Below are 55,927 nucleotides of genomic sequence, written 5' to 3'. Positions count from 1 at the left end.
TGATGCCGAAGTAGATCCGAGCCTCCGGGTCAGGCGGCGGGGACCAGTACGCGCTTGGCCGTCATGACGGGGCGGGCCTCACGAGTGGTCAGCCCCGACTCGGGCGACGTCCAGCAGCCGGTACAGCCACTGCTTCCGGTGGTTCATCCCGGCGGCAACCTGACAGCCCCGGTGCGCCGGCCAGCTCCGGGGCGGCCTTGGAGAACTCGGCCAGGGCCGGGCGGACCTGATCGAGGAACTCCCCCTGGGCCTCGGCGAACATCTGGCCCAGACGGGGTTCGGTCAGCCCGGTCTGCCCCTCCGGCGCCTCGGCGCTTTCCCCATCACGGCGGGCCTTTCACTCTTCAGAATCTCCAACGGGTAGTCGGTGCTGCTGACGCCGTCGATCGTGGCGTGGTGGGGGGACGCGGCACCCCCCAAGGGAGGGTCCACCCCGCGTCGAGCTGTATGTGGAACCGCACTGCTTGACTCCGAGACGTACGCGTATTGCTCGAACAAGTACTGGGCTGACCAGCCCTAAGATTCGATCACCGTACGCCACTGCGAGGCCTTCGTCTGCCATTCTTCGGCTTCAGGCCTTGCACGTGACGCAGCTCACACGACCTTCAGGGAAGGTCCAAGGCTATTTTCCTGTTCGGACAAGTAACTGCCCGCGGGATCCCCCGCGCGTCCGTTTGGACCCTCCCTTCCACGCGAAAAGAGACGACGATGTCGAAGGCATTCGAGCCCTACGAGCTGGGTGGCAAGCGCCTGGCCAACCGCCTGGTGATGGCGCCGATGACCCGAAGCCGCGCCTACGGCCCCGGCCAGAGCCCCATGCCGTTGATGGCGGACTACTACGCGCAGCGTGCCTCCGCCGGGCTGATCGTCACCGAGGGCGTCCAGCCCTCCAGGGTCGGCCAGGGCTACCCCGACACCCCCGGCATCCACACCGCCGGGCAGGTCGCTGCCTGGCGTCAGGTGACCGACGCGGTGCATGCCCAGGGTGGCGTGATCTACCTGCAGATCATGCACACCGGACGGGTCGGACACCCGGCGCTGATGGGCCTGCAGCCCGTCGGCCCCTCCGCCGTCGCGGCCGCCGGGCAGGTGTACACCCACCAAGGACCCCAGGACTTCGTCACCCCGCGCGAACTGACCGACGCCGAGATCCGCGCCACCATCGCCGACTACGCCACCGCCGCCCGCAACGCCGTCGAGGCCGGCTTCGACGGCGTCGAGCTGCACGGCGCCAACGGGTACCTCATTCACCAGTTCCTCGCCCCGAACAGCAACCAGCGCACCGACGCATGGGGCGGCAGCCCGGAAAAGCGCATCCGCTTCGCCGTGGAGACCGCCAACGCCGTCGCCGAAGCCATCGGCGCGGACAAGGTCGGCTTCCGTCTCTCCCCGGGCAACCCCTACAACGACATCGACGAGTCCGACACCGCTGACATGGAGGCCACCTACACCGCCCTGGTCGAGGTCCTCGCCCCGCTGAGCCTCGCCTACCTGCACCAGCTGGAAGCCCCCGGCGTACGTGACCTGACGCTCCGGCTGCGCAAGGCATGGCCGACGACCTTCATCCTCAATCCCTTCACCGGCCAGGAGCCCACCGGACCGGCCGAGGTGGAACTCGTCGAGGACGGCACCGCCGACCTGCTCGCCTACGGCGCCCTCTTCCTCGCCAACCCCGACCTGCCCGCCCGCCTGGCCCAGGGCGGCCCGTTCAACACCCCCGACCCCGCCACGTTCTACGGCGGCGACGAGAAGGGCTTCACCGACTACCCCACGCTGGAGGAAGCCCGCGCCTGACGCCTCGGCGACAGACCCGAGCCCGCCGGGCATGCCACACCTGAGCAGCACATAGCCTGTGCCCTCAGGATGCGGACCCGAGGGCCCGCACGCGGCAGTCGGCCCCACCACCGGCTGCCGCGGTGAGCCCGGCAAGGACGGCCGCACGGGAGAAAGCAGAAGGCACCATGGAAACCGAGGCAACGCCCCAGGTCCCCGAGACCGGGGAACTGCCCGAGGCCGCACGCCGCGGGCCGATCAGCCACGCGATCTTCCGGGTGGCCCGCCTGCACCGCATGCTTGCCGGCCAGCTGCTGCGTGAGGTCGGTCTGCACCCGGCCCAGGAGCTGGTCATGATGCAGCTGTGGGACCGCGGCCGAATGCGCCAGACCGACCTGGCCCGGCACGTCGACGCCGACGCCGCCACCATGACCCGCACCATCCAGCGCCTGGAGAAGGCCGGCTTCGTGCGCCGCGTGCGCTCCACCAGCGACAAACGCTCCGTCCTGGTCGAACCCACCGCCGCCAGTCAGGCCCTGCGCCAACAGGTCGAAGACCTCTGGGCCCGCCTCGAGGGCTACGTCGCCGGCGACCTCACCAACCCCGAACGCGGCGAGACCCTCGCCGTCCTCAAACGCCTCGAAAACAATCTCGCTGCCCTCGCCAGGGACGCCGATGCCCCCTCGCGCCCCGACGCACCCGACGTCTGACCGTGCGATCGGTGGGCGAACGGGCGCACCGCCGCCGGGCAGCACATCCAGCGCCCTGATCGAGGTTGTCGAAGGCGGGATCGGGGCAAGCCAAAGGCCGACGGTGGTCCGTTGCCGTTGCGGATTCTCCGTCACCTGGAGCCAGCCCACCAGCGCGGACGCCTTCGCCTCGGTGGCACGGTCCCCAGGAGCATCGAGCACGGCGACCGGTACCAGCGCAGCGTGTCGTACGTACGACTGCGGCCCGTCATCGGCCGGTTGTCATCAAACACAATCCTCCCCCTCGAGAAATTTCATCCTGGCGGCAGCCTTCTCCAAGCACGCCAAAGGTCTGCGGGAGGCAGTGGAACGGCTGGGGCGCCGGCCGTGGGCCGGAGGCGAGGAGCTGGGTAATGTCACTCCTCGCACGATCGTCCGATCATGCGTTTTCCGTACGGGGGGACCCTCGCATGTCCGCACCGAAATTCTCACTGAGCCGCAGAGCGGCCCTCACCGCCCTCGCTGGAGCCACGGCGGGCAGCGCCCTGCCACTCGCCACGGCGCCGACCGCGAACGCCGCCGCCTCGGCCGCCCTGTCGACAGTGACGGCGGCGTCGGCCGAGCCCGTCGCGCAAGCGCCCGGCTTCCGGGTTCCGGTGCTGATCGACCCGACCGACCGCTGGCACTATGCCCCGCACCCGGCCGGCGCGCTGACCACTCGGGCGATCGCCGGCGGCATGGAGGTCTCGGACGACACCGGCGTGATCGCGACGCTGACCACGGGCGCGCGGACGGTGACGCTGCGGGGGGCGCGGCGCTGGTTCACCGAGCAGAAGAAAGCGGTCCGGGACGCGTTTGCCCGGACCCCGCCCACCGGCGGCTGGGGTATGTCGCCCGGCGGCGGGACATGGTCCCACCACAATGGCGTCGACGCGGACTACTTCGTCGAGAGCGGCCGGGCCGCCATCACGCTTGCCGCCGGCAAGAGCCGCTATTCCCTGCTTCCCGATCATGGCATCGGCGACGTTTACGCCGCCGCCCGGTTCTCCTTCGACAAGCTGCCCGTCGGGGCGCCCGTCTCCCTCGGCCTCGTCTTCGCCGCCCAGGACGTCAACAACCACTACCGGGCGCGGCTGATCGTCACCCCCGCGGGAGACGTCCAGCTCGTCCTCGAGAAGGAACTCGCCGACACACCGACCACCTTGAGCGCGGCCGTCACGGTCGGCACCGGCTTCAAGGCGTTCGACCACTGGTGGGTCCGGGTCGAGAAGGCCGGCGACGTCCTGCGCGCCCGTGCCTGGCGGCATGTCACGGCGGGCGTGGAGGACGAGCCCACGGACATGTGGCACCACAGTGTGCGCGACCCGGAGAAAGCCCCGGCCGCCGTCTTCCGCTCGGGCGCGGTCGGGGTCCGGGGCCTCGCCTCAACCGGTGCCACGGTGCTCCCGCAGGCGAGGGTCTACGACTTCAGGATCGACACGGCGGTCTGGACCGATCCGCCGGTCGTCACCCACGACACGTGGGTACGGGTGCTCCCGGAGCCCTTCGACGGCACGTGGACGGCCGCCGTGGAGCAGCGGATCCACGCGTGGGCGGGCGACACCTCGCCCGACGCCCTCACATACGCCTCGATGTACCGGCCGTTCGCTCCAGGCGTCACCGACCCCGCACGCCAGAACGCACAGGTGCTCGGCGAATCCGGGTACAGCGAACCGCTGGTTTCCGGACTGCGCGAGGTGGGCGCCGACTTCCACGAGTACATGGGCCTCACCTGGACCTTCCCCAGCGGCGAGAGCGTCACCGAGACCCCGGACCCGAAGTGGCTGAAAAACCTCGACTGCTCAGGCTTCGTCCGGATGGTCTACGGCTACCACCTGGGCGTTCCCATGGGCCTCGCGGAGGACTCGGTGCAGCGCCGGTACCTGCCGCGCACGTCGAAGTGGCAGGCCGCCTCCAGTCCCGGCATCGTCGTCGCCCAGTCCGCCGACGCGCCGCCCCCACTCGACACCTTGCGGATCGGCGACGTGCTCTTCTGGAACGACCCCGACGACGGTGCCGTCTCCCACACCGGCATTTACATGGGCCTGGACCAGCACGGCAAGCGCCGCTTCGTCTCCAGCCGCAAGACACCCAACGGGCCAACCATGGCCGACGTCGGCGGGAAGTCGATTGTCGACGGTACGGCGAGCGACCTCTACACGGACAAGCTGCGGGTGATCCGCCGCCTCTGATCCGCACGCCTGCGAGCCCTTTCCCGCTCGTCGGGTCCTCCGGCGGGACCGACGGTGTGGCCGTCCTCCGGCCGGGAAGCGGTCGCAGAATGGCCGATCAGGGAGTGAACTCCTCATCCAGACGGTCGATCGCCCCGTCGGCGCCCAGGTGGTACTTGAACACCAGTCCGCTGTTCGGATTGGCTTCCAGCCAGTCGAGGAACTCCTGGACACCAATGTGCTGGTTCTCGGTGCTCTTAACGATGGGGGTGGTGACGGTGACGTACGCCGCCTGGTCCATGGGCATGTACGTCTCCTTGCCCACCGTCTCGAAGGGCGCGCCGTCGGAGTCCGCGGGGGCACAGCCCCAGTTGCCGTGCTTGACGACAAGACTCAGGGAGCCCCCTTCGGGGGTGTAGCGGTAGACCGCCACCTCGTCGGGTGAGATGGGCATCTTGTGGTCGCAGCCGTCGTCGCCGTCCGTGCCGCCGGAGGCGGCCGGCTCGGCTGGCGCCGGTGCCGAGGAGACGGGCTCAGGGACCGCGGAATACGACGATCCGCCGCTGCCCGTGCCCGTCGTGGGCTTGCCCGCGGGCTTGGCATCGGCTGTCGGGGAACCGGTCCCGGGATCGCTGCCGCCCGGCTGCGCCGTCGCGGTCTTCCCGCGGGCGGGGACTGCCGTCGAGGTTCCGTCTCCGTTGCAGGCCGTGAGCACCACCGCGAGGACGGCAGCGGAGGCGCTGATCACGGTCGTACGGAGAACGGTGCCGGGTCTGTGTCGGTCGGACGTCGTGGAGGTTGCCATGGCGATCCTGTCTGGTGAGTGGCAGGTGGCGGTGACTGTCGCAGGCACAAACGATTTCCGGCCAATCAGCGGTTGCCGCGGTCACCGAGTCGTTTCGGGGTCGTGACACAGGCACACACCGTCCGTCCCCTGGACCGCGAGGGCGCCGACGGACACCGCGAGATCTCGGCCTGAAAACGTCACCACCGCCGAGGACGGCGCCGGCTGGCTCGCCTTCCTACGCTCCCGCACCGCCCGCGGCCTGTCCGGGGCCGGCTCGTCGTCTCCGACGCGCACGCCGGTCCGGTGGACGCGATCGACGCGGTCCTGCCCGGCGCCCCCAGGCGCATTCGTGATGTCGAGGCCATCGCCTCAGAGTTCAGGTGCAAGCCGGCCGAGCTCCGCCGTTCAAAGCTCAGAGCCTGTGATGGCCATCCAGAGCTCCATGTCGGCAAGCATCAGCCGGCCTGGCCGCTGTGTGCCGGTGTCCGGGACGACCGCTCGAACCACAGGTTGATCGCCCTTCTCGACGGTCACCTTCGTGCCGTCGAAGGTCGGTGACTTGTCGGCTACGACCGAGCGCAGCCTCGCCGCAGCGCGGTCGGCGGTTGTCTCGTCCTTGGCTACGAGGCACAGGACCTCGGTGTTCTTGGCGGCAGTGGCAGCCTGCTGGCCGAGGGCGGACAGGCGTACCGGTTTGGCCGAGGTGAGGGGGAGGAAGTCGGCGCGATAGACGTCGCCCAGGCACTCAGCAACGCGCTCGTACTCCTTCTTGTCGGCCAGCGAGGCGCCGTCCTTCGGGTTGACGGCCGCCATGGAGGTGTCGCCCCTGACGGTGTAGGAGATCTCCTGCTTCGAGACCCTCAACGACATCCCCTTGCGGCCGGACTTCGTCCAGGTTTCGTCGTCTCCGCTCTGCCGGTATCCGTTCGACTTCAGCGCCGTGGTGATGGCCGCCACGTCGAACGAGCCCTCCCAGCGGCCCGCGCTCTCGGTGTCGACGGAGGCGCTGATCTGGGTCACCTTCAAGGCCTCGCCCCACGGCCCGGGCGTGTACCCCAAGAGGGCACCGCCCGGCTGACCGACGGAGCCCAGCCGCTTCTCATCGCCCTTGCTCAGCTCACGTGCTTTCGCCACGTCGAGGCAGGCGACCTGGTTCGCGCTGCTGTCGTCGGCCAACGCGCTCAGCCCCTCCAACACTGCGGAATCGCCCGCCGACCGGTGGGCGTGGAAGAGCCAGCGGATCCGTACACGTCGGACCGTCCTGCTGCTCCCGGGGCTTGGAGTGCTTCAGGACCTGGGCGGAGTCGACGCCGTCCACCGGGTGCACCTGCTCCCCGACTCTCAGCCACACCCGGGTACTCACGCGGCTCGCCACCCTCGCTCACCTACCGGTGAAGAGGGGTGTTCAGGAATCGGTCGATTCTTCAACGCGGCTTGGTGTGGGCTGCGGCGGCACCGGATGTTCGGCAAGGAGGGGAAACAGTCGGGTGACCGCGGCTACAGCCACGGCATTCGGTGGGCGTGTGGCGGGGTGGTCCTCCCGGTTGCGATAGCGGGTGAGCAAGTCGCGGATGGAGGTGGCGAGTTCGGCCGTCTCTGCCGGGGTGAGGTGGAGCACGGTGCTGAAGGATTCGTCCTGCTGCCACTCTGCCGGCGCCTGGTCCCGGTATGTCAGCCACTGCTGGTAGCTCTCGTCCTCCAGTCCGCGGGCGAGGGCGCTGAACTCTTCCGGCTCTTCCTCACCGGTGGGGTGGGGAGTGTCCCATCGCAGCCGCCACGGCCGGGCCCGGCCTCCTTGATGAGGCGCTTCTTCGATGAGGCCGTACCGAGCGAGTTGGCGCAGGTGGAAGGAGCACAGGCCGGAACTGTGTCCAAGGCGGGCCGCGGCCTCGGTGGAGGTGAGGGTGCCGGTTTCGGCGAGCAGGTCGAGCAGGGCGATACGCACGGGGTGGTCGGGCAGGAGCCGCCGGGCCCGGTCCTGGAAAGTATCCGCGGCTTCGACTCGACGGTTTCCATCACTCATTTTGCAAAGTCTGCTACTTTGCAAAGGACTTGGCAAGCGCCGTCGGTCTCAGACAGCGCGGGTCGGGTGGCTGGCCGCTACGCAAAAGGGGGTTGATGGTTCGTGGCTGTCGGGTTCGGTGACACGGTGCGGGATCGCCGGGTACGTGTGCAGGGCAAGCCCGTCGAGTCCTATCCACGGCTCGCGCCGGAGGTGGAGCGTGGTGCGGTGCGCAGCATCACCGTGGTCGGGGAGGAGATTCTGCGCCGCCGGTGCCGGGAGGTGACCGAGTTCGGCACGGTGGAGCTGGCAAGGCTGATCGACGACATGTTCGCCACCAACCAGGTGGCGGAGGGTGCTGGGCTCGCCGCCAACCAAGTGGACGTGGATCTGCAGTTGTTCGTGTGGGACATCACGGACGAGTGGGGTGTGCGTCACGTCGGACACATCGCCAACCCGGTTCTCGAGGAAGTACCTGCTGCCGACCGCCGCCTGGTGGAGGAACCCGAAGGCTGCCTGTCCGTCCCCGGCCCCTATCGCGTGGTCCCGCGCCTCGACCGTGCTGTCGTCCGGGGCCGCGACAAGGACGGCAATCCCCTGGTGATCGAGGGCAGGGGGTACTTCGCCCGGTGTCTGCAGCACGAAACCGATCACCTGCACGGCCGCCTGTATCTGGACCGGCTCGCACAGCGGGAACGGAAAGCTGCACTCCAGGAGATGCGGGACTCCGAGGACAAGGTGTTGCTCCGGCGCGCCGCCGCGGCGAAACGGCTCGGAAAGTGACCGCGCTGTTCTTCCCGACGTGCTGACGGCTCCACCGGCGGATCTATCTGCCGTAGCCGTCAGTTCCGGCCACCCGCCAGTTCGGTGGGTATGAGTAGGCCACCGTCATGCTCGGGCGTGAGGTTCCCCCGCTGTGGGGGGTGGCTGACTAGCTGGTCAGGGCGGTTTGACGTGGTTTCAGGTTCACTTGTTCGGTCGTTGTCTGGTTGGCGTAGTGCTTCTCCTCGTACTCGATCGGGCTGAGGTAGCCGAGTCGTTTCTGGATGCGGCGGGGGTTGTAGAAGCCGTCGATGTACTCGAAGAGTGCGAGGTTCGCTTCGGCTCTGGTGGCGAAGACGCGGCCGCGGATGCACTCGGTCTTGATGACCATCCACAGGTTCTCTGCGATGGCGTTGTCGAACGAGTCGCCGACCGAGCCCATGGACGCCTGGATACCTGCCCTGAGCAGGCGAGTTGTGAGCTTCACGGACGTGTATTGACAGCCGTGGTCGGCGTGGTGGATGAGCTCGCCGGGGGCGACTTCACGGCTGGCCAGGGCGTACTCCAGCGTGGTCAGGACCAGGTCGGCGTCCGCGCGGGCGGAGGTTTCCCAGGCCACCACCCGGCGGGAGAACGCGTCGCGGATCGCGGACAGCCACAGCGGGCCCTCCTCGGTCGCGATCATGGTCAGGTCGGTGACCCACAGCCGGTTCGGCACGTTCGCGGTGAAGTTGCGTTGCACCAGGTCGGGGGCCAGATCCGCATCCGGGTCACGTCGGGTGAAACCCTTGCCCCGCCGGGGACTGATCCCGGCAAGGCCGGCCTGGCGCATGAGCCGTTCAACGCGTTTGCGACCGACGTGGACGCCTTCACGCTGGAGGACGGCGTGCACGCGGGGTGAGCCGTAGGTCCCGCCGGAGTCGGCGTGGACCTGCCGGATCTTCCCTGTGAGCTCGGCGTCCTGGCGGCGTCGCTCGCATGGCTCCTTCTCGGCCTGACGCCATCGGTAGTAGGTGGAGGAGGGGATGGAAAGTTCCCGGAGTACGGGCTCGACCCCCAGGTGCGGGTGCGCATCGACGAGCGCGGTCACCTGGGCCGGGTCGGGTCGAGCTGGGCCGCGAAAAAAGCCGAGGCCGTCCGCAGGACCTCGTTCGCCCGCTTGAGCTGGGCATTCTCCTTCCGCAGAGCGGCCAGCTCCTCACGCTCGGCGGTGGTGAGGATGTCGTCCCGCTCGCCGGTATCGGCCTCGGCCTGACGGATCCAGTTACGCAGAGCCTCGTGATGCACGCCGAGTTCCTCGGCCATGCGGCGGATCACGGGCTTCGGCTCGGCCGTCCGGTACATCCGAACCGCGCGCTCACGCAACTCCAACGGGTACTTCCTCGGGGCAGGCATCGTCTGGGCTCCTCTCGCGAGACTCATCTGACCCTCTGTCACCCATCCCCGCATCTCGGGGGAACCTCAGGCGGCGAGGTAGCGGGTCCCGCTGTCGTCGGCGTACTTCGCTCATGCCTCGGCGGTGGAGGGGGAGGCCGAACAGGTCGGCAATGACGATGGGCGGAAGCGTGGTGACGGCTCGATCATGGCGGTGTTTCCGACGCTGCGGACTGGCAGGCCGTGCTGTCTGAGCAGATTGCCACTCCGTGGGGATTGCGGGGTGGTGGGGGATCTTCCCAGCCGGCAGACAGGGGCACGCTTCGTCCAGAGCCCGGCGCATCCGGTGGTGGTGCGGGGCTGGGCGATCCACTCGTTGATGAGCTCGGCCAGTTCTGGCGGGAGCAGCACGGGGTGGCTGTCGATGGTGAAGTAGGAGCCGGTGTCCGCTTGGTCGCGTGCGGCCGTACCGCCGGTTCGAGCAGCGACAATGTCTGCTGCCGCGCATCGAGGCCGACGCGGATGCCGATCGGCATCGGCAGGTTCGGGCCGGCATGTCCGAACTCGACGTTGCCCAGGACCGGGATGTCACGGTCGCCGAGGACGTCGAGGACTGTCTCGGCGAGGGTCGGGGACGCGTCAGGCCCTCCGAGCCCGTCGATCGCGTGCGGAACGCCCACGACCATGCCGGAGATGCGATCGAGGATGCCGCAGTGCCGCAGGGTCTGCAGATAGCTCCACACGTGCGATACCAGGCCGCCCGTCTCCTCCCAGAACAGCACCGCGCCGTCGAACCACTCGAGCGGCAGCGCGTAAGGCGTCGCCTGCGCCAGCACGATGCGATTGAGCAGGCCGCCGATCAGGCGGCCTTCGGCACGACCAGGACGCCAGCATTCCCACGACGGGCCGGCGGGCAGCGCGCCGATCACCTTCGGGCCGGTCAGCAGCGTCGAGTAGAGCTTCTCAAGTTCCGCTCGGCGCGCTGCGGGCGCAGTCTGCCACGCCCCGCCGAGACCGGGAGTGGCCAGGTCGGCATGGAAGCCGACCAGACCCGTGCGCGCGTAGAGCACCAGGTGCAGCAGCGAGATGTCGCTGTAGCCGAGGATCGGCTTGGGGTCGGCGGCGATCGCCTCGACGTCGATCAGGTCGAGGTAACCGAGCGCCGTCTGGCCACCGTCATGCGCGATGATCGCGCGCACCTCGGGATCACGCAGAAGAGTGTTGAGTTCCTCGGCGATCTCCACCGGCCGAGCCGCGCTCCACCAATGGTGCCGCCCTGCTTCGAGGAGCGGCGCCCGGCGCACGCGGAATCCCATCCGCTCGAGCACGGCCACCGCCTGCTCGAGGTCGGGCTCGTAAGCGGCATGGAGCGGCCCGGACAGCGACGCGATGACGACGAGATCTCCGGGCGCCAGCGCACGAGGTCGAAGCAATTGAGGCAGTGCCGTATGGGTCACGAGGCAGTGTCCCGACATCCGTAACAACACGCTACTCATTTACCGATCGGCCACCCTGTGGCCCCTGCTGTGTGGCGCCCCGCGGCGGTCCGTGCTGTCCCGTGAAGCCGTGACGAGCTGTTGCTGATGATCTTCGTGTGGCGTCGCGTCGCGGTTGCCCTTCGTTGCAGGTCGGGGCGCGCGCTCCCAGCGACATCACGCGGCGAGACTCAGTAGTGCTGATGCTCTCGCGCTCGGCAGTCAGGATGGCTGGACTTCGTCGAAGAGGGCGAGGGCTTCGGTGGGGTCCGGGCTCACGAGGCGTTCCAGACCGGCTGTCGTGATTTTCGCCCACTTGCCGGCCCGCGCCCACATCTGCTTCTCGAAGGCACGGACGGCCTCGTCCAGATCTCCGGAGCCGGTGGCGATGGACTCGGCGAGTTCGGCGCCTTCCAGCATCGCGAGGTTCGCGCCCGCCCCCAAGGGGGGCATCAGATGAGCGGCGTCGCCCAGCAGCGTCACCCCGGGGACGTGGGTCCAGGTGTGGGACACGGGCAGGGCGTACAGGGGGCGGTGGACGAAAGCGGTGCCGTGGCGGAGGAGGTCGAGAACGGGAGCGGCCCAGCCGTCGAACAGAGTCAGCAGGCTGGAGCGCACGGCCTCGACGTCGGTCAGGTCCAGGTTCGCGTGCCAGTCCAGCGGCACGCGGAACTGGGCGTACACCTTGACGTGGCCGCCGCTGTTGCGCTGGGCGACGAGAGCTCGGTTCACGCCGTACACAGCCACGGAACCGTCGCCGATCAACCGGGCGAGGTCAGGGTGGCGGGTGTCGACGTCGTCCAGCGAGGTCTCGACCGAGGTGACGCCGGTGTAGTGCGGCGTCACCGACGAGACTGCCGGGCGGACCCGGGACCAGGCGCCGTCCGCGCCGACTACGAGGTCGAACGTCTCCTGTCGCCCGTCCGTGAATTGGACCAGGACACCGTCCCGGGTCCCTGGCACCACCTGCGTCACGCTGCGGCCCCACTGGACGTCGAGAGGGACGAGCAACAGGTCACGGAGTTGCCCGCGGTCGATCTCGGGATTGGCCCGGTCATCCGGACGGGGGCGCCAGTCGCGCAGGACGGTCCCGTCCGTGTCCAGGATGCGCATGGCCTGCCCCTCGGGACGGGACAGCGCCCGGAACTCCGCCAGCAGCCCCGCCTTGTCGAGCGCGAGCTGGCCCAGCCCTTCGTGCAGGTCCAGCGTGCCGCCCGGGGGACGGACGTCGGGGGCGGGATCGCGTTCGAGGACGGTGACGGGGTAGTCGTGGCGGTGCAGGACGCGGGCGAGGGTGAGGCCGGCGGGGCCGCTTCCGACCACAGCGATACGGTGTCTCATGTCGATACACTGTATTTTGCTGAGACGCTGTATCGCAACAGTACGATGTGGCCATGACTGTGTGGGACCGGCCGGAGCCGCCGACTCGCCCCGTGCCGCTCGACCGGGAGCGGATCGTCGCCGCCGCCATCGCGCTGGCCGACGAGGGCGGGCTGGAGGCAGTGTCGTTGCGCAAGGTGGCCGCCCGGCTGGACGCCGGCCCGATGCGGCTGTACGGATACATCTCCACCAAGGAGGAGCTGTTCGACCTCATGGTGGACGAGGTCCAGGCCGAGATTCTCCCCGAGGAGCAGCCCGGTGACTGGCGGGAGGCGCTGCGCATCCTCGCCCACCGCACCAGGCAGGCCGCTCTGCGTCACGAATGGCTGGCCGACCTGCTCGGCGGCCGCCCGACCCTGGGCCCGAACGGCCTCGCCGTGACCGAGGCGACGCTGGCCGCCCTGGACGGCCTCGCCGACCTCGACACCGTCATGCGCGCCGTGGAGACTGTCAGCGCCTACTTCACCGGCGCGATCAGGCGCGAGATCGCGAACCTGCGAGCCGAGCGCGCCACGGGCCTGTCCAAGCGCGACTGGCAGCGCGCCTCCGGCCCGCATGTGACGAGAATGTTGGCCACGGGCCGCTTCCCGGCGCTGGCCAAGGCCGTGTACGACGGCACGGACGTGGACGCCGAGACATCCTTCGCGACCGGCCTCGACTGGGTCCTCGACGCCGTGGCCGCCAAACTCACCCGGCCGTCGGCGTGACGCTCAGTTCTTGCCGAATGGCGGCGAGGTCGGGGCCGGTGTGCACGGGCCGTGCGGGCTTGCGCCGCCACCACTTCATCACGTGGGTGCTGCCAGCGTGGCTTTCCATGTGCCGTCGAGGTAGGCGTCGACCCTGACTGGGACCAGCCGGGCCGCCATGCCGGATTCCGCCTGCAACCGCACACGGGCCCGTTCGGAGTCGTGATCACTTGGCTGGGAAAAGGGTTGGACGGGGTGATGCTCGGGCTTGTAGCTTGCAGTGGACCGCGACACCGCCCGAGGAGGTGAGACCCATGAACGCTGTATCGATGTGGGTGCTCCCCCTTCCCGTCACGGCCGGGCGATTGACGTAGGTGTCGCCGGGAGCGCCTCGACAACAAGGCACTCCCGAAAGGCAACACCTATGGGCTCTTGGCAGTTCACCGCCGAACCGTCGTCGAACGATACGGTCGAGCACGACTTCACCGCGGGCGACGTCCCCGGACTCCGGTCGCCGACCTCCGGCGCTGATCGCGAGCCCCTCATGTCCGACGTGATCATTGCCGGGTGCGGGCCGACCGGCGCGATGCTGGCCGCCGAACTGCGGCTGCACGATGTGCGGGTACTCGTTCTGGAGAAGGAAACCGAGCCCGTGTCGTTCGTCCGCATCGTCGGTCTGCATGTTCGCAGTCTTGAACTGATGGCAATGCGCGGACTGCTGGATCGCATGCGCGAACACGGCAGACAGCGTCCGGCCGGCGGATTCTTCGCCGCCATCGACAAACCCGCGCCCCAGGGCCTGGATTCCGCGCACGCCTATCTGCTGGGCATTCCACAGCCGGTCATCGTTGACCTGCTCGAAGAACATGCGATGCAACTGGGTGCGCAGGTCCGGCGCGGTTGTGCGGTGGCCGATTTCGAGCAGGACGACGAGGGTGTGACCGTCGAGCTGGCCGACGGCGAACAGCTGCGTTCGCGCTATCTCGTCGGCTGTGACGGCGGGCGCAGTACGGTGCGCAAACTGCTCGGCGTCGGCTTCCCCGGCGAGCCGTCGCGGACCGAAACGCTGATGGGCGAGATGGAAGTGGGCGTGCCGCAGGAGGAGATCGCCGCCAAGGTGACCGAAATCCACGAGACCAACAAGATTTTCAGTCTCAGGCCCTTCGGCGAAGGGGTCTATCGCGTCGTTGTCCCCGTCGCGGGAGTCAGCGATCGCGCGGAACCACCCACCCTCGATGATTTCAAGCAACAGCTGCGCGCCGTCACGGGAACCGATTTCGGCGTGCACTCCCCGCGCTGGCTGTCCCGCTTCGGGGATGCCACGCGGCTGGCCGAACGTTATCGGGTCGGGCGGGTGCTGCTGGCCGGCGATGCGGCACACATCCATCCGCCCACCGGCGGACAGGGCCTCAACCTGGGCGTCCAGGACGCATTCAACCTCGGCTGGAAACTGGCCGCACACATCCGCGGCTGGGCGCCGAAAACACTGCTGGACACCTACCAGGCCGAACGTCATCCGGTCGCCGAGGACGTGCTGGACAACACCCGCGCCCAGATGGAACTGCTGTCCACCGAACCGGGCCCGCAGGCCGTGCGCAGGCTGCTCACCGAACTGATGGACTTCGACGAGGTGAACCGCTACTTGATCGAGAAGATCACCGCGATCGACATCCGCTACGACTTCGGGGAAGGCCCCGACCTGCTCGGCCGCCGCCTGCGCGACATCGACGTGAAACAGGGCCACCTCTACGATCTGCTGCATCGCGGCCGCGGACTGCTCCTTGACCGCACCGAACGACTGGCCGTCGGCGGCTGGTCGGACCGGGTCGATTACCTCGCGGATCCCACCGCGGTACTGGATGTTCCGTGCGTCCTGCTACGCCCCGACGGCCACGTCGCCTGGATCGGCGACGATCAGCAGGACCTGGACGACCACCTCTTCCGCTGGTTCGGCGAGCCCGCCAACTGATTTCCCCTGGGCAACCGACAGCGCCGCAGCGGACCACGCCTGCGCTGGGACAGCCTGTACGCACTGCTCCGACTGAGCCCTGCGCCACTGCCAACGCCCTGTCCCCGACAGCTGCAAGACACCGTTGGCGGATCCCGCCGGAGATGTTCGGGGAGGCATCCGGCGGCGGTTGCCCCCTCGGGAAATCGCTTGATGAATCCTGCACGCGCTGGCAACGTCGCCCCTTGTGCCTGAAACAGACGCGCCTGGAAATCAGGATCCCGAACTCCCCCAAACTGATGCGACACGGTCGTCCAGCACCAGCCTCGCGTCCGGGCAGCCGTTCCGTTCCCTCACCTTCCGGTGGTTCTTCGCCGGCTGGTCAATCAGCATGACCGGCAGCGCCATGTCGCCCGTCGCGCTGGCCTTCGGCGTCCTGGAGGTCACCGACAGCGCCGCCTGGCTGTCCGCGGTCCTCACCGCCTCCATGGTCCCAATGATCGCGACCATGATCCTTGGAGGCGGCATCGCCGACCGCTACCGCCGCGACACCGTGCTCAGCCTCACCAGCTTGGGCGCAAGCATCAGCCAGGCCGGCGTGGCGGCCCTCCTGCTCACCCACCAGCACCCCGCACTCCTCCTGCCGCTTTCCGCCCTCAACGGCATCTTCCAGGCACTGACCAAACCGACGATGCGCGGCATCGTCCCGCAGATGGCGAGCGGACGCGGCATCCAGCAGGCCAACTCCCTGCTCGCCTCCGCCAGGAACACCACCCTGCTGCTCGGCCCGAGCGCCGCCGGCCTGCTGACCGTCTCCGTCGGAGGCGGCTGGGCGATCGCCGCAGACGCCGTGTCCTTCCTGCTGGCGGCCGTCTGCTTCGCCCAGATGTCACTGCCCGACCTCCCGCCCCGCGCCAAGGGCGGTCCGACGATGCTCGGCGAGCTGCGGCAAGGCTGGGACTACTTCAGCTCCCGACCATGGATCTGGTCGGTGACGCTGGCCTTCGCCGTACTGAACGCCGTCAACATGGGGGTGTGGCAGATCCTCGGCCCGGTGATCGCCGCCGGCACGATCGGCGCCGACGGATGGGGCCTGGTGCTGAGCGCCCGCGGCGCCGGAGCACTGCTCGCCACCATGGTGATGGTGAAGCTGACGGTCCGGCGGCCCATGGCGCCGGCCCTCTCCTTGATGACCCTGGCCGCCGTCCCGCTGATCCTCCTCGGCACCGGAGCAAACACCTTCTGGCTGGCTGCGGCGGCATTCGCTGCCGGGGTGGCCGCGGAGTTCTTCACCGTCGCGTGGTCGACCGTGTGGCACATCCATGTTCCGGAACGGCTGAGCTCCCGGGTCGGCGCCTACGACGAGTTCGGGTCGTTTGCGTCGATCCCCGTCGGCCAGCTGTCCGTCCCGGTCCTGGCCGCGGCATTCGGCACCGCGCCGGTCGCAGTCACCGGGGGCGCCCTGGTGGCAGCCGCCATGCTGCTGCCCCTGCTCCTGCCGTCCCTACGCCGAATCGAACTGAACACCACAAAAGGAGAGGAATAGGTCATTGTCTATCCGGAGGCTCGGTCCCCCAGGCGTCGAGGCGGTGGAAGTTCACCGCGGTGGCCTTGAGTCGGTGTTGAAGCCGGGCCTTGGCCGGCCAAGGTCATGACTGTGCACCACCCGTGTCGGCGTGTCCGCCTGCCTGTCCACCGGCGAGCGCCGAGTCGCCCCAGCCCCGACCACCGAGACGTTACGAGCGTGACGGCCATGACCCACTCCGCATCGCCCGGCTTGGGGTGCGAAGGACGAGGAGAGCCACGTCGTCGTCGTTGGCGGCAGGGCGGACCCGGCGCAGGAGTTGGTCGGTGAAGGAGGCGAGGGGGCGGTGGGCGAGGGCGGCGGCGTGTTGGCGTAGTCGGTCCAGGCCCTCGTCGAGGGTGTGGCCGGGGGCTTCGATGAGGCCGTCGGTGTACAGGACCAGGGTGGATTCGGGCGGCAGCAGGGCGGTGGCGTCAGCGCGAGGCCTGAGTGCTCCGGTGCCCAGGAGGATGCCGTGGCCGTCGGTGAGGTAGTGGGCCAGGCCGTCCCGGCTGATCAGCAGGGGTGGTGGGTGGCCGGCGTTGGTCCAGGACAGCTGCCAGTGACCGTCCTCCGCCGGTTGGATCCGGCCGAGGACCAGGGTCGCCATGGTGACGTCGGTGATGTGCTGGATCGCCTCGTCGAGCCGTTCGACGATGCGGCTGGGGGGTTCTTGCTGGGACCAGGCGTAGGCGCGGAGCATGTTGCGGATCTGGGCCATGCCGGCCGCTGCCTCCAGGTCATGGCCGACGACGTCGCCGACGGCCAGCGCGGTGGATCCGTCGGACAAGGGGAAGGCGTCGTACCAGTCGCCGCCGACCTGCGAGGCATCAGGGGCGGGAAGGTAGCGGACGGTCATCTGCAGGCCGGGCACGAGTGGCATCTGCGGCAGCAGGTGGTTCTGCATGGTCTCGGCGACCTTGCGCTGGCGCTGGTAGAGGCGGGCGTTGTCGAGGGCGAGGCCGGCGCGGCGGGCGATGTCCTCCAGCAGGGGAAGATCGGCGGTGGTGAAGTTCCCCGGTCTCTCGGCACGGCCCAGGGTCAGGGCCCCGAGGACTTCGCGGGTGCTGCGGATGGGCGCGATCGCGGCGGAGTGGATGCCGGTGGCGTCGAACAGCCGGCGCTGCTCGACCGCGATGCCGGAGTCCGGTGGCTGCTGGTAGGTCTCCGGCCCGGCCAGGGTGGAGGCGACGCCGCGCAGGGCCCGTGACAGGGGCATCGGGGATTCCTCCGGAACCGGCGGCATCGGCCCCTGGAGATCGTCGTGGCGCGTCAGGGTGTCTCCGTCGGCCTGGACGACGATGGTGCGCCATACCTCGTCGCGTTCGGCGATCAGATCGATGACGGCCCAGTCCGCCAGCCGGGGCACCACCAGGGCCACCAGCCGGCGCAGCGCCTCCTCGACGTCGAGGGTGGAGGTCAGCTGAGTGGTGGTCTCGGCCAGCAGCGCAAGCCGTTCGAGTTCCGACAGCGGCTCCGCCGCCGGCTCCGGCTGCGGGCCGGCGTCCTGCCCATGCGTGGGGCTGTGGAAGACAACGAGCGTGGCGGCCTCGGCGCCAACGGTGTCGTACGGGGTGATCAGCCATGAGATGGGCAGCACGGAGCCGTCTGCGCGTGCGAAGTGGTCCTCGGCGGCCTGCGCGGTGCGCCGGGCGTGGAAAGCCTGCCGCATGCTGCACTGCGTCCTCGGCAGTGGCTGGCCGTGGGCGTCTCGGTGCAGCAGGTCATGCGCGTCATGGCCGAGGAGATCGTCGGCGGGTCGGCCGAGCAGTTCTTCCGCGCGGGTGTTCACAGCAAGGATGCAGCCCTGATCGTCGACGACGTAGGCTCCGGCCCCGATGGCTTCCAGTGCCCCGAGGAGCGCGGCTGGGGGTGCTGCCGTGCACCGCTCACCGAGGTCGTCCGGACGCTCCGGCCTCGCCATGTCGCCGCCTCCTTGCTGATCAGCCGCCGCCGGTCGGCTGCCTGTACGTATGCTGCCCTGCGTGCTTGCCGTATGCCCCCTCGCGTGGAAACCAGCCGCCTGACCCGGCTGGGACCTCACCGCCGTTTCACCCGCCGGCCGTCGAACCGCGCGTCCGCCGACCGGCTTGGGTATCAGGACAGAAGGCATCAGATCCCGGTGAGTCCGTGTCGAAAGGACGAAGCAGCGCGACCTCGTCCGCGGCTGCTCACCGTGGAGGGACATGGAACCGCTACTGATCACCTTCGGGCACGGCACCGCCGACCGTGAACAGATCGTGCAGCTGCTTCGAGGCGCCGGCGTCACCGCCGTCGTCGACGTGCGCATCGCCCCGGGCAGCCGTCGCGATCCCGACCTGGCCCGGCAGCGGCTCGCCGTATGGATGCCCGCACAAGGGATCGCCTACCGGTGGGAGCCCGACCTGGGTGGGTACCGCAAACCGCCTCCGGACAGCCCGGACGTCGTCTGGCGCAACGCGTCCTTTCGCGGTTACGCCGCACACACCAGGACGCCGGGCTTCGTCGCCGCCATGGAACGCCTGCTGGACGAGGCCATCAAGGCTCGTACAGCGGTGATGTGCAGCGAATCGGTCTGGTGGCGCTGCCATCGTCGACTGATCGCCGACTTCGCCGCCCTCGCGCGAGGCGTGCCGGTCCACCACCTGATGCACGACGGACGGTGGCACCTCCACGTCCCGACGCCGGGCGTGCGGCTGCGCGAGGACGGTCTGCTGGTCTACGACGACCTGGCCGCGGCACATCCGCCAGGCCCACCACCCACCACATCCTGAAGGACACCACAGGGGGCTCCGGCTCCATGGCCGTACCCGCACCGGCCGGTGACTCCCGCTGCCTGTTCCGGCCCGTCCGGCCTCAGCCCACCGCCTTCTTGACGAGCGCGCTGATGCGCTGTTCGTCGGCTGCGGTCAGCTCCTTCACGGCGTAGGCGGTCGGCCACACGGCGCCGTCGTCGAGTGCCGCCTGGTCGCTGAAGCCGAGCGTGGCATACCTCGACTTGAACTTCTGCGCGCTCTGGAAGTGGCAGATGACCTTGCCGTTCCTGGCGTACGCGGGCATGCCGTACCAGAGCTTGGGCGTGAGGTCGGGAGCGGCCGTCCTGATGATGTCGTGGATCCGCTCGGCGAGGAGGCGGTCGGCTTCCGGCATCTCGGCGATCTTCGCGAGCACGTCCCGCTCCGCTGCCGCCTCCTTCTCCGCCTGCGAACCGCGCCGCGCCGCCGCCTTCTTCTGCTCCTGCGCGTGCTCCTTCATCGCGGCCCGCTCCTCGGCGGTGAATCCGTTGTACTGCTCGGCGGTCGCGCCGGAGTTCTCGGCGGACGATGCGGACGACTTCGTGTGCGGCATGGCGGTTTCCTCTCGTGACAGGGATGCGGCAGGTCGGGGCGGGAGTGCGGGTCCGCGAGTCAGGACGGCGTGGGGTTGAGTGACGCGGCGGCTTCCCAGGGGAATCCGTCCGGGTCGGTGAAGGAGCCGGCGGTGCTGCCGAGGACGATGCGGGGCGAGCCTGTGCCGTCGGCGGGGACGCCGAGGTCCTTGGCCAGGGCGCGGCGCTTGTACAGGGCCAGTTTCACGGGGCTGGACGGGCCGGAGGTGAACTCGGTGTACTTGCCGCCGAAGCTCCTGGCCACGGTCAGGCCACGGCCGATGTAGAACTGCTTGCCGGCCTTCACGTTCTCGACGCCGAGCAGGAGGACGATCTCGTCGATCTCGCGGGTGGCCGGGCCGGCGTCCTTCTTCGCCGAGGTCGCGATCTTCCAGATCGTCCCGTCCGGCGCCTGGACGACGCCGCCGTAGCCCCACAGCGACCTGGCGGCGGGCTTCAGCACCGTGGCGCCGGCGTCCACGGCGGCGCCGAGGAAGCCGTCGACGGTGGCCGGCCGGGACACCGTGAGCGCCAGGGCGAAGCCACGGAATCCGGTGGAGTGGGCCTCGGACGCCCGCAGGCGTATGTACGTGTCCACTCCGAAGGCAGCGTAGAAGCGGTGGCTTGTCCCGGGGTCTGCCACCTCGAGGGTGACCGATGCGATGGACGTGTCGGACGCGGTGGTTTCCATGACCATCACGCTATGGGCCGCTCGGCCGCCGGGGCTTCTCGATTCCTGACCGGTCTTGTCGCTTGCTTCGCTGCCCGGCCTTCGGGATCAGTCGAAGTGGTGGGGCTGGGCGACGTCCTCGTCGGTCCGATCGCCTCCCCTTGCTCGGTGGACAGCGCTGCCTGAAGGTGCAGCGCGCAGGATGGGGGCAGACGATGAAGTCATGGCGGACTCACGTCTTCCGTCACGGCCGGGTTCGACCGCTAAAGCACCGTCACGCCGACCGGACCTCGATGGCCGGGGTCCGCGGGCGTGGGTCCTGCCTGTCGTGTGCGGCTGCGTACTGTTGGTGAGCCTCTTCGTACTGGTCTTCGTCGATGTTGTCGCTTGGTGGTTCAGTACCCACACGTGGGAGTGGCCCGGCGTAGGCGGTTGACCGGACGCAGGCTCTGGAGCAGGTTCCTTCTGGTCAGTCGGGTGACCGGCCGGTGTGGCGCCGGCTCATCGCGGCGCCGGGGACGTGGCGGTGTACCAGGGCGTGCGGCCTCTGTTCGCGGGCATCCCCGAGTCGTGTGGCTGCGGGGCCGCTGTGCAGCCGCTCACGCCGACGGGGACTGCCGCTGTGGGGCCATCGCCCAGCGGATGGTCCGGGTCAGGGCCTGTCCTGTGGGGCGCACGGCGAGGTCTTCGACGACCGGTACACGGGGCAGCCACAGCATGCCGCGGGCCCAGGGCGGGAGCAGGGCGACGGCGTTCGCGGCCAGGGCGCCGTAGAAGGGGCGTACCGCGAGGGGAAGGGGCGGCTGCAGCAGCAGGAAGCGGGCGGCGGCCCGGGCCTCGGGTATGGCCCGTAGTTCGGGCCGGTAGGCGGTCAGGCGCTCGGACAGCTCGCGGCGGTCGCGCGGCGGGTCGCTCACCCCCAGGGCCTCGGCGACGCGCGCGGTGTCGGCGACGTAGGCGTCGTAGCCGGCGGCGTCCAGCGGGCGGGCTCCGTAGCGTGCGTGGGCGCGCAGGAAGCTGTCCGTCTCGGCGGCGTGCACCCAGCCGAGCAGGTGCGGATCGGCCGCGTGGTACGGCATGCCCTCGGCCGTCGTCCCGCGGATCCGTTCGTGGATGCCGCGGACACGGTTGACCGCCTGCTGGGCCTCCGCGGCGGTGCCGTAGGTCGTCACGGCCAGGAAGGTGCTGGTGCGCTGCAGCCGGCCCCACGGGTCGCCGCGGTAACCGGAGTGCCCGGCCACCGCCGCCATGGCGAGCGGATGCAGGGACTGCAGCAGCAGTGCGCTCAGCCCGCCGATGAACATCGAGGCGTCACCGTGGACCGTGCGGATCGGACGGTCCGGTCCGAACCAGCGCGGGCCGGGGGTGTGGTGGATGCGGGCACGCGTCGCCGGTCCGTCGGGGCCCGCGACGCGGCGGAACAGGGCCTGGCCCAGCTGTTCACGGAGTACGGTCAGCACGGTCGGCCTCCCCTCTGCCTCTGGTGCTGCCAGTGTCCGGCATGCCCGCACGCCCGTGGGCACGGCGGCGCGGTTCACCCGCCGGTGGGCTCGTGCCGTGACTCACGGTCGGATGTCGGCCACACATAGGGCAGGTCGTCGGGCACTCCGGGAAACAGACCGGCGTACAGGTTCCGGTCCTTGCGGACGAGTGCCGAGCGGTGGCTTTCGTGGAAGGCCTCGTCGCCGAGCCAGGGCGGCAGCTCACCGGCGGCCGCCAGCTCCGCCTGGTCACGCACCGGAGCGCCCGGCCGGTGCGCGGCCAGCCCGGCGACCAGGGAGGCGGCGCAGCTGTCCTGGTGTCCCTGCTCCCGCCAGGCCCGGCAGATCTCCAGGCCGTACCGCACGAGTGCCTCCTCGTACCCGGTCCACATCCGTACGGCCGGGTGCCGGCGCCATCCGTAGCCGGGGACGGTCAGGCCGCGCAGGACCTGCAGTGCCTCGACCCGCTGCTTGCCCAGTCGGCGCCGGTCCAGGAGCAGGGCCGTCTGCCGGAAGTCGGGGTGGGGCAGGAACGTCTGCATCAGTGACCGGGGCGCTTCTTGCGCAGCGCGGACGGCTTGTGGACGGCCGACTTGCCGGACTTGGCGCTGCGCACCTCGTACTGCGGATCCTCCGGAGAGGCGTCCACGGTGCGGCCTGCGGCCTCGGTGCGGCGGGTGATCTCCCGCTCGACCGCGCCTTCCGTGGTGCTGCCGTGGCTGTTCCAGGTGACTTCGTCGCCCTCGGCGAATTTCTCGCCGTCGCCGTTGCCTGTCTCGTTCGTCTTCTTCGTGTTCTTCGTGTTCTTCGCCATCGTGGTCCCTCTCTCTTTCCTCCCGCGTTCCCGCAAGTCGCGGAGTCGATCGGCGTAGGCGAGGTCGTCGCGCCACAGGCGGCCCGCCGCCGTGCGCATCAGAGGGCGCAGGGCCGGGGCCAGGGCGCGGGCCAGGGCGAAGCCAGGCCGCTCCGAGGTGGCGACGACGGCCTCCACCACGGCGGTGCGCGGTCGGCCCAGTTCGTCCGGGCCGAGAGGGGTGGCGTGGGTCTCCACCACCGACCCGGCTCCCTCACCGTCGGTGATGCGCATGAGCACCGTGCGCGGCTCGGGGGCGGTGAACTCCGCCCGCACCGGCACGACGATCCGCCGGGCGAGGCGGAAGGAGACGTCGACGACGAAGGTGTCGCCGTCCACGCCATCCACGCCGTCCTCCCCGTCAGCGGGGGTCCGGACGACGGTGAGGTCCACGAACGAGTACGGGTGGAACCACGCGCCGTGCCACGGGTCGAGGCGGTTCGCCACGACGTCCCTCGGCTCACAGGTCCCCACGCCCGTCCAGACCGCCTGCACGGATGCGGCCAGCGCGGGCCTGACCGGCACCACCGGAGCGCGCGTGGGCTCTTCACCGCCGACCGCGTCCAGCCTCACCCACACCAGCACGCCGTCGTCGTGGACGGGCAACGGCTCCCAGCCGGCGTACGCCGATCCGTCGAGGGACAGACCGTGCCAGTGGCACATCAGGGTGCCGCAGCGTACCGGGCTGTCCGCCAGCGGCGCGCCCAGATGGGGGCACTGCCCGGGGCCGCCCACCAGGCGCCCGCGCGCGTCGCGCCAGACGACGACCTCGGTGCCCGCGATGGTGCCCGACAGCGGGCGGGTGGACGTGACGTCCGCGGTGGCGCCCACCACGAACCAGTTGCCCGACGGGCGGGCCAGGGCGCGCTCGAGTGCTCCCGCGATCACGGCGGGCCGAGCCTGTCGCCAGGTGGGCACCTGGCGTTCCCAGCGCACCGGGCGGCGGCGCAGACGCAGCGGGTAGCGGGCCCTGCGCGGGCTCGGGTCGGGGCTCATCCGGGCTCCTCGGCGGGGATCGGGCAGGAACTGGTCGTGGCGACGGGGGCGGACCTGCCGTGGCGGCGCGTGGCGAGTCGGGCCGCCGCGAGCCGGGTGAGCCCGTCTGCGGCGACGGCCGCGCGCCGGCGCCGGGAGACCACCGCGCGCCGGTGCAGTACCGCGTACCCGTCGTCGGCGATGGCGTCGAGGATGCTCCCGTAGAGCACATAGGCGGCCCGGATGCAGGGCCGCGCCACCGGCTCCAGCATGGCCAGGCCGGGTGCGGCCTGCCGGTAGACGGCCCGGGTCATCTCCTCCCCGGCCCGCAGCGCGGCCGTGATGCGCCGGTCCCGGCGCCCGGTGCTCCTGCTCCAGCGCAGCAGGTCCCGGTCGACGCCGTGCGCGGCGAGCAGGTCCTCGGGCAGGTAGACGCGGCCGCGGTCCAGGTCCTCACCGACGTCGCGCAGGAAGTTGGTCAGCTGGAAGGCCACGCCCAGGGCGGCCGCGTGCGGCTCCGCCTCGGCCCGGGGAACGACGGTGCCCAGCACCGGCAGCATCTGCAGTCCGATGACCGCGGCGGAGCCGTGCATGTAGTGACACAGGTCGTCGTAGGTGGCGTACGCGCCGACGGTGAGATCGCTGCGCATCGACGCCATGAAGTCGGTGAAGTGGGCCGGGTCGATGGCGTGGCGGGCGGCGGTGTCGGCGACGGCGAGGACCACCGGTTCACCGGCCGGCGGGGAGCCGTCGAGCGCTCGCCGCAGCCGTGCCTCCAGCCGGTCCAGGGCTGCCGCGCGCTGCGCGGGCGTGGCCGGCGCGCCGAGGTCGTCGACGATGTCGTCGGCCCAGCGGGCGAAGCCGTACAGCGCGTGCACGGCCGGCCTGCGCGCCGCGGGCAGCAGCCGGGTGGCCAGGAAGTAGGTACGGCCGTGGCGGGCGTTGAGCCGCCGGCACCGCTCGTAGGCGGCGCGCAGAGCCGGGTCGGTGATGCCGGCGGCGTCGAGTTCCCGGTGGCTCATCGGTCCTCACCTTCGCGGTGGCTCATCGATCCCCCGTCCTTCGCGGTGGCTCGTCGGTCCCCGCCTTTTGCGGTGGCTCGTCGGTCCTCGCCCTTCGGGTTAGCTCGTCGGTTGTCGCCCCGCACGTCCGCGGCGCGTGCCGGCCTGCGGCGCGGGGACGGGGATCCGGTGATCCGTGCCGCGGCCAGCCTGCCGGAGATCAGCACGGTCGGTACGCCGACGCCGGGGGTGGTGCCGCAGCCGGCCAGCACGACGTTGTCGACGCCGCGCACCAGGTTGCGAGGGCGGAACGGGCCGGTCTGGGCGAAGGTGTGGGCGGCCGAGAAGGGCGTGCCCGCCGCATGGCCCTGCTGGGTCCAATCGGCGGGTGTCACCAGGCACTCCGCTTCGATGGCGGCGGCGATACCGGTCATCCCCCGGCATTCCAGAGTGGCCAGGAGGCTGTCGCGGTAGCGGGGAGCGAGCCCGTCCCAGGACGCGGCGGGCATCCCGACCTCGGTGTTGGGGCACGGCGCCAGGACGTAGTGCAGATGTCGTCCCTCGGGCGCGAGGCCGGGATCGCCGGTGGTGGGCCGGGTGATCAGCAGGGACGGGTCGGTCATCAGGCAGCCGGTCTCGGTCAGTTCCTCGAAGGTGCGCTGCCACGCGGCACCGAAGGACAGCGTGTGATGGGCGAGGTGAGGCCAGGTACGGGTGGTTCCGGCGTGCAGGACGACCGCCGACGGTGCGTAGCGCAGGGGGACCGGGCGACGCGGTCGGCGACCCAGCAGCCGGTGGGCGACGGGCAGGTCGGGGGTCAGGACCACGGCGTCGCACGGGATGCGTGCGTGCGCCGTGTGGACCGCCGTGACCCGGCCGCCCGACTTCTCCAGCCGCGTGACCTCGTGTCCGAAGCGCAGCTCGGCGCCGGCGTCGGCGGCAGCGGCGGCCATGGCACGGGGCAGCGCGTGCATCCCGCCGCGCGGGAAGTACACGCCGGCCACGGTGTCCATGTACGCGATGACGGCGTAGGCGGCCAGGGCACGTTCCGGTGCGACACCGGCGTACAGGGCCTGGAAGGAGAACACCCGCCGCAGGCGCTCGTCGGTCAGGAACCGTGCGATGCGCGCGTCCAGCCGGCCGAAGCCGCCCAAGGCGGCGAGGCGCGCCAGGTCGGGCGTCAGCAGGCCCAGCGGGGAGTCGAAGTTGACGTCGATGAACCGGCGCATCTGCACCGCGTACAGCCGTTGGAGCCAGGCGCGCAGCCGCCGGTAGCCGGCCGCTTCCCGGGCTCCGGCGAACCGCTCGACCTCCGCCTCCATCGCGGCGGCGTCGGTGTGCACGTCCAGGGTGCTTCCGTCGGCGAAGCAGGCTCGGTAGGCGGGGTGCAGGGGGATGAGGTCGACGCGGTCGGCGAGGCGCTCGCCGACCGCCGCGAACGCTTCGTCGGCCAGCTGCGGCATCGTCAGCACGGTCGGTCCGGTGTCGATGCGGTAGCCGCCGATCTCTGCTCGTCCGGCCCGGCCGCCAGGCATGCCGTCCCGCTCGACGACGGTCACGCGCCGACCGGAGCCCAACAAATGCAGGGCCGCAGACAGGCCCGACAGGCCCGCGCCCACCACCACGACGTGGTCCGTTCGACCGCGCACCGTCTTCATCACTGTCCCCGCCCGGCGCCCAGGGATCCGCCCCCGTTGTCGGCTGCGCGGGCGTGCGGGCCGGCCTGCGGCTCGGGCAGACAGCCGGCCGCCGCCCCCAGCAGCTCCCGCAGCCGCCCGGCGGCAGGCTCGCGCAGAGCGGCGTCCACCAGCCGCCGCACGCTGCGGGTGCCGAGCCGCTCCGCCCGGCGTTCCACCACCTGGCGGCCTCCGGTGCGCTCCAGCACCCGCCGTACCTCGGCGAGCCGGCCCTCGGTCAGCCGGCCGGCGCCCACACACCCGTCCAGCACGGCCAGCGCCTCGGTGTCGCCGCTCGCCCCGGCCCTGGCCCGGGCCACGGCGACCAGGTAGGTCGGTTTGCCCTGCCGGATGTCGTCGCCCGAGGGCTTGCCGGTGGTGTGCGGTGCGCCGAACACTCCGTGGAGGTCGTCCCGGAGCTGGAAGGCGATGCCCGCGCAGCGTCCGGCCGCCGAAAGGATCCGGACGGTCCGCGGGTCGGCCCCGGCGAGCACGGCGCCGAGCACCATCGGCCGTTCCACCGAGTACAGCGCGCTCTTCAGACAGGCGATCCGCACGGCACGGGCCGGAGAGGACACCGCGGTCGCCTGGCCGTGCAGGTCCAGGTACTGCCCGGCCACCATCTCGGTGCGCATGACCCGCCAGATCTCCTGTACGGCGTCGGCGACCGGCGTCGGCAGAGCCGTACCGGCGACGACGTCGTCCGCCCAGGCCAACGCCAGGTCGCCGACGAGGATCGCGGCGGCCTTGGCGAAGTCGGGGTCGGCCGCGGGGTACTGGCGGCCGACGTCGGTGTGCAGCGCGGGGCGGCCGCGGCGCAGTGCGGAGTCGTCCATCACGTCGTCGTGCACCAGCGCGCAGGTCTGCAGCAGTTCGAGGGCCGCCGCGATCCGCAGTACGGCCGCGGTGTGCCGGCCTTCGCCCCCTGCGGCGCGGAAGGACCACCACAGCAGCTGCGGCCGGATCCGCTTGCCGCCGTGCAGGGTGAAGGCGCCGAGCCGGGCGGCCAGGTCCTCACCGAAGACGGTGTCGAGCGACGTGCAGTGGGCGAGGCGCTCGTCGATGATCTGCTCCAGGCAGCGCCCGACGGCGGTCGGCACGTCGGCGTCCACGGCCGCCGGGTGCGGGGTGGGCGGCCCCGGCCGGCCCTCGGCAGGGCTGAGCGGCGGCCACCGGGTCCCGTCCGGAGCGTCCTGGGCGTTGCTGGTGCACATCCCGCTTCCTCTCGTCGGTACTGACCCGCACGAAGGGGCCTCCTGGGGTGATTCGGCCGCGCGCAGTGGTTCGGACGCACCGCCGGGCACCGCACGGGGAAGGCCACGGCGCGCGGGGCACCGAGCGCGCGGGCACCCGGGGGCGCCCCACACCGCGCTTCCCGGGCCTTGGGGCATCCGGAGGGAGCGTCTCCGTACCCGCGGAGGGGGCGTCTCCATACCGCGCCCGCCGGCGGAGTCGGGGCAGCCGGGGATCGCCCCGTACCGCGCTGCCGGACGCCGGGGCCTGCCCGCGTCCCGTCCGCCCGTGCCGAGGACCTGCGAACCGCACGCGCCGATGCCTTCCCCGCCGAGGCCGGTCTGCCGCGGGCCGGGCACCGAATGCCCCTGTCGGCCACCCGATCGGCGGGCAGCATCGCGCGGCGGGTCAGCGTGGCGTGCGTCCGTCGGCGGGGCGGGCCAGCCCCGGCACCTTCCCCCCGCATCAGAACTGCTCCGTCCCGGCACCGAAACCGCCCCCGCCGACCACTCCCCCGGCGGGAGCGCCGCCAGGCGCACCAGCGTGGCGCGCATCCGCCATCGGATCCGGGCCGGAATACTCCGCCGCAGTGGGCGAGCCCGGCGGAGGGCGGAGGAGGAGCCGAGGAGGAGGGCGTGGTCGAGGTGGACATCGTCATCGTCGGTGGCGGGGCCGCAGGGCTTTCCCTGGCCCACCGGTTGCCGACGGACACGGCCCAGCGGCCGGCGGTGTCCGTCGTCCTGGTCGACGCGCCGGCCGGCCCCCTGCGGGCACCGCGGCGGACGTGGTGCTTCTGGGAAGCAGGCCCTGGCCGCTACGACTCCGCGGTGACGGCCTCCTGGGAGTGGCTGCGCGTCCACAGCCGGCACGGAACCGCCGTACGGCGCAACATCGCACCCCTGCGCTACAAGATGATCCGCTCCGACGACTTCGAGGCGCTGGTGGCGCACGACCTCGCGCAGCGGCCGCGGATCCGGCGGTTGCACGCGACCGTCCACGACGTGGCCCTCCGCCCCGACGGCACGACGCGCGTGCGCGCCACGGACGCCACCGGTGCCCGCGTCGATCTGGCCGCCCGCTGGGTGTTCGACTCCCGCCCACCGCACCGCCTGCCCGCCGCCCGCACCCACCTGCTTCAGCACTTCCGCGGCTGGTTCGTCCGCACCCGGCGGCCGGCGTTCGACCCGGACGTGGCCGACCTGATGGACTTCCGCACCCCGCAGCCGGCGCGCGCGCTGTCCTTCGGGTACGTCCTGCCCACCAGCCGGCACACCGCCCTGGTCGAGTACACCGAGTTCGGCCCGGCACCGCTGACCGCCGACGCCTACGACGCCGCGCTGGAGCACTACACGCGCCATGTGCTGGACACCGGCCCCGTGCAGGTCCAGGCGACGGAACAGGGAGTGATCCCCATGACCGACGCCGTGCTCACCGACCGAGCCGCACGTACGGTGTTCCGCATCGGAGTCGCCGGCGGCTGCACGCGTCCCTCCACCGGCTACACCTTCGCCGCGATCCAGCGGCAGGCGGAGGCCGTAGCCCGGGCCGTCCGCGCGGGCCGCCGTCCCGCTCCACCGCCGCCCCATCGAAGGCGGGCCCTGATGATGGACGCCGTTCTCCTGCGCGCCCTGGACACCGGCCGCGTCGACGGTGCCGACTTCTTCTACCGGCTGTTCGACCGCGTCCCCACGGTGCGGCTGCTGCGGTTCCTGGACGGGCGCACCCCGCTGTACGAGGACCTCACGGTCGGCGTGCACGCCCCCGTGGCGCCGATGCTGCGCACGGCCGCGGAACTGTTGTGGTTGCCGCGCCGCCCCGCCCCCGCCCTGTGACCGACCGGCCGGGGCGGACGGCCCGGCGCCAAGGAGTTCCTCATGACCTTGTTGCACGATGCGGCGCTCGCCGAAGCGTTCGACCGCGGCGCCGGCAGTTACGACCGCCTGGTGACGCTGAACCCGGGTTACCACGCGCAGCTACGCAGATCCGCCCGGCGCCTCGCCGTGGCGGCCGGTGCGGCTGGGCACCGGGTGCTCGACCTCGGCTGCGGCACAGGTGCCTCGACCGCGGCCCTGGCCGTCGCCCTGCCGCAGGCGGAGATCGTCGGGGTGGACGCCTCGGCGGGCATGCTGCGCCGGGCCGCCGCCAAGACCTGGCCGGCCCGGGTGAGCTTCGTCCACGCCCCGGCGGAGGACCTGGTTACGGCCGGCGTGCGCGGCCCGTTCGACGCGGTCTTCGCCGCCTACCTGTTCCGCAACCTGGCCGACCCCGACGCGGTCCTGCGCACGGTGCTGGAGCTGCTGGCGCCCGGGGGCCGGCTCGCGGTGCACGAGTACGCGCTCAGCGGGCGGCGTGTGGACCGGGCGGTATGGTCCGCGGTCTGCGGGGGCGTCATCCTGCCGCTCGGCGCGGCCACCGGCAACGGCGGGCTCTACCGCCACCTGCGGCGCAGTGTCGCCGAGTTCGACACCGCGCCGGCGTTCGGCGACCGGATGCGCCGGGCGGGATTCGACCGGGTCCGCGTGCTGCCGCTGCCGGGCTGGCAGACGGGCATCACGTACACCTTCCTCGCCCGGCGGCCGCCCGAGTGCCCCGGCGGTGCCCGGTGAACAGCCGGGTCGGCGGCGGGCCGCCCGGCAGGGACCGGCGGGCGCGGGCCGTGCCCGTCCGGCCGGGAACGGACCGGGTCCCGGGCGATCCGCCGGTCGTCGCGGTGATCGGCGGCGGCATCGCCGGTCTCGCCGCGGCCACGGTGCTGGCGGAGCGGGGCGTCCGTGTCGTGCTGTACGAGCGCGAGCCTTTTCTCGGCGGCCGGGTGGCGGGATGGCCGATCACCCTGCCCGACGGCACTCGCGCCACCATGAGCCGGGGCTTCCACGCCTTCTTCCGGCAGTACTACAACCTGCGGGCGCTGCTGCGCCGGGTGGATCCCGCGCTGGGCATGCTGACCGGCCTGCCCGACTATCCCCTCCGGCACAGCAGCGGTCTGTGCGACAGCTTCCGCCGCGTGCCGCGCACGCCCCCGTGGAGCGCGCTCGGCTTCGCCGCGCTCAGCCCCACGTTCCGGCTCGGGGACCTGCTGTCCATGCGGGCCGGCGCCGCGCTGCCCCTGCTGGACGTCCGCACCCGCCGGGTGCACGAGGACCTCGACGAGGTGAGCGCCGACGCCTTCCTGGACGCCGTGCGCTTCCCACGGGCCGCGCGGCATCTGGCCTTCGAGGTGTTCTCCCGCAGTTTCTTCGCCGACCCCCGGGAGCTGTCGGCGGCCGAGATGGCGCTGATGTTCCACATCTACTTCCTCGGCTCGAGCGAGGGCCTGCTGTTCGACGTGCCCCGCGAGCCGTTCCCGGCGGCCCTGTGGGAGCCGCTGGCGAACCGCCTCGCGCGGTACGGCACCGAGCTGCGCACCGCCACGCCCGTCGAGGCCCTCCATCCCGGCCCGGACGGCGGCCACCTCGTGGCGGACGCGACCGGCACCCGGCTCTTCGACGCCGTGGTGCTGGCCATGGACACCGGTGGTCTGCGGGCGGTGGTGAGCCGCTCCCCGCGGCTCGGCGACAGCGCGTGGCGCGAACGGGTCGCGCGGCTGCGCACGGCCGCACCGTTCCTGGTGTCCCGGCTGTGGCTGGACGGCCCTGTCGACCCGACCCGCCCCGGCTTCCTGGGCACCAGCGGCTACGGGGCGCTGGACAACGTCAGCGTCCTGTCCCGGTGGGAGGGCGAGGCAGCTCGGTGGGCCGCGCGCACCGGGGGTTCGGTCGTCGAACTCCACGCCTACGCCGTGCCGCCGGCCACCGACCGCGACACCGTCGAACGGCAACTCGTCGAGCAGCTGCACCGGGTGTACCCGGAGACGCGCCGGGCCCGAGTCGTCGCAGCACGACACGAGTGGCGGGCGGACTGCCCCCTGTTCCCCGTCGCCGGGTACCCCCACCGTCCCACGGTGCGCACTCCCGACCCAGCCGTCGTCGTCGCCGGCGACCTGGTCCGCACCGACCTGCCCGTGGCCCTGATGGAACGCGCGGCCACCTCGGGCTTCCTCGCCGCCAACGCCCTGCTGGAGCGGTGGGGGGTGCGCGGGGAGGTTGTATGGACGGTCCCCGACCGCGGCCGGTCCGCGCTGCTGCGCGCCCTGGCGGCACGCCGCCGCCCCGGACGGCAGGGGCGTCGGAGCGGCGCGGAGCGGCCGCGGCCTGGGCTCGGGTGACGAGGGGCGACTTCGACGTCCGGAACCCGACCGTACGACTTACGGTCGGCCAGGCCACCCGCGCCTGGTGTGCCGGTACCACGGGGTGCACCCGGCGGGCCGACGGCGGCTTTGAGCAACGGTCCGTCAAGTCGCTCTTTCGGCTGATCGGCGACGATTGCCGTGCCAGTCGAGTATCAGGACCGTGGCATCGTCCTTGAGGTTGCCGTGGCAGGCGTCAAGGACTGCGGAGGTCAGGCTGCGGACGGCTTCTCGCGGATGCAGCGCGCACGTGTCGTGAACGACCGAGGCCAGGTCGACGGCTGCGGCGCCGCGTTCCTGCATTCCGTCAGTGAGCAGAATCAGGCGGTCGCCGGGACGCAGTTGCAGTTCCTGTACGCGGTAGGAGGTGGGCGCCGCCACACCGAACGGGAGGTTGACGGCGAGTTTGACCTCGGCGACAGTGCCGTCGCGCAGCAGCAGTGGCCAGGGGTGGCCGGCGTTGATGAGTTCACACAGGCCTGTTCGGAGGTCGACGCACAGCAACTGTCCGGTGGCCAGGCCTCGGCTGTGGCTCACCAGTGCCTGGTGGGCGTGGTGGGCTTGTCTGAGGGCGTCACAGCCGCTGCGGCGTGCCCGTCGCAGTGCGCCGACCAGCAAGGTCGCCAGGAGGGCGGAGTTGGTGTCGTGACCCATGGCGTCGGTGATGGACAGGTGCAGGGTGTCGCGGTCGAGGGTGTAGTCGTAGGTGTCGCCACCGATGTCGTCCGCCGGGACCAGCCCGGCGGCGAGGGTGAACTGGGCCGCCTCGCAGCAGGGGGCCGAGGGAAGCAGTTGATGCTGGATTTCCGCGGCCAGGCTGGTCTCGGTGGTGCGACGGCCCAGGTGGTACAGATCGGTGAAGCGGCGGTCCGTGACGATGATGTAGGCCAGCGCGTGTGCCGCGTCGCGAACCTGCCGGAGCACGGTGTCGTCGGCGGACTGCAGGGTCATCTCCAAGACGCCGATGCAGTCGCCGCGGTTGGTGACCGGCGTGATGACGCGCCGTCCGCCCTGACCGTCCGGTTCCGTGTGCTGGCGCTGGCTCCGCAGAACGCTGTCGTAGACGCTGCCCTGCAGCTCGATCGGCTCGGCATGGTCCGTGAGATCACCGCCGGCCGCGGCAAGCCTCACCAGCCGCTGACCGACGAGGTCTACGAACAGGAAGGACACACGCTCCGCACCGCATCGCTTTTGCAGGTCGCGTGCCACCACGTCGACGGACTCACCGGGCGGCGCCGCCTCCGCAGCGGCCAGCAACTCGCCCAGTTCCAGATCTCCACCCTTCACGGCCACCTCCCATCGGCTGCCGCCACTTTTTCCCCGAGTTTCCGCAACCTCACCCCCTGAGCTCGTCTTACCTGGTCAGGACAGCGGTCCGGGCATTGCGAGCAGGTCCCGGTCCGTCAGTCGGCGTCCCGGGACGGCCGTACGGCCAGTGCGCCGGCGGCCGAGGAGACACAAGGGAAGCAGCATGTGAGACGCCGGTGGAGAGGCCGCCGGGAGGCAGTGCCCGGTGAGGACGGGGTGAGGGCGGAGGGACGATCGAGGGACGATCCGCCCGTAGTGTCGTCCACAGCAGCGCACAGAGCCCCGGCTCCACAGGTCATCCCGCCCCGCGCTCCGTTGCCTTAGCACCTGCAAACCGGCAGGAAAGTCGGATATTCGCGCGTCGACAGGGTAGAACGAAGCCGGGCGCCTTCCGATCACGGACGGCCCCACCCATGGACCAGCCGGGACCTCCCGGCGATATCGAAGGACAGCAGCATGGCCAGCGGCACCGTGAAGTGGTTCAACGCCGAGAAGGGCTTCGGATTCATCGCCCAGGACGGCGGCGGCCCGGACGTCTTCGCCCACTACTCCAACATCACCGGCAACGGCTACCGGGAGCTGGTCGAGGGTGAGCCGGTCACCTTCGACGTGACCCAGGGCCAGAAGGGCCCCCAGGCCGAGAACATCGTGCGCGGCTGACGAAGGCAAATGCGCTTCGCCCCGCGAGAGTCACTGTGTAGGGTGGCATCACCGACGCGGGGTGGAGCAGCTCGGTAGCTCGCTGGGCTCATAACCCAGAGGTCGCAGGTTCAAATCCTGTCCCCGCTACCAAAGAAGGGGCCCGGCTGATGCCGGGCCCCTTCCCGTTGCCGCCGTTCCGCGGAGTCGCCAAGGGCTTCGTCGCCCTTCCCGCCGTCGGCGCGGCGGGCAGACCGGGTTCACTGGTATTCGCTGATCCACGTCCCCGACGACGAGATCAGGTCGGTCTTCGCGCACTTCCAGCGCGTGCTTCGGCCTGGTGGGCCGCTGCTGCTCAGCTTCCATGTCGGTGACGAGGCTCAGTTGAAAACTCAGGGCTACGGCGGGCAGAGGAGGCTCGGCGGGATGATTCTCGCCCGCCGCCGCACTACTGACCCAGGAGAACGGTGGTCTGACTGCTCATCCCGGCGGAGACCGGTGGCGTTGGGAGAGCCGTATCGCGGCTTCGTGCGAGGGAGAGCCGCTTCCTGGCGACCTACGGGTGACGATGCACGCCCGATGAAGGTCTACGTCCATCGGCGGCAGCACGCCCAGGCCGTGCGGCGTTTCTTCGTCCACACGAGCGCGCCCCCGGCGGCGATCAGCTCGGCGGCGGCAAGAGCGGGGCCGCCCACCGTGAGGATCCGTTGGAGGGATGTCGCGGCGGCGTAGCCGGCGCCGGTTTCGGCTGTGGCCCACAGGCAGGCCGCGGCGGCGCTGTAGGGGGCCATGCGGTGGTAGGGCAGGTGGGTGGCGCCTGCGAAGTGGGGGGCGAGGGTGCGTACCACCGGCACGAAGCGGGCCAGGAAGACGGCTCGGCCGCCGTGGCGAGTCATCAGGGTCTCGGCCCGCTGCCAGGCAGTCCCGGGAAGGCGGCGGCCCATGCGGCCCGCGCGCAGCCGATGGCCCAGGAGTCTTCCGGTGCGGTGGGCGAGGAACTCTCCTGCGACGACGGCTCCTGCCGCTGCCGTGATGACGAGGGGAAGGCTGATGTGGCCGGTGCGGGCCAGTGCTCCGGCGGTGATCAGCAGGGCGAGCGAGGGGACCAACGGGCCGATCAGAAGGTTCGACTCGGCGAATATCGCGACCGCCACCACGGTGTAGGCGGCACCGGGGGGAAGGTGGCCGAGGGTGTGGGAGAGGCTGCTCACCGCCGCGCTGCCTTCAAGGGCTCCTGCTGGTCACGGGGCGAGGCAGGGGGGCGTTGCAACTGCCAGACGTGGGCCGGGGGGAGGTTCGCCCACACCGGCCAGCGGCCGATGGCGTAGTCGCGCTGGTAGGCGGCCATGACTTCGTTCACCGCGGCGCGCCGACGCGCTGCGGCGCGTGAGGTGAGCAAGGCGCGGGCTCGGCGGGTGCCACGGGTGACGTGGTAGGTCAGGATTCCGCCGGGATGCAGAATCCGCAGGTACTGGGCCATGACATGCTCGGCCTGGTCGGGGGTGAAGTCGGTCAGCGGCAGGCCGGAGATGATCACGTCGTAGCGCTGGTCGGTGTCGAGCTCGTCGACGTACGCCTGGTGCACGCTCAGCTGCGCGAGGCTGCCCGCCGGGTAGGGGTGGGTCGCGACGAGGTTCCGCAGTCGCACCGCGAGGAGCGGGTTGGGTTCGACGATGTCCAGGAGGCTGCCTCGTGGCAACTGCGGTATCAAGGCGCGGGTGACGGCGCCGGTGCCGGCGCCCGCTTCCAGGACCGCCGGCGGGCGGGGTGCCAGGGACCGTACCGGCTCGGTCAGCAAGCGGGCCAGTGCCTTGCCGCCAGGGGCGCGCATGCCGGTCGCCCGCAGATCGCGGGCCGCTTCGACCAGGAACGTCCAACCGTCGACTCGGCTCGGCCCCAGGCCCCAGGTGTGAGAGGTGCTCCAGTCGTTCATGTTTTTGACGCTAGGAACCGGAGCCGCCGATCGGAACCGCCGTTGTGCGGCCGCTTCCCCCTACGAAAGTAGGGGTCTGGTGTGGCAGATCGTCGAACGCGCAGGCACGGTGGCCTGCCTAGCATGGCCAGGGTGAGCAGGAGCAAGGACTTGAGGTGGGCCGCATACGGGCGTGCGGGGCTTGTGTCGTTGTTGGTGGTGGCCGCCGTCCTGAACGACGAGTCGACCAACGGCGGGCACTATGTGCTCCCCATCGCCGTCGTGGCGCTGGTGTGCGGGGCGGCCCTGCTCGTGCCCCGGCTGCGTTGGCCGGTCTCGCCCCTCCTGGTCACCGCGGCCACGATGTGGTGGGGATGGCCCATGCTGGGGCTGCTGGCGGTCGTCCTGTTCGACCTGGCCGTAGGCCGGCGGGCGTGGGTCGCGGTGGGGTGTGCCGTCGCCGCGCTGGGCGCCAACCTGCTCACCGGGCCGTCGACCTCGCTGTGGACGCCGGACCGGTATGGATCCGCTCTGTTCTTGCCCCTGCTGGCCATCCTGGTCGGTCTGTGGCTGGGCAACCGGAGGCGTCTGGTCCAGGCGCTGGCCTCCCAGGTCGAGCACCTGCGGGTCGAGTCGCAGCTGCGCGAGGAGGCGGCCCGTACCGCCGAGCGGTCCCGTATCGCCGCCGAGATGCACGACGTACTGGCCCACCGTCTGAGCCTGATCGCCCTGCACACCGGGGTCCTGACCACCCGGAGCGACACGATGCCCGCGCAGATCACCGAACGCCTCGGCCTGCTGCGCACCACCTCCACCGAGGCCCTGGCCGACCTGCGCGACGTGCTCGGCGCCCTGCGCGACTCCGACTCCACGCCGACGGATTCCAGCCTCACGCCCGTCATGAGGGACGTGCGAGAGCTGGTCGACGAGGCCCGCGCTGCCGGTCAGCATGTCCGGCTGACCACCGACGGACTTCCCGAGCAGGCACCCACCACCCACCGCCTGGCGGTGTACCGCATCGTCCAGGAAGCCCTGACCAACGCCCGCAAGCACGCCGCCGGCGCCGAGGTGACCGTACGCGTCGACTACCGGGACGTGGCCACGGTCGTCGAGATCACCAACACCCCCGGCACCCCCCACACGGCTGCCGTCCACTCCGGATACGGGCTCGTCGGTCTGCGCGAACGCGTGACCGCCCTCGGCGGCCACCTGAATGTCGGACCCGCCGGCGGGGGCGCCTGGCGGCTGGCCGCGCGTATCCCCCACTCCGCCACCGGACAGAACGGCACCCGCACATGATCCGCGCCATGATCGTCGACGATGACGCCCTCGTCCGCCTCGGCCTGGCCGACCTCCTCGACGGCGACCCGGGCATCGAGGTCGTCGCCCAGGCCACGGACGGGCTCCAGGCCGTCGAGCAAGCCACGGCCCACCGCATCGACGTCGCCCTCGTCGACGTGCGCATGCCCCGGATGGACGGCATCGCCGCCATCACCGGGCTGCGAGCGCTCCCCCACTCCCCGAAGGTGATCACCCTGACCACCTTCGACCTCGACGAGTACGTCTACAACGCGCTCGCCGCGGGAGCCGACGGCTTCCTGCTCAAGGACACCGACCCGGCCGAGATACTGCGGGCCGTCCACCTGGTGGCCGCCGGCTCCGCCATGCTCCACCCCAGCGCGGCCCGTCGGCTCATCGACCGCTACCACGCCACCACCCAGCCCAAAGCCACCGCGGCCCACACGCGGCTGGACCGGCTCACCCCCCGCGAACGCGACGTGCTCACCCTGCTGGCTCAGGGAGAGACCAACGCGGACATAGCCACCCGCCTCGCCATGCGCGAGAGCACCGTCAAAGCACACGTCAGCCGGATCCTGGCCGCACTGGAAGTCACCAACCGCGTCCAGGCCGCCCTCGTGGCCCGCGACGCGGGACTCACCACGTGAGTCCCAGAGGACGAGGCCCGTCGGTACCGCGGTACTGGTCGGCGGCCGAAGTCGGTCCCGCGGTGCCGGGGTCGCGCGGTTACTCGCTCCTAGCTTCTTCCTCCTCCGCCTGGCGTTGGGCAAGCCGTTCGGCTCTGCGGAAAGTCTGCCGATAGGCCTGCGGCGAGATGCCGATGGCCCGGTGCAGGTGTCTGCGCAGGGATGCGCCAGTGCCGAATCCTGATCGGTGGGCGACCTGGTCGATGGGCAGATCATTGGTCTCCAGTAGCTGGCGAGCAAGCTCGATGCGCTGCCGGAGGATCCATTGGCTGGGGCTGGCACCTGTCTCCTGGCGGAAGCGGCGGGTGAAGGTGCGGCGGCTCATGCGTGCGTGAGCGGCGAGTTCAGACAGCGACAATGGCTGGTCAAGGTGTTCAAGGGCCCAGGCCTGGGTGGGGGCGGTGGCGGTGCGTCCCGGCTCGGGGACCGGTCGGTCAATGAACTGGGCCTGCCCGCCGTCGCGCCATGGTGGTACGACACAGTCGCGGGCGGTCTGGTTCGCCACCCGGCTGCCGTGGTCACACCGCACGAGATGTAAGCACGCATCCACGCCGGCAGAGGCTCCGGCCGAGGTGAGGACGTTGCCGTCGTCCACGAACAACACGGTGGGGTCCAGCTGCACCGCGGGGAACAGGCTCTGGAAGTGTTCGGCCAGCCGCCAGTGGGTTGTGGCCCGACGGCCGTCGAGCAGGCCCACTGCAGCCAGGACATAAGCGCCGGTGCAGATCGACATGATGCGGGCATCGGACCGGACGCGTGTCAGGGCTTGGGTCATCGGACCGGTCGGCTGGTCCCAAACAGGTGGCCAACCCAGGTCAACGGGCGCGACGACCACGGTGTCCGCATCGACCAGTGCTTGGCTGTCGTGATCGACACCGATCGAGAAACCGGCGTTGGTCATCACGGGACCGCCGTCCAGAGTGCAGACCACGACCTCGTACAGCATGCCGATGTCCGGATCCCATGATGCGCCGAAAACCCGTGCGGGGATACCGAGCTCGAACGGATAGACGCCCGAGAGGGCGAGGACAGCGACACGGTGCATGGCCCGATCTTTGCAGATCATGGCACCTGGGCCACTGTCGAGTGATGGGGGAGTCCGGCAGCGTGGTTTCCGCGTCGCAGCAGGCGGCGCTGTCCACCTGAGTGTCGAAAAGGAGCCACGTCATGCACGCCGCCACCGAAGCGCATCGGATGAGGGCGATCAGCCAGGACTTCCTCGGCGGGCCGGAGGTCCTCAAGCAGGTGTGGGTGGACCGTCCCCGACCCGGAGCGGGCGAGATCCTCGTGCGGGTACACGCGGCAGGGGTCAACCCGTTGGACTGGAAGACCCGCGCCGCAGGCCTGTTCCTCGGACACCCGCCCTTCATCCTGGGCTGGGACGTATCCGGCGTGGTCGAGGCGGTCGGCATGGGAGTGACGCTCTTCCGGCCCGGTGACGAGGTCTTCGGCATGCCACGCCTGCCGCACCAGGCCGGGGCGTACGCCGAGTACTTGGCAGCGCCGGCCCGCCACTTCGCCCGCAAGCCGGCGGAGATCGACCATGTCTGCGCGGCAGCACTCCCCCTGGCGTCGCTGACGGCCTGGCAAGCCTTGGTGGACACCGCTGACGTCCAGCCCGGGCAGCGCGTACTGATCCACGCTGCGGCCGGCGGGTTCGGCCACATCGCCGTACAGATCGCCAAGGCCTTGGGGGCCCACGTGATCGGCACGGCCAGCGGCCCCAAGCACGCCTTCCTGCGCAGGCTCGGAGCTGATGAGGTCATTGACTACACCACTGAGGCCTTCGAGGAGGCCACAGGCCCGGTCGATGTGGTGATCGACCCCATCGGCGGCGACTACGGGCCGCGCTCTCTGCAACTCCTGGGCTCCGGCAGCACTCTGGTGTCGCTGCCACACCCGGAGGAGGATCGCCTGGCTTCACAGGCCGCAGAACGCGGTATCCGGTCCGGCTTCCTGCTCGTCGAGCCCGATCACGCCGGGCTGCGCGCGATCGGCGATCTCGTGCGGTCCGGCCGGCTGCGCGCCGAGGTCGGCACGCTGCTACCACTCGCCGAGGCCGCCGAGGCGCACAAGCTGGGCCAGACCGGACACACCACCGGCAAGATCGTGCTCACCGTGGGCGAATAAGGTGCTGGACGGGTGGTGGGCGCTGGTCCAGCGTGTGGTGCCGGCGGCACCGGTCGGCGGCCCTGGCCCTCAAGGACGCCCCTCGACTGCAACCTGCGGGAACTGCTTGACGACCGCCGGTTCGCCCTCGGCGTTCTGCTTCGTGCGTTGTGTGCGGTCAGGGAGCATCGCCGTCCCGCGACCGTGGCTCGGGATCGGAGAGAAAAGCGTCAGGTGGTCACGCGGAACCGCCGTCGGTAGGCCGCGGGTGTCGTGCCGATCTGCTTGCGCAGCGCGCGGTGGAGCGTCTTCACCGAGCCGAGCCCACACGCGGCGGCAACCTGGTCCAAGGGCTGGTCGGTGCCCTCCAGGAGACGGCGGGCCGCTTCCACCCGCGCGGCCTCGACGTAGGCGCCCGGAGCCCGGTCTCCTGGCGGAAGACCCGCGCGCAGTGGCGCTCGCTCAGGCACATCCGTGCCGCGAGGGCGGCGACGGACAGATCGCCGTCCAGGTGGTCGACGATGAACATCCGCAGATCGTCGATGTCGCGGCGGGTCGCGGGCGGCCGGCTCATCGGGACCGAGACCTGGCTCTGACCGCCCTGCCGCCTGAGGTACATGACCAACTGCCGGGCCACCGTCAGGGCGACCTCCTCGCCCGGGTCCTCGGCGACCAGCGCCAAGGCCAGATCCATGCAGGCGCTGATCCCGGCGCCGGTCCACACGCTGCCGCAACGCACGAAGATCGGGTCGGGGTCGACGGTGACCTCGGGATGCTCGGCCGCCAACTGTGCCGCGGTCGACCAGTGCGTCGTCGCCGTCTTGCCGTCGAGCAGCCCGGCCGTGGCCAGCAGATGCGCGCCCACGCACACCGACACGACCCGCCGGGCCAGCGGCGTGACCCGGGCGACCCACGCCACCACGTCGCCGTCCACGCGGGCGACCTAACCGTCGGGGCCCGCATCGACCGCCCCGGGCACCAGCAGCGTGTCCAGCACGCCGTCCACCTCGTCGAAGGACAGGTCCACGACCAGCCGCAGCCCCGCCTACGTGGCCACCTCGCCGCGTGCCCGGCCCGCGAGCTCGACCCGGTAGCCCGCGGCACCCCCGGTCTCCCGGTCGGCAAGGGCGAAGACCTCGGCCGGGCCGGTGACGTCGATGTGCTCAGTAAAGGAGCACCCCCGATGCTGCCTGGCCAGTCGAAGGTCGAGTTGTACGCCGCGCTGCGGCGCGACTCCCGCGATGGCATGTCGAACCGGGCGTTGCAGTGCAAGTACGGCGTCACCTGGAGCACGGTCAACAAGGCCCTGACCTCGGCTTGGCCGCAGCCACGCACGACAACCGCTTCGGCGCGGCCGTCGAAGCCGGATCCGTTCACGCCGCTGATCGACGAGATCCTGCTCATTGATCTGGATGCGACCAGGAAACAGCGCCACACCGTCACCCCGGATCTACCGCCGTCTGATCGACGAGCACTCCTCGTCCGAGGCGTTGCGTTGACCACTTGAACCCGCACCGACGAGAGGGCGCAAGCGTCCTGCGAGCAACCGCGCGGTCCGGCCAGGGACTGAGAGTCCGGTGTTTATACCTTGCTCGCGACCACCATGTAGTTCTCGGCCTCAAGATCGAACGTGCTCAGTTCCGTCTGGAGTCCGACCCGGTGCAGCTCGACTTCGAGTTCCTCGTACCGGTAGGGCCAGCAGGACAGCAGTTCCGAGCGGACAAGAACCAACCCGGTCGCATCAACTTGCGCGATCGCAATCTCGATGTGGTGCTCCTCCTCCCAGTGCGGCGCAATCTCCCAGCGGTAGACCACGACGGCATCGCGACCGTTCCGGCGGACGAGTCGGTCACTGATCTCCAGCCGGGAACCTCTGGCCCTCACGAGTTCCCAAGTGCGGGATGTGAGTACCAAGCGCCCGCCGGGGCGCAGAAGCCGTGACATCGACTCCAGAGCAGCACCCCTGCCTGTCGCGCCCGTGGCATGGTGAAGCGAGTTGCCAACGCAGAACACCATGTCGAACGTGTTGTCCTGGAAATGGTCGGGCAACTCTTCCCAGTTCGCCCGTACGGCCCGGACGGATGCCCCGAACTCCTCAGACAACTCTGCAGTCCGACGAACCATCGCCTCGCTGGCGTCAGTTGCGACAACCTGCATGCCACGACCGGCGAGGCCAACCGCCAACTGTCCGGTTCCGCACGAACAGTCGAGGACGTGAGCGTTCGACGGCAGGAGATTGAGGACGTCGTCGAACGACGCGGCGAACTCGGCTGGAGGCAACTTTGCATCCGAGATGAGCCATTCGTACACCTCGGCAAGCACGTCATAAGCTGTCACAGCCACTACCTCCGTCACGGGGCAGACTCACGGTAGGACGTCAGTCCATCAGCGGAGCAAGCCGGGCACCAATGGTTTTCGCAAGGATGGCTCTGACGGTGTTTGCGGGTTGTCAGTTGTCCGTCTGAGTGGATGTCACCGGCTGGTTAGCTGGGAAGTTGTTCGTGAGAAGTAGTGTCACTCGCGGGGTTGCGGTGGCAAGGTGAATGTGCTCAGTGAAGACGCACCGCCGATGCCGCCTGGTCAGTCGAAGGTCGAGTTGTATGCCGCGCTGCGGCGTGACGCTCGCGAGGGCATGTCGAACCGGGCGCTGGAGCGCAAGTACCGGGTGGGGCCGGCGGACTGTTCAGAAGGCGCTGAGTTCGGCGTGGCCGCAACCTCGGGAAACGTACGTGCCTCGCCGTTCCAAGCTGGATCCGTTCAAGCCGGTGATCGACCAGATGCTGCTGGCTGATCTGGATGCGCCGAGGAAGCAGCGTCACACGGTGGTCCGGATCTATCGCCGGTTGATCAACGAGCACGCGATGGACGACGTGTCCTACCAGGTCGTTCGCGCCTACGTCGCCAAGCGGAAGCCGGAGATTCGGGTCGAGGCCGGCCGTGGCCCGGCGCAGGTGTTCCCGGGCGGTGGGGTCGGTGAAGATGATCCGCCGGTTCTTCAGCAGCCGCAGGATGTGCCGCAGGCCCTGGAGCATGTCCACGCGTGGGGTGCCGCTGTCGGGCAGGACGGCGAGGACGTCGGCACGGGTGACGGACCTGAGCGAGTCCTTGCCCTGGTCCGCCCAGGTTCGCAGGGCGGGAAGCGCGTGTGTCACCATCCGCTGAATCCATCGGGGCGGACGCGCTTTGACACGCGGCGCGGTGGTACTGCCGGACAGCTTCAGTTCGAACCAGGTGGTGAGCTCGCCGAGCATCGGTTCGGGAAGGCCGACAGTGCGCTCGCGGAACCAGGTAACGACGCCGGGGGTGGGGTCGTCGTCCAGCATGTCGAGCTGTGCCAGCAGCTTCAGCAGGGGTCTGACCGGCAAGAGCAGGTCACTCAGCAACAGCACGTCGGACGCCCTGAACCGGGCGCCGGGCGTCTCCTGGATGCTCAGCAGCACACGTAGCCCGCGGTCCAGGCCCCAGGCGGTGTGATACCCCAGCCCGTGGCGTTGCGCGTAGTCATCGACGGCGGCCTTGAGCGCCGCTGCAACCTCGGGCGCATCGACCTCGGGAAAACCCCGCTCCTGGCCGCGCCGCAGGTCCCGGCCAGGTGGAGGGAACATGACGAGCTGCTGGTGCTCCGCCGGTCTCAGCGGCGGCGGAGGCTGCGGAGCCGGCTCGGTCCGACGCCGTGCGCGAATATCCAGCTTGAGCGTCTCGGTCATGCGGGTCCCGACCGCCGTCACAGCGAGGCAACCATGTAGTCCCGGGCCGCGGGCAGGAACTTCCTCACGCCCCCCAACGACTCCCGCCACCCGTTGAACAGCTGCTCCACCTCCACCTCGGAGGGCGGGATGCGCTGGGTTCCGTACTCGCTCTTGGCCGGCCGGTTGAACTCGTCGATCGGCTGCACCAGCACGTGACCGGTCAGCGCGTGGATGTCGCCCTGGTAGCGGGCGATCAGGAAGTCGAAGAACTGCGCGAGCGTCCACGCCTTGCTCTGGACTGTGCTGTGCGCGAGCCGTTTGACCTTGCGCTGGTCCGCGAGGAACCGATCGGCGTCTTCCGGGCCGCTCGTCCATACCGGCCGACCGAGGAACCGCACGTACTCGAAGATCGCCTGCCGGTCGTCGGCGATCGAACTGTCCGCCATCCCGGCGCCGACCCCGGCGAGCAGGAACTGGTCGACCAGCTCCTGCTCGAAGTCCTCGTACCCCTGTGCCGTCGCCAGTCGCCGCGGCGTACCGATCGACCGGACGACCGCGAGCGTCATCGACGCCTCAGCTCACTGCGAACGACCATGCGTCATGGATAGCGGCAGAACGTCAGAAATCTCGACGGAACGTCGAAGTCTCCTGGCGATCGAGTGAACCCCCGCTCACCAGTGCCGCAGGTCAGAAGGCGATGGGACGAGCAGAAGGAACTCGCGGGGGTCCCGACGACATGACAGTCCGGCATACGCGCCGACGCCCCATCTCCGCACGAGCATCGGGCGCCCTTCCGGCGTCTGGGGCTGTCCCCGCTGGCGGTGTCTCCCCGATGAGGTGAGTCGTTGTGCCGGTCATGCTCAGCGGCGGCGACCTCGACTCCGTCTTTTCCACCGACCCCCTACTTTCGTAGGGGGAGACCGTCGCACAAGGAAGGATCTGGCCGCAGGTCAGGCTTTCTAGCGTCGAAACCATGAACGACTGGAAAACCTCTCACGATCGTGTCCTGGCGCAGCGTCAGGCCGAAGGCTGGATGTTCCTGATCGAAGCGGCCCGCGATCTGCGGACGACCGGCGCGATCGCCCCCAGCGGCAAGGCCCTGGCCCGTCTGCTGACCCGTCCCGTAGAGGTCCGGACACCCCGCCCGCTGGCGGTCCTGGAAGCGGGCGCCGGCACCGGCGCGGTCACCCGCACGCTGATACCCCGGCTGCCCCGGGGCAGCCGTTTGGACATCGTCGAAGCCAACCCGCGCTTCGCAGCACGACTGCGGCAGTTCGTAGCCGCACGCCCCCACTCGGCAGTCGGGACGGAGCAGACACGCATAGAGGTGCACCAGGCTTTCGTCGAGGAACTCGACACCGACCAGCGCTACGACGTGATCGTCTCCGGCCTGCCGCTGACCAACTTCGAGCCGAAGCAGGTCGAGTGCATCATGGCCCGGTACATGGAACTGCTGCACCCCGGCGGGACCCTGACCTACTTCGCCTACCTCGGCACCCGCAGGGCCCGAACGCTGCTGGCATCGCGGGCGGAAGCGCGCCGGCACGCCGCGGTGGACCACATCATGGCCGCCTACCAGCGGACCTACGCCACCGCCCGCCGGACGACATGGGTCAACCTGCCCCCGGCGCACGTCTGGCAGCTGCAACGCCCCATTGGCTCCGCCGAAGACCGGCGGCACCCCGGGGACGGGGCCACGCGTTGAACGCTCTGTCCGACAGCACGGCCGCGCGCAGGTCGTACTGGCCGTCACCTCCTCGGCTGCGGCGGGGGCTCCACGACCCGCGCCCCGACGCCGTCCCGACCCTGGTCGCCCGGGCCTGTGCGTTCGTGGGGCTCCTGGATGTCCTGGCCGGCGTCTTCACGCGTTTCCGGCACAGCCGAATTCATATGATCGCTGAGGTCTTGCCGGGCACGTTGGGCCCGTTCGCGGCCGCGCTCTCGCTCAGCGCCGGCATCCTGCTCCTGCTGCTCGCTCATGGACTGCGTCGCCGAAAGCGCCGCGCCTGGCGGGCCGCTGTCGTCCTGCTCCCGATCGGCGCCACAGCGCAGATCACCTACCGGCACTCGATCTTCGGCGTGCTGATCTCGCTGGCGCTGCTCTGGCGCTGGCGCTGGCCACGGGCCGTCCGCCGAAGTACGAGCGGGCGCCGAAGGGCTCAGCCGTCGCACGCCCGCCTGACGTTCGAGGTTGGGCAGCTACACCGCCAGGTCCCCTTCCACGGCGTCGTGCGCCGGGCCCCGACGTCCTACGGGCAGAACCTCCTCGCCCCTCATGTCCTCCAGCACGAGAGCGAACGCGGCATACATGGCCGCCCCGCGAGGAGCAGCCCGAAGGCTCCGGAAATGTAGCCGAGCCAGGCGGCACCGGTGAAGTTGAAGAGCGAGGCCACTGCGAAGCGTGGTACAGCCACACAGAGCACGACCCACATCGCACGCTTGCGGGTCGCGACGGTCGCCATCATCAGGGCGAACACGGCGAACACGAGATTGAGCACGCCGAGCACCTCGGAGCCCGACGGCGGCCTGATGGCCAGCACCAGGGAACTCGCCAGCCAGGTTCCGGAGAAACAGGCTCACGGAGCAGCAGGCGCGCGACCAGCGCCTGCGGGTGCGCACCAGTCTGCTGCCGATCGCCTCTTCCACCCGCGGCTGGATCCACGGACGGGGGAACGAGGGGTTCATCAAGCTGGTCGAGGATGCCGACCGGGGCGTGCTGGTCGGGGCGACCTCGGCGGGACCGGCGGGAGGAGAGGTGTTGTACGGGCTGAACGTCGCCGTCCACGCGGAAGTGCCCGTCGAGAGCCTCCGGCACATGATCTACACCTACCCCGCCTTCCACCGGACGGTGGAAGCCGCTCTGGGGGCCCTTCGCTGAGCCGCCCCTCCCCCGCGCATGCGCCACGAGCCGGACTTGCGTTTCCCGCCGGCGCGGTCGCTGTCCTGGCGGGCGCTCACTCACGGCTCCCAGCCGACGGAGGTCGCCGCCCCGGGTGCGTGACGCGGTGCGGGCGACGAGCTGCCGAGGGGCAACCAGCTGCGCGGTCGAGGGGAGGGACCGGCATCCCATTCTCACCCCGGAAGATTCATATGTCGGATGCCGGCGGACGCGCATCAATTGCCCACGGGCGCACCACTGTTGTCCTCAGCGTGCACGGCTACCCACGCGTCTCGCCATGCCGAGCCAGCGCACATTCTGTCAGTGCGCGGTGAGGCAAAGTCCTGTGCACTGGCGGGATATGGGGCACAGGTCTGTCGTGTCTATCGTTGGCGAAGCACCCCGCGGTCTCTCACACACAGGGCCTGCCCTCGTTCTCAGGGCACGACGAGTGTCGGTGGAATTCACTCGATTCGATTCGAGCAACTGGGCATCCGAGTGCGACTGAATCATCAAAGTCTGCCTGCTGCCGGCCCACGGCTTGAATCGAAGTCGTTTTTCCAGAGGGAGTTTCAGGAGATGTCAACAATGCCCGTCGGCGGGCTGGTTCCGCAGGCCGTCGACAATCGCGCGGACCTCGTCGTCCGCAACGCGAAGATTCATACCGGGGACCCGGGCCGCCCACACGCCGAGGCGCTGGCCATCTGCGACGGCGTCATCACGGTCGTCGGTGACGACAAGGACGTGGCCGGCCACGTCGGCCCGGGCACGAAGGTGGTCGACGCGCTCGGACGACGGGTGATCCCCGGCCTCAACGACGCCCACCTGCACGTGATCCGCGGGGGTCTCAACTACGTCCTGGAACTGCGCTGGGACGGCGTGCGCAGTCTGCGTCAGGGCCTGGCGATGCTGCGTGAGCAGGCCGCTCGTACGCCGAAGGGCCAGTGGGTCCGGGTGGTCGGTGGCTGGTCGGCCGAGCAGTTCGCCGAACGCCGGCTGCCGACCGTCGCCGAACTGAACGCCGCCGCCCCCGACACCCCCGTGTTCGTCCTTCACCTGTACCAGTCGGCCGTGCTGAACCGGGCGGCGCTCAAGGCCGCCGGTTTCGGCAAGGACACGCCCGACCCCAAGGGCGGGCAGATCGTGCGGGGCCGGGACGGGGAACCGACCGGCATGCTGCTGGCCGCTCCCAGCGCCCTCATTCTCTACTCGACCCTGGCCAAGGCGCCGATCCTGGAGAGCGAGGAGGACCGGAAGACCTCCACCCGGCATTTCCTGCGCGAGTTGAACAGATTCGGACTGACCTCCGCGATCGACGCCGCCGGCGGATTCCAGAACTTCCCCGACAATTACGCCACCGTCATTGAACTGGCCAAGGCCGGACAGTTGTCGCTGCGTATCGCCTACCACCTTTTTCCGCAGACTCCCGGTCAGGAGATCGACGATCTCGCCCGCTGGATCGAAATGGCCAACTTCGAGGACGGAGACGAATGGCTGCGTCTGAACGGCGCGGGTGAGAATCTCACCTGGTCGGCGGCCGATTTCGAGAACTTCGCCGAGCCGCGTCCGGAACTCGCCCCTGACTACGAGGCGGAGTTCGAGAAGGCGGTGCGCCTGCTCATGGAGAACGGATGGGGCTTCCGGCTGCACGCCACCTATGACGAAACCATCCGCCGTGACCTCGCGGTGTTCGAGAAGCTCGCCGCGGACGGGCTCTTCCCGTGCGGGAACCGGTGGCTGTTCGACCACGCCGAGACCGTCTCCGCGGACAGCCTCGACCGTATCGCCGCCCTCGGCGGCGCGATGTCCGTGCAGAACCGTCTGTCCTTCCAGGGCGAGGCGTTCCTACGGCGCTACGGCCCCGGGGCCGCCGCGGACGCCCCGCCGATCCGGGCCATGCTGGACCGCGGCCTGACCGTGGGCGCCGGCACCGACGCCACCCGCGTCTCCAGCTACAACCCCTGGGTCGCCCTGCACTGGCTCGTCAGCGGTCGCTCGGCCGGCGATCTGGCGCTGCGCCCGCCCGCCAACCGTGTCGACCGGCAGACAGCGCTGACGATGTTCACGCGCGCCGGCGCCGCGCTGACCGGCGAGGACAAGGTCAAGGGTGTGCTCCAGCCAGGCTGTTACGGGGACCTGGCGGTGCTGTCCGACGACTACTTCACCGTGCCCGAGCCGGACATCGCCCACATCGAGTCGCTGCTGACGGTGACCGGCGGCCGGATCGTCTACGCCGCCGCCGAGTACCAGGGACTCGACGAGGCGCTTCCTCCCGTCAGCCCGGCCTGGAGCCCGGTCGCGCACTTCGGCGGCTACCAGGCGTCCCGTCGAGCGGCTCTTGCCGGTGCCCGCCAGGCGGAGGCGCTCGGCGAGGCCGTCGCCGAGTCGGAGGAGCACCGCCAGTGGCGCGTCGCGCGCGGCCTGGTCCCGGGCGCCGCGAGCACCCCCATCGATCCCTGCTTCGACCTCTGAACTCCCGGAAGGGGCCCGGCCCTCGAGTCGCCCCTTCCGGGACACCACCCACAGGCTCCGTCCAGCCGGACGGTTCTTCCCACGGCACGGACAGCGGTCCGCGCCACCGTTTGTCGAGAAAGGCTCTCCTCCCATGGTCAACATCGCCGAGGTCACCGCTGCCCCCAGCCCCGACCTGCTCACCCCGGACAACTGTGCGGTGCTGTTCATCGACCACCAGCCGCAGATGTTCTTCGGCACCGGCAGCGGTGACCGCACCGCCATCATCAACTCCACCGTGGGCCTGGCGAAGTCCGCGAAGGTGTTCGACGTTCCGGTGGTGCTGAGCACCGTGGCCGCCGAGACCTTCTCCGGGCCGCTCATGCCGCAGCTGGCCGAGGTCTTCCCCGAGCAGAAGATCATCGACCGCAGCACGATGAACGCCTGGGAGGACGTGAACTTCGTCGAGGCGGTCAAGGCCACCGGCCGTGAGAAGCTCGTCATCGCCGGTCTGTGGACCGAGGTCTGCGTCGTCCTGCCCGTGCTCTCCGCCATCGCCCAGGGCTACGAGGTCTACGTCGTCACCGACGCGTCCGGCGGCGTCAGCCCCCAGGCCCACGAGCACGCCGTCCAGCGCATGGTCCAGGCCGGGGCCGTCCCGGTCACCTGGGTGCAGGTGCTCCTGGAGCTCCAGCGCGACTGGGCCCGCACCGAGACGTACGCCGCCGTGGGCGACGTGGTCAAGGGGCACGCCGGCACCTACGGCCTCGGCATGGTCTACGCGCAGGCTGTCATCGGCGCCCACGCCGCCGGCTGAGCCACGGCACCCATACCTCAGGAACAGGCAGGAACATGATGGACGCTGGACTGTTGATCCTCCGGCTGGCGGTGGGGCTGCTCATCGCCGCGCACGGTGTGCAGAAGGTGAGCTTCCGGCTCGGAGGCAACGGGTTGGCGGGCGGGACCGACGAGTTCCGCCGGGACGGATTCCGCGGCGGTCGGCTGACCGCGTTCGTCGCGGGAGCCAGTCAGATCGGTTCCGGCCTGTTCCTGGCGGCCGGCCTGCTCACGCCCCTGGCCGCGATGGCCGCCATCGGCGTGATGACGGTCGCGGGCACCGTGAAGTGGCCCAAGGGGCTGTGGGTGCAGAACGACGGCTACGAATACCCCTTCGTCCTCGTCGTCGTCTCCGCCGCTCTGGCCCTGACCGGGCCCGGACGGTGGTCCGTGGACCACGCACTGGCCGTCACCCCCTGGCCGGTGTGGGTCTCCGTCGCCGCGATCGTGATGGGCCCGGCCAGTGGCCTGCTCACACGCGTGGTCCTGCACCAGCCGGCCACCGCAGGTGAAGGGACGCGGTATGCGCGGGCTGCTGACTGACGCGCTCCGCACCCTGGCACCGCGCGGAGAGCAACATCACGGTCCGCTGCCTCCCCTGATGCTGACCCTGACGGTGGTCACGGGTCTGGTCGACGCCGTGAGCTACCTGGCGCTCGGGCACGTCTTCGTCGCCAACATGACCGGCAACGTGGTCTTCCTCGGGTTCGCCCTGGCGGGCGCAGAGAGCCTGTCCGCGCTCGCGTCCGTCGTCGCGATGGCCGCCTTCCTCCTCGGCGCGCTCGCGGGGGGCAGGCTCGGCACCCGGTTCGCCACGCACCGGGGGCACCTGCTGAGTTCGGCCACGGCTGTGCAGACCGTCCTGGTGGCGGTCACGGTGGCGGCCGCCGCCGTATCGGACGGCCGGGTCACCCCCGGCGTCCAGTACACGCTGATCGTGTTCCTGGGGCTCGCCATGGGCCTGCAGAACGCGGTTGCCCGGCGTCTGGGCGTTCCCGACCTCACCACGACGGTCCTGACCCTGACCCTGACGGGCCTGGCCGCGGACTCCACCCCGGCCGGCGGCGAGGCGCCGCGCCCCGGCCGCCGGATCCTGTCCGTGCTCGCCATGTTCCTCGGCGCTCTCGTCGGAGCCCAGCTCGTCCTGCACGGCCACCTCGTGCTCGGGCTGGGTCTGACGCTGGTGCTGCTCGCGGTCACCTCCGCGATCACCCATCGTCTTTCGACCGTCGATGCCACCTGGCTCCGACCGCGGCCCTGAACGGCACACCGGCCCACCAGTGGCTGCACCGACAGGCAAGAACCGGTGCGCCAAAGGACAACAGTCACTGGTGGACCAGTCCTAGTTTGGCCAGGACAACAGCCGTACCTGACACACGCGATCTCTGCCTGACCTGCGCGACACCCGCCGGAGTCAACGCGTTCGCACTCACCCCGCATGGACCAGCATGAGCCCCGCACCCCCCTCCACACCGACACTGCCCGCAAAGCCGGAGTCGGCATGGGCGCCGCTCGCGGCACGCCTCTTCCGGGCGCTGTGGATCGCCCAGTTGGTCTCCAACATCGGCAGCTGGATGCAGATGGTCGGCGCCCAGTGGCTGCTGATCGGGCAGGACGCGGCACTGGTGACGCTGGTGCAGACGGCGTCCAGCCTGCCCGTGGTGCTCCTGGCTCTGCCGTCGGGCGTGGTGGCCGACCGCTACGACCGTCGCAGGGTGCTCCTGGCCGCGCAGTTGGCCCTGCTCACGGTGTCCGGCGCGCTGACCGCGCTGGCGTTCGCGGACGCTCTCACTCCCGTACTGCTGCTCGTCCTCACCTTCCTGCTGGGGTGCGGCACCGCGTTGATGGGTCCGGCCTGGCAGGCGATCCAGCCCGAGCTGGTGGAACGCCGTCAACTGGGACAGGCCGCCGCGCTCGGCGGCGTGAACATGAATCTGGCCCGCGCCGTCGGGCCGGCCGCGGGCGGAGTGGTCGTAGCGGCGGCGGGCGCGGGATGGGTTTTCGCCTTCAACGCTGTTTCCTACCTCGGCATCGCCGCCGTCCTGCTGCTCTGGCGGCGCCCACGGACGGTCGTCGCCGTGACAGGGGGCGAGAAGCTGCTGACCGCCCTCGACGCAGGCCGCCGCTACGTGTGGTACGCACCGGACATCCGCCGGGTCCTCCTGCGCATGGTGCTGTTCATCCCCGGTGGCGCCGCCCTCTGGGCGCTGCTGCCGCTCGTCACGAGCCGCTCCCTGCACCTTGGCTCCGGCGGCTACGGGCTGCTGCTGGGCGCGGTCGGTGTCGGAGCGGTCGCGGGCGCCTTCGTGCTGCCCCACAGCAACCGGGTGCTCGGTGCCAACGGCACTCTTGGTGGCGGGGCCCTGGTCTTCGCGAGTGTCCTGGTCGTACTGGCCACCGTACGCATCCCGTGGCTGGTGGCAGTGGCACTGCTGTTCGCGGGCCTGGCGTGGATCGGGGTCCTGTCCACCCTCAACGCGGCCATGCAGACGCGGCTCCCGGGCTGGGTCAGGGCCCGTGGTCTCGCCGTCTATCTCCTCGTCTTCCAGGGCGGCCAGGCGCTGGCGGCGCCGCTGTGGGGCGCCCTCGCCGACCGGCTGGGGCTGACCGCCCCTCTGCTGGCCGGCAGCGGGTTGCTGCTCGTCAGTGCCCTGAGTCTGCGTCGTTGGCCGCTGCATGGTGCGGAGGGAGACGACCCCTCCCCCTCCGCGCACTGGCCGGTCCCGCCCCTGGTGTTCGAACCGGGACCGGCCACCGGCCCCGTGCTGGTCACGGTCTCCTACCGCGTCGCCCCGGGAAACAGCACCGCCTTCAGTGACTGCATGGAGCACGTCGCCCGTTCCCGGCGGCGCACCGGAGCCCTCACCTGGGGCCTGTACCAGGACGGGCAGGACCCGGGGCACTTCATCGAGAACTACCTCGTCGCCTCATGGTCCGAGCATCTCGCCCAGCACAGCGACAGGCTCACTCTCACCGACCGCCGCCACGAGGAGCGGGCACGCCGTCTCCTCGCCCCCGGCACCCGGCCAGAGGTCACTCATGCCTTCGACACGGCCTCGGGACCGGTTGTCCCGGAAGACAAAGGAGGCGCTGCCCAGTGAGCAACGTCGAGACAGAGCCCGGCGAGCTGCACGACGGAACACCCGCCGGCGAACGGAGCACGGGAGTCCCGCACATCGACGTACTCCCCCCACGGGACGTCCCGCTCGGCGGCCCGCGGGCGATGACGGTGCGGCGCACCCTGCCGCAGCGCGCCCGGACCCTGATCGGCGCCTGGTGCTTCGCCGATCACTACGGCCCCGACGACGTCGCGGTCACGGGCGGCATGGACGTCGCCCCGCATCCGCACACCGGACTGCAGACGGTGAGCTGGCTGTTCAGCGGGGAGATCGAGCACCGGGACAGTCTCGGCAGCCACGCGCTCGTGCGACCGGGCGAGCTGAACCTCATGACGGGCGGGTACGGCATCAGCCACTCGGAGGTCTCGACCGAGCAGACGACGATCCTGCACGGCGTGCAACTGTGGGTGGCGCTGCCCGAACAGCACAGGAACGCGGAACGCGACTTCCATCACCACGTACCCGAACCGGTGCGGATCGCCGGTGCCGAGATCAGGGTCTTCCTCGGCTCCCTCGCCGGAGACGACTCCCCCGTACCGACCTTCACGCCCCTGCTCGGAGCCGAGATCGTCCTGGAGCCCCGAGCGACCGTCACACTCACCGTCGATCCCAGCTTCGAGTACGGCCTTCTCGTCGACGCCGGCCCTGTCCGCATGGCCGACACGCTGCTGCAGCCCGCGGAGTTGGGGTACGCCGGAACGGGCAACGACATCCTGACATTGACCAACGAGTCGGACGGCACGGCCCGGACCGTCCTGCTCGGCGGAGCACCGTTCGACGAACGGATCGTCATGTGGTGGAACTTCATCGGCCGCAGCCACGAAGAGATCGTCCGGGCCCGGGAGGACTGGCAGAACTCCTCTGAACGATTCGGCACGGTCGAGGGCTGCGACGGCGACCGCCTCCCGGCGCCGGCGCTGCCGAACGCCGTCATCTCACCACGCGGAAACCCACCCCGCCGCTGACCCGCACCAACCGAAAGGATCCCGATGACCCGGCCTTCCGCCACTCCGACCGTCGAACGGGTGGACAAGTGGCACCGCTACGAAATCCTCGTCGACGGAGAGCGCGTCGGTCTGACCGCCTACCGCGACCGTGGTGGGCAGCGCGTCTTCTTCCACACGGAAGTCGACGACGCCTTCGCCGGCCAGGGCCTGGCCGCGCGACTGGTCCAGGAGGCACTCACCGATGTACGCGCGTCAGGCAAGCGCGTCGTGCCGGTCTGCCCCTACGTGGCCAAATATCTCACCAGGCATGGCGAGTTCGGCGACATCACCGACCCGGTGACCCCGGAGGTCCTCCAGTGGCTGGACACGGAGCTGGGCTGAGCGCCGAGTTGACCGGAGCCTCGGTGCAATGCCGTCAGGTCCTGCGGCAACGCGACGGGTTACGCCCTTCCCGCCTCACAGATCCTCGAAGAGGGCGTGGAGCTGGTTGCGGCTGCTGACGCCCAGCTTCGGATACACGTTGTAGAGGTGGGAACTGACCGTGCGGGGGGACAGCATCAGCTGGTCGGCGATCTCCCGGTTGCGCAGCCCCCGCGCCGCCAGCCGGACGATCTCGCGCTGCTGGGCGGTCAGCTCTGCCAGCGGGTCGGCCTGGGCGGGTGAGGTGGCCACGCCACTGGCCCGCAGCTCCACGCGCGCCTCCTCGGCCCGGCCCGCCACGCCGAGCCGGGTGAACGACTCCAGCGCCGTGACCAGGAGCGGGCGGGCATCCAGGGGGCGCCGCCTCCTGCGCAGCCACTGGGCGTAGTGCAGCCGTGCCTGCGCCCGGGCCAGCGGCCACTGATCGCCCGCCGGGTCGACCGTGGCGAGCCGGAAGTGGTGCTCGGCGTCCTTCGGGTCGCCGGTCAGCGCAGCGGCATGGTGCAGCAGCAGCGTCATCCGGGTCGTCGGCCGCGGCCCCATCGCGGCGCGCACCGCCTCGACGATGTGCGCCGCCTCCTCCTGCCGGCCCGTGCGCTGGGCGGCCGCGGCGAAGTCGGCGATCGATCGCGGGGAGAGGAAGTAGTGCAGAGGCGTGCCGTCCTCGGCGAACAGGGACCTGAAGTGCCGGAAGGCGCCGTCGAAGTCGCCGGCCGCCGCGGCACCGGTACCAGCGGCCTGGAGCAGGCGTGCGTGGGTGGCGCGGTTCTCCTCCAGACGAACTGCCGTCCAGGCCGCGTCCGCCGGCATGACGGCGGGCTCGCCGCGCAGGGCCCGCAAGGTCACCTGCAACGCCTCGAGGTCCGTCTGCAGATGTCTCCACTTGTGCACCGCCGCGAGCGCCGCGGCCTTCTCCAGATGCTCGTCGGCCTCCGCCCACCGGCCGGTGTCGATCAGCGCCGCGCCCATCGAGTTGAGCGAGGGCGCGACGATACCCATGGACCCGTGCGCACTGACCAGCTTGTACGCCTGGCGGTGGGCGTCCACGCACAGGTCGGACTCGTCGGCGAACCACGCGACCGTGGCGAGCCCGACCGCCCAGGTGATCTCCGCGAGACGGGTCGACGGCTCCGACGCACCCCACTGCCGGGGCATGCCCCGCAGCAACTCGGTGGCGGCGGTGGGGTCGGCACCGGCCAGCGTCGCGGCCCGTATCGCGGCGGCGGTTGCGGAGGTCGTCAGCTCGGCGTAGGGGGTTTCCCGGTTCTCCGCCTCGGCCCCGGCCAGCAGAGTGGCGATCGCACCCCTGGCCTCGGGCAGGCCCGACTGATATGCGACTCCGTTGAGTACTCCCGCCAGAGCGAGCACCGTGATCCCGTCCGTGGGCGGATGCGGCTCCATCGCGCTCATCAACACCCTGAACCCTTGGCGCTGGTCGCCGAAGAGCGACAGCGCCATGCCCGCGCCACACGCCGCCATGCCCAGCAGGTTCCGGTTGTCGGTCAGCGCGGTGACCTTCTCGT

At 70.5% G+C, this 55,927-nt stretch carries 50 protein-coding genes, 1 tRNA gene and 4 pseudogenes (2 of these 55 running past the window's edge); 29 read left to right on the top strand and 26 right to left on the bottom strand.

Annotated features, from left to right (window positions below; genetic code table 11):
* From ACPT94_RS19425 to ACPT94_RS19410, 4 genes are all read left to right on the top strand, one after another.
* Nucleotides 1-14, top strand: the end of a protein-coding gene (locus tag ACPT94_RS19425; protein ID WP_360333346.1) for a hypothetical protein. It extends 478 nt beyond the left edge of the window; only the last 14 of its 492 coding nucleotides appear in the window; the start codon falls outside the window, past its left edge; it ends in the stop codon at nucleotides 12-14.
* Between the two features lie 694 nt (nucleotides 15-708).
* Nucleotides 709-1,794: an alkene reductase gene (locus tag ACPT94_RS19420; RefSeq protein WP_360333343.1), complete on the top strand. Its 1,086-nt coding sequence runs from the start codon at nucleotides 709-711 to the stop codon at nucleotides 1,792-1,794.
* Between the two features lie 167 nt (nucleotides 1,795-1,961).
* Nucleotides 1,962-2,483, top strand: coding sequence for a MarR family winged helix-turn-helix transcriptional regulator (locus ACPT94_RS19415; protein WP_360333341.1), 522 nt, complete (start codon nucleotides 1,962-1,964; stop codon nucleotides 2,481-2,483).
* 449 nt (nucleotides 2,484-2,932) lie between these two features.
* Nucleotides 2,933-4,693, top strand: a complete 1,761-nt coding sequence (locus ACPT94_RS19410; protein WP_425246403.1) for an NlpC/P60 family protein — start codon at nucleotides 2,933-2,935, stop codon at nucleotides 4,691-4,693.
* Nucleotides 4,694-4,790: 97 nt separating this feature from the next.
* Here the strand turns inward: ACPT94_RS19410 and ACPT94_RS19405 are convergent, their stop codons facing one another.
* Nucleotides 4,791-5,477 (bottom strand): hypothetical protein, encoded by a 687-nt coding sequence (locus ACPT94_RS19405; protein ID WP_360333335.1) that lies wholly within the window; start codon nucleotides 5,475-5,477, stop codon nucleotides 4,791-4,793.
* A 144-nt stretch (nucleotides 5,478-5,621) separates the two neighbouring features.
* Here ACPT94_RS19405 and ACPT94_RS19400 point away from each other — a divergent pair.
* A pseudogene (locus ACPT94_RS19400) lies at nucleotides 5,622-5,795 on the top strand (transposase); the annotation flags it as partial.
* A gap of 69 nt (nucleotides 5,796-5,864) precedes the next feature.
* Here the strand turns inward: ACPT94_RS19400 and ACPT94_RS19395 are convergent.
* Both ACPT94_RS19395 and ACPT94_RS19390 read right to left on the bottom strand, forming a co-directional pair.
* On the bottom strand, nucleotides 5,865-6,635 hold the full coding sequence (locus ACPT94_RS19395) for a hypothetical protein (RefSeq protein ID WP_425246402.1): 771 nt from the start codon (nucleotides 6,633-6,635) through the stop codon (nucleotides 5,865-5,867).
* A 229-nt stretch (nucleotides 6,636-6,864) separates the two neighbouring features.
* Entirely contained in the window at nucleotides 6,865-7,482 is a 618-nt protein-coding gene (locus tag ACPT94_RS19390; RefSeq protein ID WP_360333329.1) for an ArsR/SmtB family transcription factor, read from the bottom strand.
* A gap of 147 nt (nucleotides 7,483-7,629) precedes the next feature.
* Here ACPT94_RS19390 and def point away from each other — a divergent pair, with 147 nt between their 5' ends.
* The gene (gene def / locus ACPT94_RS19385; protein ID WP_360333424.1) at nucleotides 7,630-8,244 is read left to right on the top strand and encodes a peptide deformylase; all 615 of its coding nucleotides are present in this window, start codon (nucleotides 7,630-7,632) and stop codon (nucleotides 8,242-8,244) included.
* Nucleotides 8,245-8,392: 148 nt separating this feature from the next.
* On the opposite strand, the gene ACPT94_RS19380 is transcribed toward def, so the two are convergent.
* From ACPT94_RS19380 to ACPT94_RS19365, 4 genes are all read right to left on the bottom strand, one after another.
* Complete coding sequence (locus ACPT94_RS19380) at nucleotides 8,393-9,313, bottom strand: IS3 family transposase (RefSeq protein ID WP_425246401.1); 921 nt, start codon at nucleotides 9,311-9,313, stop codon at nucleotides 8,393-8,395.
* A complete protein-coding gene (locus ACPT94_RS19375; protein ID WP_286067938.1) occupies nucleotides 9,310-9,618 on the bottom strand; it encodes a transposase in 309 nt (102 codons plus the stop codon). The genes ACPT94_RS19380 and ACPT94_RS19375 overlap by 4 nt, the downstream gene beginning before the upstream one ends.
* A gap of 185 nt (nucleotides 9,619-9,803) precedes the next feature.
* On the bottom strand, nucleotides 9,804-11,054 hold the full coding sequence (locus ACPT94_RS19370) for a S66 peptidase family protein (RefSeq protein WP_425246400.1): 1,251 nt from the start codon (nucleotides 11,052-11,054) through the stop codon (nucleotides 9,804-9,806).
* Between the two features lie 240 nt (nucleotides 11,055-11,294).
* Nucleotides 11,295-12,413, bottom strand: a complete 1,119-nt coding sequence (locus ACPT94_RS19365; protein ID WP_360333323.1) for an FAD-dependent oxidoreductase — start codon at nucleotides 12,411-12,413, stop codon at nucleotides 11,295-11,297.
* 53 nt (nucleotides 12,414-12,466) lie between these two features.
* On the opposite strand from ACPT94_RS19365, the gene ACPT94_RS19360 reads away from it, so the two are divergent.
* The 3 genes from ACPT94_RS19360 (at nucleotide 12,467) to ACPT94_RS19350 (ending at nucleotide 16,632) form a co-directional block, all read left to right on the top strand.
* Nucleotides 12,467-13,159 carry a TetR/AcrR family transcriptional regulator gene (locus ACPT94_RS19360; RefSeq protein WP_360333320.1) on the top strand — a complete coding sequence of 231 codons (693 nt, stop codon included), beginning with the start codon at nucleotides 12,467-12,469 and terminating at the stop codon, nucleotides 13,157-13,159.
* A 403-nt stretch (nucleotides 13,160-13,562) separates the two neighbouring features.
* Entirely contained in the window at nucleotides 13,563-15,107 is a 1,545-nt protein-coding gene (rox, locus tag ACPT94_RS19355; RefSeq protein ID WP_360333317.1) for a rifampin monooxygenase, read from the top strand.
* Nucleotides 15,108-15,333: 226 nt separating this feature from the next.
* The gene (locus tag ACPT94_RS19350; protein ID WP_425246399.1) at nucleotides 15,334-16,632 is read left to right on the top strand and encodes an MFS transporter; all 1,299 of its coding nucleotides are present in this window, start codon (nucleotides 15,334-15,336) and stop codon (nucleotides 16,630-16,632) included.
* A 190-nt stretch (nucleotides 16,633-16,822) separates the two neighbouring features.
* Here ACPT94_RS19350 and ACPT94_RS19345 read toward each other — a convergent pair whose 3' ends face one another.
* The gene (locus tag ACPT94_RS19345) at nucleotides 16,823-18,574 is read right to left on the bottom strand and encodes a PP2C family protein-serine/threonine phosphatase (protein ID WP_425246398.1); all 1,752 of its coding nucleotides are present in this window, start codon (nucleotides 18,572-18,574) and stop codon (nucleotides 16,823-16,825) included.
* A 262-nt stretch (nucleotides 18,575-18,836) separates the two neighbouring features.
* Between ACPT94_RS19345 and ACPT94_RS19340 the strand changes: the two genes are divergently transcribed.
* Nucleotides 18,837-19,403: a DUF488 domain-containing protein gene (locus ACPT94_RS19340; protein ID WP_425246397.1), complete on the top strand. Its 567-nt coding sequence runs from the start codon at nucleotides 18,837-18,839 to the stop codon at nucleotides 19,401-19,403.
* A gap of 82 nt (nucleotides 19,404-19,485) precedes the next feature.
* Here ACPT94_RS19340 and ACPT94_RS19335 read toward each other — a convergent pair whose 3' ends face one another.
* The 9 genes and pseudogenes from ACPT94_RS19335 to ACPT94_RS19295 form a co-directional block, all read right to left on the bottom strand.
* Nucleotides 19,486-19,977 carry an iron chaperone gene (locus tag ACPT94_RS19335; protein WP_360333305.1) on the bottom strand — a complete coding sequence of 164 codons (492 nt, stop codon included), beginning with the start codon at nucleotides 19,975-19,977 and terminating at the stop codon, nucleotides 19,486-19,488.
* A gap of 59 nt (nucleotides 19,978-20,036) precedes the next feature.
* Complete coding sequence (locus ACPT94_RS19330) at nucleotides 20,037-20,693, bottom strand: glyoxalase (protein WP_360333303.1); 657 nt, start codon at nucleotides 20,691-20,693, stop codon at nucleotides 20,037-20,039.
* 572 nt (nucleotides 20,694-21,265) lie between these two features.
* Nucleotides 21,266-22,126 (bottom strand): oxygenase MpaB family protein, encoded by an 861-nt coding sequence (locus tag ACPT94_RS19325; protein WP_425246396.1) that lies wholly within the window; start codon nucleotides 22,124-22,126, stop codon nucleotides 21,266-21,268.
* 74 nt (nucleotides 22,127-22,200) lie between these two features.
* Complete coding sequence (locus ACPT94_RS19320; protein WP_360333298.1) at nucleotides 22,201-22,689, bottom strand: MSMEG_6728 family protein; 489 nt, start codon at nucleotides 22,687-22,689, stop codon at nucleotides 22,201-22,203.
* On the bottom strand, nucleotides 22,689-22,961 hold the full coding sequence (locus ACPT94_RS19315) for a hypervirulence associated TUDOR domain-containing protein (protein ID WP_425246410.1): 273 nt from the start codon (nucleotides 22,959-22,961) through the stop codon (nucleotides 22,689-22,691). Before ACPT94_RS19315 ends, ACPT94_RS19320 begins: the two co-directional genes overlap by 1 nt.
* Before the next feature lie 18 nt (nucleotides 22,962-22,979).
* A pseudogene (locus tag ACPT94_RS19310) lies at nucleotides 22,980-23,996 on the bottom strand (Rieske (2Fe-2S) protein); the annotation flags it as partial.
* Nucleotides 23,993-24,997 carry a phytoene/squalene synthase family protein gene (locus ACPT94_RS19305; RefSeq protein WP_360333295.1) on the bottom strand — a complete coding sequence of 335 codons (1,005 nt, stop codon included), beginning with the start codon at nucleotides 24,995-24,997 and terminating at the stop codon, nucleotides 23,993-23,995. The gene ACPT94_RS19305 and the pseudogene ACPT94_RS19310, both read right to left, overlap by 4 nt.
* A complete protein-coding gene (gene crtI / locus ACPT94_RS19300) occupies nucleotides 24,994-26,634 on the bottom strand; it encodes a phytoene desaturase family protein (protein WP_425246395.1) in 1,641 nt (546 codons plus the stop codon). The genes ACPT94_RS19305 and crtI overlap by 4 nt, the downstream gene beginning before the upstream one ends.
* Complete coding sequence (locus ACPT94_RS19295; protein ID WP_425246394.1) at nucleotides 26,634-27,866, bottom strand: polyprenyl synthetase family protein; 1,233 nt, start codon at nucleotides 27,864-27,866, stop codon at nucleotides 26,634-26,636. Before ACPT94_RS19295 ends, crtI begins: the two co-directional genes overlap by 1 nt.
* 654 nt (nucleotides 27,867-28,520) lie before the next feature.
* Here ACPT94_RS19295 and ACPT94_RS19290 point away from each other — a divergent pair.
* From ACPT94_RS19290 to ACPT94_RS19280, 3 genes are read left to right on the top strand one after another with little or no spacing between them, the layout of a single operon-like run.
* Nucleotides 28,521-29,717, top strand: coding sequence for a lycopene cyclase family protein (locus ACPT94_RS19290; protein ID WP_425246393.1), 1,197 nt, complete (start codon nucleotides 28,521-28,523; stop codon nucleotides 29,715-29,717).
* Nucleotides 29,718-29,759: 42 nt separating this feature from the next.
* Nucleotides 29,760-30,491, top strand: a complete 732-nt coding sequence (locus tag ACPT94_RS19285; RefSeq protein WP_425246392.1) for a methyltransferase domain-containing protein — start codon at nucleotides 29,760-29,762, stop codon at nucleotides 30,489-30,491.
* Complete coding sequence (locus ACPT94_RS19280; protein WP_360333280.1) at nucleotides 30,488-32,089, top strand: FAD-dependent oxidoreductase; 1,602 nt, start codon at nucleotides 30,488-30,490, stop codon at nucleotides 32,087-32,089. The genes ACPT94_RS19285 and ACPT94_RS19280 overlap by 4 nt, the downstream gene beginning before the upstream one ends.
* Before the next feature lie 126 nt (nucleotides 32,090-32,215).
* Here the strand turns inward: ACPT94_RS19280 and ACPT94_RS19275 are convergent, their stop codons facing one another.
* Complete coding sequence (locus ACPT94_RS19275; protein WP_425246391.1) at nucleotides 32,216-33,397, bottom strand: PP2C family protein-serine/threonine phosphatase; 1,182 nt, start codon at nucleotides 33,395-33,397, stop codon at nucleotides 32,216-32,218.
* A 477-nt stretch (nucleotides 33,398-33,874) separates the two neighbouring features.
* Here ACPT94_RS19275 and ACPT94_RS19270 point away from each other — a divergent pair, with 477 nt between their 5' ends.
* Together ACPT94_RS19270 and ACPT94_RS19265 are read left to right on the top strand one after the other, a co-directional pair.
* Complete coding sequence (locus ACPT94_RS19270; protein WP_030850640.1) at nucleotides 33,875-34,078, top strand: cold-shock protein; 204 nt, start codon at nucleotides 33,875-33,877, stop codon at nucleotides 34,076-34,078.
* 55 nt (nucleotides 34,079-34,133) lie between these two features.
* Nucleotides 34,134-34,210 (top strand) — tRNA-Met (locus ACPT94_RS19265).
* Nucleotides 34,211-34,644: 434 nt separating this feature from the next.
* On the opposite strand, the gene ACPT94_RS19260 is transcribed toward ACPT94_RS19265, so the two are convergent.
* A complete protein-coding gene (locus ACPT94_RS19260) occupies nucleotides 34,645-35,268 on the bottom strand; it encodes a DedA family protein (protein ID WP_425246390.1) in 624 nt (207 codons plus the stop codon).
* On the bottom strand, nucleotides 35,265-35,990 hold the full coding sequence (locus ACPT94_RS19255) for a class I SAM-dependent methyltransferase (RefSeq protein WP_425246389.1): 726 nt from the start codon (nucleotides 35,988-35,990) through the stop codon (nucleotides 35,265-35,267). The genes ACPT94_RS19260 and ACPT94_RS19255 overlap by 4 nt, the downstream gene beginning before the upstream one ends.
* Nucleotides 35,991-36,122: 132 nt before the next feature.
* Between ACPT94_RS19255 and ACPT94_RS19250 the strand changes: the two genes are divergently transcribed.
* Together ACPT94_RS19250 and ACPT94_RS19245 are read left to right on the top strand one after the other, a co-directional pair.
* Entirely contained in the window at nucleotides 36,123-37,268 is a 1,146-nt protein-coding gene (locus tag ACPT94_RS19250) for a histidine kinase (RefSeq protein ID WP_425246388.1), read from the top strand.
* The gene (locus ACPT94_RS19245; RefSeq protein ID WP_425246387.1) at nucleotides 37,265-37,915 is read left to right on the top strand and encodes a response regulator; all 651 of its coding nucleotides are present in this window, start codon (nucleotides 37,265-37,267) and stop codon (nucleotides 37,913-37,915) included. The genes ACPT94_RS19250 and ACPT94_RS19245 overlap by 4 nt, the downstream gene beginning before the upstream one ends.
* Before the next feature lie 79 nt (nucleotides 37,916-37,994).
* On the opposite strand, the gene ACPT94_RS19240 is transcribed toward ACPT94_RS19245, so the two are convergent.
* The gene (locus ACPT94_RS19240; protein ID WP_425246386.1) at nucleotides 37,995-38,999 is read right to left on the bottom strand and encodes a GlxA family transcriptional regulator; all 1,005 of its coding nucleotides are present in this window, start codon (nucleotides 38,997-38,999) and stop codon (nucleotides 37,995-37,997) included.
* 122 nt (nucleotides 39,000-39,121) lie between these two features.
* Between ACPT94_RS19240 and ACPT94_RS19235 the strand changes: the two genes are divergently transcribed.
* On the top strand, nucleotides 39,122-40,084 hold the full coding sequence (locus ACPT94_RS19235) for an NADP-dependent oxidoreductase (RefSeq protein WP_425246385.1): 963 nt from the start codon (nucleotides 39,122-39,124) through the stop codon (nucleotides 40,082-40,084).
* A 209-nt stretch (nucleotides 40,085-40,293) separates the two neighbouring features.
* On the opposite strand, the pseudogene ACPT94_RS19230 reads toward ACPT94_RS19235, so the two are convergent.
* Nucleotides 40,294-41,261: pseudogene (locus tag ACPT94_RS19230) on the bottom strand (GlxA family transcriptional regulator).
* On the opposite strand from ACPT94_RS19230, the gene ACPT94_RS19225 reads away from it, so the two are divergent.
* Entirely contained in the window at nucleotides 41,247-41,570 is a 324-nt protein-coding gene (locus ACPT94_RS19225) for a hypothetical protein (RefSeq protein WP_360333432.1), read from the top strand. The pseudogene ACPT94_RS19230 and the gene ACPT94_RS19225 overlap by 15 nt on opposite strands.
* A gap of 74 nt (nucleotides 41,571-41,644) precedes the next feature.
* Here the strand turns inward: ACPT94_RS19225 and ACPT94_RS19220 are convergent, their stop codons facing one another.
* The 3 genes from ACPT94_RS19220 to ACPT94_RS19210 all read right to left on the bottom strand — a co-directional run bounded on the left by ACPT94_RS19220 (nucleotide 41,645) and on the right by ACPT94_RS19210 (nucleotide 44,318).
* On the bottom strand, nucleotides 41,645-42,400 hold the full coding sequence (locus ACPT94_RS19220) for a class I SAM-dependent methyltransferase (RefSeq protein ID WP_360333415.1): 756 nt from the start codon (nucleotides 42,398-42,400) through the stop codon (nucleotides 41,645-41,647).
* A 212-nt stretch (nucleotides 42,401-42,612) separates the two neighbouring features.
* Nucleotides 42,613-43,770 carry a hypothetical protein gene (locus ACPT94_RS19215; protein ID WP_425246384.1) on the bottom strand — a complete coding sequence of 386 codons (1,158 nt, stop codon included), beginning with the start codon at nucleotides 43,768-43,770 and terminating at the stop codon, nucleotides 42,613-42,615.
* 17 nt (nucleotides 43,771-43,787) lie between these two features.
* Nucleotides 43,788-44,318, bottom strand: a complete 531-nt coding sequence (locus ACPT94_RS19210) for a hypothetical protein (protein WP_425246383.1) — start codon at nucleotides 44,316-44,318, stop codon at nucleotides 43,788-43,790.
* Between the two features lie 407 nt (nucleotides 44,319-44,725).
* On the opposite strand from ACPT94_RS19210, the gene ACPT94_RS19205 reads away from it, so the two are divergent.
* The 10 genes and pseudogenes from ACPT94_RS19205 to ACPT94_RS19160 all read left to right on the top strand — a co-directional run bounded on the left by ACPT94_RS19205 (nucleotide 44,726) and on the right by ACPT94_RS19160 (nucleotide 54,365).
* Nucleotides 44,726-45,457: a class I SAM-dependent methyltransferase gene (locus ACPT94_RS19205; RefSeq protein WP_360333249.1), complete on the top strand. Its 732-nt coding sequence runs from the start codon at nucleotides 44,726-44,728 to the stop codon at nucleotides 45,455-45,457.
* Nucleotides 45,361-45,855: pseudogene (locus tag ACPT94_RS19200) on the top strand (phosphatidylglycerol lysyltransferase domain-containing protein); the annotation flags it as partial. The gene ACPT94_RS19205 and the pseudogene ACPT94_RS19200, both read left to right, overlap by 97 nt.
* 508 nt (nucleotides 45,856-46,363) lie before the next feature.
* Entirely contained in the window at nucleotides 46,364-46,630 is a 267-nt protein-coding gene (locus ACPT94_RS19195) for a hypothetical protein (RefSeq protein ID WP_425246382.1), read from the top strand.
* A 579-nt stretch (nucleotides 46,631-47,209) separates the two neighbouring features.
* A complete protein-coding gene (locus ACPT94_RS19190) occupies nucleotides 47,210-49,102 on the top strand; it encodes an amidohydrolase (protein ID WP_425246381.1) in 1,893 nt (630 codons plus the stop codon).
* A gap of 133 nt (nucleotides 49,103-49,235) precedes the next feature.
* A complete protein-coding gene (locus ACPT94_RS19185) occupies nucleotides 49,236-49,898 on the top strand; it encodes a hydrolase (RefSeq protein WP_360333241.1) in 663 nt (220 codons plus the stop codon).
* Between the two features lie 38 nt (nucleotides 49,899-49,936).
* Nucleotides 49,937-50,461 (top strand): DoxX family protein, encoded by a 525-nt coding sequence (locus ACPT94_RS19180; protein ID WP_425246409.1) that lies wholly within the window; start codon nucleotides 49,937-49,939, stop codon nucleotides 50,459-50,461.
* The gene (locus ACPT94_RS19175) at nucleotides 50,442-51,179 is read left to right on the top strand and encodes a YoaK family protein (protein ID WP_360333238.1); all 738 of its coding nucleotides are present in this window, start codon (nucleotides 50,442-50,444) and stop codon (nucleotides 51,177-51,179) included. The genes ACPT94_RS19180 and ACPT94_RS19175 overlap by 20 nt, the downstream gene beginning before the upstream one ends.
* Nucleotides 51,180-51,366: 187 nt before the next feature.
* Entirely contained in the window at nucleotides 51,367-53,019 is a 1,653-nt protein-coding gene (locus ACPT94_RS19170; protein ID WP_425246380.1) for an MFS transporter, read from the top strand.
* Nucleotides 53,016-54,002 carry a pirin family protein gene (locus ACPT94_RS19165; protein ID WP_360333232.1) on the top strand — a complete coding sequence of 329 codons (987 nt, stop codon included), beginning with the start codon at nucleotides 53,016-53,018 and terminating at the stop codon, nucleotides 54,000-54,002. Before ACPT94_RS19170 ends, ACPT94_RS19165 begins: the two co-directional genes overlap by 4 nt.
* A 24-nt stretch (nucleotides 54,003-54,026) precedes the next feature.
* Nucleotides 54,027-54,365: a GNAT family N-acetyltransferase gene (locus ACPT94_RS19160; protein WP_360333230.1), complete on the top strand. Its 339-nt coding sequence runs from the start codon at nucleotides 54,027-54,029 to the stop codon at nucleotides 54,363-54,365.
* A 75-nt stretch (nucleotides 54,366-54,440) separates the two neighbouring features.
* On the opposite strand, the gene ACPT94_RS19155 is transcribed toward ACPT94_RS19160, so the two are convergent.
* Nucleotides 54,441-55,927 carry the 3' portion of a helix-turn-helix transcriptional regulator gene (locus ACPT94_RS19155; RefSeq protein ID WP_425246379.1) on the bottom strand. It continues 1,306 nt past the right edge of the window, so only the last 1,487 of its 2,793 coding nucleotides appear in the window; its start codon lies off the right edge, out of view; the stop codon is at nucleotides 54,441-54,443.

The organism is Streptomyces aurantiaciflavus, assembly GCF_049808595.1.
Lineage (GTDB): Bacteria > Actinomycetota > Actinomycetes > Streptomycetales > Streptomycetaceae > Streptomyces.
This window is presented reverse-complemented; position numbering and strand designations above follow the sequence as displayed.

What these genes read in the sequence shown, in the direction of transcription:
- ACPT94_RS19420 (WP_360333343.1), top strand. Translation starts at nt 709, where the DNA reads ATGTCGAAGGCATTCGAGCCCTACGAGCTGGGTGGCAAGCGCCTGGCC.
- ACPT94_RS19415 (WP_360333341.1), top strand. Translation starts at nt 1,962, where the DNA reads ATGGAAACCGAGGCAACGCCCCAGGTCCCCGAGACCGGGGAACTGCCC.
- ACPT94_RS19410 (WP_425246403.1), top strand. Translation starts at nt 2,933, where the DNA reads ATGTCCGCACCGAAATTCTCACTGAGCCGCAGAGCGGCCCTCACCGCC.
- ACPT94_RS19405 (WP_360333335.1), bottom strand. Translation starts at nt 5,477, where the DNA reads ATGGCAACCTCCACGACGTCCGACCGACACAGACCCGGCACCGTTCTC.
- ACPT94_RS19390 (WP_360333329.1), bottom strand. Translation starts at nt 7,482, where the DNA reads ATGAGTGATGGAAACCGTCGAGTCGAAGCCGCGGATACTTTCCAGGAC.
- ACPT94_RS19375 (WP_286067938.1), bottom strand. Translation starts at nt 9,618, where the DNA reads ATGCCTGCCCCGAGGAAGTACCCGTTGGAGTTGCGTGAGCGCGCGGTT.
- ACPT94_RS19365 (WP_360333323.1), bottom strand. Translation starts at nt 12,413, where the DNA reads ATGAGACACCGTATCGCTGTGGTCGGAAGCGGCCCCGCCGGCCTCACC.
- ACPT94_RS19360 (WP_360333320.1), top strand. Translation starts at nt 12,467, where the DNA reads ATGACTGTGTGGGACCGGCCGGAGCCGCCGACTCGCCCCGTGCCGCTC.
- rox (WP_360333317.1), top strand. Translation starts at nt 13,563, where the DNA reads ATGGGCTCTTGGCAGTTCACCGCCGAACCGTCGTCGAACGATACGGTC.
- ACPT94_RS19345 (WP_425246398.1), bottom strand. Translation starts at nt 18,574, where the DNA reads ATGGCGAGGCCGGAGCGTCCGGACGACCTCGGTGAGCGGTGCACGGCA.
- ACPT94_RS19340 (WP_425246397.1), top strand. Translation starts at nt 18,837, where the DNA reads ATGGAACCGCTACTGATCACCTTCGGGCACGGCACCGCCGACCGTGAA.
- ACPT94_RS19335 (WP_360333305.1), bottom strand. Translation starts at nt 19,977, where the DNA reads ATGCCGCACACGAAGTCGTCCGCATCGTCCGCCGAGAACTCCGGCGCG.
- ACPT94_RS19330 (WP_360333303.1), bottom strand. Translation starts at nt 20,693, where the DNA reads ATGGTCATGGAAACCACCGCGTCCGACACGTCCATCGCATCGGTCACC.
- ACPT94_RS19320 (WP_360333298.1), bottom strand. Translation starts at nt 22,689, where the DNA reads ATGCAGACGTTCCTGCCCCACCCCGACTTCCGGCAGACGGCCCTGCTC.
- ACPT94_RS19315 (WP_425246410.1), bottom strand. Translation starts at nt 22,961, where the DNA reads ATGGCGAAGAACACGAAGAACACGAAGAAGACGAACGAGACAGGCAAC.
- ACPT94_RS19305 (WP_360333295.1), bottom strand. Translation starts at nt 24,997, where the DNA reads ATGAGCCACCGGGAACTCGACGCCGCCGGCATCACCGACCCGGCTCTG.
- crtI (WP_425246395.1), bottom strand. Translation starts at nt 26,634, where the DNA reads ATGAAGACGGTGCGCGGTCGAACGGACCACGTCGTGGTGGTGGGCGCG.
- ACPT94_RS19295 (WP_425246394.1), bottom strand. Translation starts at nt 27,866, where the DNA reads ATGTGCACCAGCAACGCCCAGGACGCTCCGGACGGGACCCGGTGGCCG.
- ACPT94_RS19285 (WP_425246392.1), top strand. Translation starts at nt 29,760, where the DNA reads ATGACCTTGTTGCACGATGCGGCGCTCGCCGAAGCGTTCGACCGCGGC.
- ACPT94_RS19270 (WP_030850640.1), top strand. Translation starts at nt 33,875, where the DNA reads ATGGCCAGCGGCACCGTGAAGTGGTTCAACGCCGAGAAGGGCTTCGGA.
- ACPT94_RS19255 (WP_425246389.1), bottom strand. Translation starts at nt 35,990, where the DNA reads ATGAACGACTGGAGCACCTCTCACACCTGGGGCCTGGGGCCGAGCCGA.
- ACPT94_RS19245 (WP_425246387.1), top strand. Translation starts at nt 37,265, where the DNA reads ATGATCCGCGCCATGATCGTCGACGATGACGCCCTCGTCCGCCTCGGC.
- ACPT94_RS19240 (WP_425246386.1), bottom strand. Translation starts at nt 38,999, where the DNA reads ATGCACCGTGTCGCTGTCCTCGCCCTCTCGGGCGTCTATCCGTTCGAG.
- ACPT94_RS19235 (WP_425246385.1), top strand. Translation starts at nt 39,122, where the DNA reads ATGCACGCCGCCACCGAAGCGCATCGGATGAGGGCGATCAGCCAGGAC.
- ACPT94_RS19225 (WP_360333432.1), top strand. Translation starts at nt 41,247, where the DNA reads ATGCTGCCTGGCCAGTCGAAGGTCGAGTTGTACGCCGCGCTGCGGCGC.
- ACPT94_RS19215 (WP_425246384.1), bottom strand. Translation starts at nt 43,770, where the DNA reads ATGACCGAGACGCTCAAGCTGGATATTCGCGCACGGCGTCGGACCGAG.
- ACPT94_RS19210 (WP_425246383.1), bottom strand. Translation starts at nt 44,318, where the DNA reads ATGACGCTCGCGGTCGTCCGGTCGATCGGTACGCCGCGGCGACTGGCG.
- ACPT94_RS19205 (WP_360333249.1), top strand. Translation starts at nt 44,726, where the DNA reads ATGAACGACTGGAAAACCTCTCACGATCGTGTCCTGGCGCAGCGTCAG.
- ACPT94_RS19190 (WP_425246381.1), top strand. Translation starts at nt 47,210, where the DNA reads ATGTCAACAATGCCCGTCGGCGGGCTGGTTCCGCAGGCCGTCGACAAT.
- ACPT94_RS19185 (WP_360333241.1), top strand. Translation starts at nt 49,236, where the DNA reads ATGGTCAACATCGCCGAGGTCACCGCTGCCCCCAGCCCCGACCTGCTC.
- ACPT94_RS19180 (WP_425246409.1), top strand. Translation starts at nt 49,937, where the DNA reads ATGGACGCTGGACTGTTGATCCTCCGGCTGGCGGTGGGGCTGCTCATC.
- ACPT94_RS19175 (WP_360333238.1), top strand. Translation starts at nt 50,442, where the DNA reads ATGCGCGGGCTGCTGACTGACGCGCTCCGCACCCTGGCACCGCGCGGA.
- ACPT94_RS19170 (WP_425246380.1), top strand. Translation starts at nt 51,367, where the DNA reads ATGAGCCCCGCACCCCCCTCCACACCGACACTGCCCGCAAAGCCGGAG.
- ACPT94_RS19160 (WP_360333230.1), top strand. Translation starts at nt 54,027, where the DNA reads ATGACCCGGCCTTCCGCCACTCCGACCGTCGAACGGGTGGACAAGTGG.